Annotated in this window: 51 protein-coding genes, 3 tRNA genes and 3 pseudogenes (1 of these 57 running past the window's edge); 25 read left to right on the forward strand and 32 right to left on the reverse strand. The window is 64.4% G+C overall.

What is annotated here, in order from left to right:
- A partial coding sequence (gene iscB / locus GVL12_RS00005) for an RNA-guided endonuclease IscB (RefSeq protein WP_159910594.1) occupies positions 1 to 991 on the forward strand: 991 nt, incomplete at its 5' end.
- A 49-nt stretch (positions 992 to 1,040) separates the two neighbouring features.
- Here iscB and GVL12_RS00010 read toward each other — a convergent pair.
- Together GVL12_RS00010 and polA are read right to left on the reverse strand one after the other, a co-directional pair.
- Positions 1,041 to 1,862 carry a ZIP family metal transporter gene (locus GVL12_RS00010; protein ID WP_159910595.1) on the reverse strand — a complete coding sequence of 274 codons (822 nt, stop codon included), beginning with the start codon at positions 1,860 to 1,862 and terminating at the stop codon, positions 1,041 to 1,043.
- A 239-nt stretch (positions 1,863 to 2,101) separates the two neighbouring features.
- Positions 2,102 to 4,942, reverse strand: a complete 2,841-nt coding sequence (gene polA / locus GVL12_RS00020) for a DNA polymerase I (protein WP_159910597.1) — start codon at positions 4,940 to 4,942, stop codon at positions 2,102 to 2,104.
- Between the two features lie 193 nt (positions 4,943 to 5,135).
- Between polA and GVL12_RS00025 the strand changes: the two genes are divergently transcribed.
- The 4 genes from GVL12_RS00025 (at position 5,136) to GVL12_RS00040 (ending at position 7,766) form a co-directional block, all read left to right on the forward strand.
- The gene (locus tag GVL12_RS00025; protein ID WP_159910598.1) at positions 5,136 to 5,477 is read left to right on the forward strand and encodes a hypothetical protein; all 342 of its coding nucleotides are present in this window, start codon (positions 5,136 to 5,138) and stop codon (positions 5,475 to 5,477) included.
- A gap of 67 nt (positions 5,478 to 5,544) precedes the next feature.
- A complete protein-coding gene (locus GVL12_RS00030; protein ID WP_159910599.1) occupies positions 5,545 to 6,501 on the forward strand; it encodes a homoserine kinase in 957 nt (318 codons plus the stop codon).
- Between the two features lie 32 nt (positions 6,502 to 6,533).
- Positions 6,534 to 6,725, forward strand: a complete 192-nt coding sequence (locus GVL12_RS00035; RefSeq protein WP_159910600.1) for a hypothetical protein — start codon at positions 6,534 to 6,536, stop codon at positions 6,723 to 6,725.
- Positions 6,726 to 6,956: 231 nt separating this feature from the next.
- On the forward strand, positions 6,957 to 7,766 hold the full coding sequence (locus GVL12_RS00040) for a BPSS1780 family membrane protein (protein ID WP_159910601.1): 810 nt from the start codon (positions 6,957 to 6,959) through the stop codon (positions 7,764 to 7,766).
- A gap of 94 nt (positions 7,767 to 7,860) precedes the next feature.
- Here GVL12_RS00040 and GVL12_RS00045 read toward each other — a convergent pair whose 3' ends face one another.
- From GVL12_RS00045 to GVL12_RS00055, 3 genes are all read right to left on the reverse strand, one after another.
- Positions 7,861 to 9,933, reverse strand: coding sequence for a PhoX family phosphatase (locus GVL12_RS00045; protein WP_159910602.1), 2,073 nt, complete (start codon positions 9,931 to 9,933; stop codon positions 7,861 to 7,863).
- Between the two features lie 86 nt (positions 9,934 to 10,019).
- Complete coding sequence (locus GVL12_RS00050) at positions 10,020 to 11,135, reverse strand: FUSC family protein (protein WP_159910603.1); 1,116 nt, start codon at positions 11,133 to 11,135, stop codon at positions 10,020 to 10,022.
- A gap of 16 nt (positions 11,136 to 11,151) precedes the next feature.
- Positions 11,152 to 13,608 (reverse strand): UvrD-helicase domain-containing protein, encoded by a 2,457-nt coding sequence (locus tag GVL12_RS00055; protein WP_159910604.1) that lies wholly within the window; start codon positions 13,606 to 13,608, stop codon positions 11,152 to 11,154.
- A 293-nt stretch (positions 13,609 to 13,901) separates the two neighbouring features.
- Here GVL12_RS00055 and GVL12_RS00060 point away from each other — a divergent pair, with 293 nt between their 5' ends.
- From GVL12_RS00060 to GVL12_RS00090, 7 genes are all read left to right on the forward strand, one after another.
- Complete coding sequence (locus tag GVL12_RS00060) at positions 13,902 to 14,879, forward strand: GMP reductase (protein WP_159910605.1); 978 nt, start codon at positions 13,902 to 13,904, stop codon at positions 14,877 to 14,879.
- 152 nt (positions 14,880 to 15,031) lie between these two features.
- Positions 15,032 to 15,916, forward strand: coding sequence for an NAD(P)-dependent oxidoreductase (locus GVL12_RS00065; protein ID WP_159910606.1), 885 nt, complete (start codon positions 15,032 to 15,034; stop codon positions 15,914 to 15,916).
- Between the two features lie 68 nt (positions 15,917 to 15,984).
- Positions 15,985 to 16,060 (forward strand) — tRNA-Lys (locus GVL12_RS00070).
- Positions 16,061 to 16,139: 79 nt separating this feature from the next.
- Positions 16,140 to 16,215 (forward strand) — tRNA-Lys (locus tag GVL12_RS00075).
- A gap of 30 nt (positions 16,216 to 16,245) precedes the next feature.
- Positions 16,246 to 16,321 (forward strand) — tRNA-Lys (locus GVL12_RS00080).
- Positions 16,322 to 16,542: 221 nt separating this feature from the next.
- On the forward strand, positions 16,543 to 17,586 hold the full coding sequence (locus tag GVL12_RS00085; RefSeq protein ID WP_159910607.1) for a hypothetical protein: 1,044 nt from the start codon (positions 16,543 to 16,545) through the stop codon (positions 17,584 to 17,586).
- A gap of 145 nt (positions 17,587 to 17,731) precedes the next feature.
- A complete protein-coding gene (locus GVL12_RS00090) occupies positions 17,732 to 18,964 on the forward strand; it encodes a multidrug effflux MFS transporter (protein ID WP_159910608.1) in 1,233 nt (410 codons plus the stop codon).
- Between the two features lie 384 nt (positions 18,965 to 19,348).
- On the opposite strand, the gene GVL12_RS00095 is transcribed toward GVL12_RS00090, so the two are convergent.
- From GVL12_RS00095 to GVL12_RS00140, 10 genes are all read right to left on the reverse strand, one after another.
- Entirely contained in the window at positions 19,349 to 20,074 is a 726-nt protein-coding gene (locus GVL12_RS00095) for an SDR family NAD(P)-dependent oxidoreductase (RefSeq protein ID WP_159910609.1), read from the reverse strand.
- A 10-nt stretch (positions 20,075 to 20,084) separates the two neighbouring features.
- Positions 20,085 to 21,065, reverse strand: coding sequence for a tripartite tricarboxylate transporter substrate binding protein (locus GVL12_RS00100; RefSeq protein WP_159910610.1), 981 nt, complete (start codon positions 21,063 to 21,065; stop codon positions 20,085 to 20,087).
- 86 nt (positions 21,066 to 21,151) lie between these two features.
- Positions 21,152 to 22,702 (reverse strand): UxaA family hydrolase, encoded by a 1,551-nt coding sequence (locus GVL12_RS00105; protein ID WP_159910611.1) that lies wholly within the window; start codon positions 22,700 to 22,702, stop codon positions 21,152 to 21,154.
- 28 nt (positions 22,703 to 22,730) lie between these two features.
- A complete protein-coding gene (locus tag GVL12_RS00110; RefSeq protein WP_159910612.1) occupies positions 22,731 to 23,531 on the reverse strand; it encodes a transporter substrate-binding domain-containing protein in 801 nt (266 codons plus the stop codon).
- Between the two features lie 46 nt (positions 23,532 to 23,577).
- On the reverse strand, positions 23,578 to 24,306 hold the full coding sequence (locus GVL12_RS00115; protein WP_159910613.1) for an amino acid ABC transporter ATP-binding protein: 729 nt from the start codon (positions 24,304 to 24,306) through the stop codon (positions 23,578 to 23,580).
- A gap of 33 nt (positions 24,307 to 24,339) precedes the next feature.
- Entirely contained in the window at positions 24,340 to 24,987 is a 648-nt protein-coding gene (locus GVL12_RS00120; RefSeq protein WP_200843385.1) for an amino acid ABC transporter permease, read from the reverse strand.
- Between the two features lie 27 nt (positions 24,988 to 25,014).
- Positions 25,015 to 25,698, reverse strand: a complete 684-nt coding sequence (locus GVL12_RS00125; RefSeq protein WP_159910614.1) for an amino acid ABC transporter permease — start codon at positions 25,696 to 25,698, stop codon at positions 25,015 to 25,017.
- Positions 25,699 to 25,709: 11 nt separating this feature from the next.
- Positions 25,710 to 26,783 (reverse strand): Ldh family oxidoreductase, encoded by a 1,074-nt coding sequence (locus tag GVL12_RS00130; RefSeq protein ID WP_200843386.1) that lies wholly within the window; start codon positions 26,781 to 26,783, stop codon positions 25,710 to 25,712.
- A gap of 151 nt (positions 26,784 to 26,934) precedes the next feature.
- Positions 26,935 to 27,684, reverse strand: coding sequence for an SDR family NAD(P)-dependent oxidoreductase (locus GVL12_RS00135; RefSeq protein ID WP_159910615.1), 750 nt, complete (start codon positions 27,682 to 27,684; stop codon positions 26,935 to 26,937).
- Entirely contained in the window at positions 27,662 to 28,189 is a 528-nt protein-coding gene (locus GVL12_RS00140) for a 2,4'-dihydroxyacetophenone dioxygenase family protein (RefSeq protein ID WP_159910616.1), read from the reverse strand. Before GVL12_RS00140 ends, GVL12_RS00135 begins: the two co-directional genes overlap by 23 nt.
- A gap of 150 nt (positions 28,190 to 28,339) precedes the next feature.
- Between GVL12_RS00140 and GVL12_RS00145 the strand changes: the two genes are divergently transcribed.
- Positions 28,340 to 29,209, forward strand: a complete 870-nt coding sequence (locus GVL12_RS00145) for an IclR family transcriptional regulator (RefSeq protein ID WP_200843387.1) — start codon at positions 28,340 to 28,342, stop codon at positions 29,207 to 29,209.
- 351 nt (positions 29,210 to 29,560) lie between these two features.
- Positions 29,561 to 29,647 (forward strand): annotated as a pseudogene (locus tag GVL12_RS00150) (IS3 family transposase); the annotation flags it as partial.
- Positions 29,648 to 29,744: 97 nt separating this feature from the next.
- Here the strand turns inward: GVL12_RS00150 and GVL12_RS26825 are convergent.
- Both GVL12_RS26825 and orn read right to left on the reverse strand, forming a co-directional pair.
- Positions 29,745 to 31,775, reverse strand: coding sequence for a DEAD/DEAH box helicase (locus tag GVL12_RS26825; RefSeq protein ID WP_159910617.1), 2,031 nt, complete (start codon positions 31,773 to 31,775; stop codon positions 29,745 to 29,747).
- A 299-nt stretch (positions 31,776 to 32,074) separates the two neighbouring features.
- Entirely contained in the window at positions 32,075 to 32,668 is a 594-nt protein-coding gene (gene orn, locus GVL12_RS00160) for an oligoribonuclease (protein ID WP_159910618.1), read from the reverse strand.
- A 60-nt stretch (positions 32,669 to 32,728) separates the two neighbouring features.
- Here orn and GVL12_RS00165 point away from each other — a divergent pair, with 60 nt between their 5' ends.
- The 3 genes from GVL12_RS00165 to rsgA are packed head-to-tail and all read left to right on the forward strand — an operon-like array spanning position 32,729 to position 35,329.
- A complete protein-coding gene (locus GVL12_RS00165; protein ID WP_235033773.1) occupies positions 32,729 to 34,030 on the forward strand; it encodes a M48 family metallopeptidase in 1,302 nt (433 codons plus the stop codon).
- 7 nt (positions 34,031 to 34,037) lie between these two features.
- Positions 34,038 to 34,376 (forward strand): 4a-hydroxytetrahydrobiopterin dehydratase, encoded by a 339-nt coding sequence (locus GVL12_RS00170; RefSeq protein WP_159910620.1) that lies wholly within the window; start codon positions 34,038 to 34,040, stop codon positions 34,374 to 34,376.
- Complete coding sequence (rsgA, locus tag GVL12_RS00175) at positions 34,373 to 35,329, forward strand: ribosome small subunit-dependent GTPase A (protein ID WP_159910621.1); 957 nt, start codon at positions 34,373 to 34,375, stop codon at positions 35,327 to 35,329. Before GVL12_RS00170 ends, rsgA begins: the two co-directional genes overlap by 4 nt.
- Positions 35,330 to 35,356: 27 nt before the next feature.
- Here rsgA and GVL12_RS00180 read toward each other — a convergent pair whose 3' ends face one another.
- From GVL12_RS00180 to rpsP, 6 genes are all read right to left on the reverse strand, one after another.
- Positions 35,357 to 36,343 (reverse strand): CobD/CbiB family protein, encoded by a 987-nt coding sequence (locus GVL12_RS00180; protein WP_159910622.1) that lies wholly within the window; start codon positions 36,341 to 36,343, stop codon positions 35,357 to 35,359.
- A gap of 159 nt (positions 36,344 to 36,502) precedes the next feature.
- The gene (locus GVL12_RS00185; protein WP_159910623.1) at positions 36,503 to 37,210 is read right to left on the reverse strand and encodes a CoA pyrophosphatase; all 708 of its coding nucleotides are present in this window, start codon (positions 37,208 to 37,210) and stop codon (positions 36,503 to 36,505) included.
- A 93-nt stretch (positions 37,211 to 37,303) separates the two neighbouring features.
- A complete protein-coding gene (gene rplS / locus GVL12_RS00190) occupies positions 37,304 to 37,714 on the reverse strand; it encodes a 50S ribosomal protein L19 (RefSeq protein ID WP_159910624.1) in 411 nt (136 codons plus the stop codon).
- A 136-nt stretch (positions 37,715 to 37,850) separates the two neighbouring features.
- Positions 37,851 to 38,618 carry a tRNA (guanosine(37)-N1)-methyltransferase TrmD gene (trmD, locus tag GVL12_RS00195; protein WP_159910625.1) on the reverse strand — a complete coding sequence of 256 codons (768 nt, stop codon included), beginning with the start codon at positions 38,616 to 38,618 and terminating at the stop codon, positions 37,851 to 37,853.
- A 51-nt stretch (positions 38,619 to 38,669) separates the two neighbouring features.
- Positions 38,670 to 39,239 (reverse strand): ribosome maturation factor RimM, encoded by a 570-nt coding sequence (rimM, locus tag GVL12_RS00200; protein ID WP_159910626.1) that lies wholly within the window; start codon positions 39,237 to 39,239, stop codon positions 38,670 to 38,672.
- 177 nt (positions 39,240 to 39,416) lie between these two features.
- Positions 39,417 to 39,668 (reverse strand): 30S ribosomal protein S16, encoded by a 252-nt coding sequence (gene rpsP, locus GVL12_RS00205; RefSeq protein WP_159910627.1) that lies wholly within the window; start codon positions 39,666 to 39,668, stop codon positions 39,417 to 39,419.
- A 124-nt stretch (positions 39,669 to 39,792) separates the two neighbouring features.
- Between rpsP and GVL12_RS00210 the strand changes: the two genes are divergently transcribed.
- Positions 39,793 to 40,326 (forward strand): GNAT family N-acetyltransferase, encoded by a 534-nt coding sequence (locus GVL12_RS00210; protein WP_159910628.1) that lies wholly within the window; start codon positions 39,793 to 39,795, stop codon positions 40,324 to 40,326.
- A 43-nt stretch (positions 40,327 to 40,369) separates the two neighbouring features.
- Positions 40,370 to 40,816, forward strand: coding sequence for a hypothetical protein (locus tag GVL12_RS00215; RefSeq protein ID WP_159910629.1), 447 nt, complete (start codon positions 40,370 to 40,372; stop codon positions 40,814 to 40,816).
- 141 nt (positions 40,817 to 40,957) lie between these two features.
- On the opposite strand, the gene GVL12_RS00220 is transcribed toward GVL12_RS00215, so the two are convergent.
- From GVL12_RS00220 to GVL12_RS00230, 3 genes are all read right to left on the reverse strand, one after another.
- The gene (locus GVL12_RS00220; protein ID WP_159910630.1) at positions 40,958 to 41,968 is read right to left on the reverse strand and encodes an inorganic phosphate transporter; all 1,011 of its coding nucleotides are present in this window, start codon (positions 41,966 to 41,968) and stop codon (positions 40,958 to 40,960) included.
- Between the two features lie 21 nt (positions 41,969 to 41,989).
- Positions 41,990 to 42,637 (reverse strand): DUF47 domain-containing protein, encoded by a 648-nt coding sequence (locus GVL12_RS00225; protein WP_159910631.1) that lies wholly within the window; start codon positions 42,635 to 42,637, stop codon positions 41,990 to 41,992.
- 480 nt (positions 42,638 to 43,117) lie between these two features.
- Positions 43,118 to 44,422: a replication-associated recombination protein A gene (locus GVL12_RS00230; RefSeq protein ID WP_159910632.1), complete on the reverse strand. Its 1,305-nt coding sequence runs from the start codon at positions 44,420 to 44,422 to the stop codon at positions 43,118 to 43,120.
- Positions 44,423 to 44,794: 372 nt separating this feature from the next.
- Between GVL12_RS00230 and brnQ the strand changes: the two genes are divergently transcribed.
- Positions 44,795 to 46,105, forward strand: coding sequence for a branched-chain amino acid transport system II carrier protein (gene brnQ / locus GVL12_RS00235; RefSeq protein ID WP_159910633.1), 1,311 nt, complete (start codon positions 44,795 to 44,797; stop codon positions 46,103 to 46,105).
- 13 nt (positions 46,106 to 46,118) lie between these two features.
- On the opposite strand, the gene lolA is transcribed toward brnQ, so the two are convergent.
- The 3 genes and pseudogenes from lolA to GVL12_RS26440 form a co-directional block, all read right to left on the reverse strand.
- Complete coding sequence (gene lolA / locus GVL12_RS00240; protein ID WP_159910634.1) at positions 46,119 to 46,751, reverse strand: outer membrane lipoprotein chaperone LolA; 633 nt, start codon at positions 46,749 to 46,751, stop codon at positions 46,119 to 46,121.
- A 27-nt stretch (positions 46,752 to 46,778) separates the two neighbouring features.
- Positions 46,779 to 48,281, reverse strand: a pseudogene (locus GVL12_RS00245) (DNA translocase FtsK); the annotation flags it as partial.
- Between the two features lie 225 nt (positions 48,282 to 48,506).
- A pseudogene (locus tag GVL12_RS26440) lies at positions 48,507 to 49,277 on the reverse strand (DNA translocase FtsK 4TM domain-containing protein); the annotation flags it as partial.
- 59 nt (positions 49,278 to 49,336) lie between these two features.
- Between GVL12_RS26440 and trxB the strand changes: the two are divergent.
- From trxB to GVL12_RS00265, 4 genes are all read left to right on the forward strand, one after another.
- The gene (gene trxB / locus GVL12_RS00250; protein WP_159910636.1) at positions 49,337 to 50,287 is read left to right on the forward strand and encodes a thioredoxin-disulfide reductase; all 951 of its coding nucleotides are present in this window, start codon (positions 49,337 to 49,339) and stop codon (positions 50,285 to 50,287) included.
- 217 nt (positions 50,288 to 50,504) lie between these two features.
- A complete protein-coding gene (rpmB, locus tag GVL12_RS00255) occupies positions 50,505 to 50,738 on the forward strand; it encodes a 50S ribosomal protein L28 (RefSeq protein ID WP_159910637.1) in 234 nt (77 codons plus the stop codon).
- A gap of 20 nt (positions 50,739 to 50,758) precedes the next feature.
- Entirely contained in the window at positions 50,759 to 50,929 is a 171-nt protein-coding gene (rpmG, locus tag GVL12_RS00260) for a 50S ribosomal protein L33 (protein ID WP_008904999.1), read from the forward strand.
- A 236-nt stretch (positions 50,930 to 51,165) separates the two neighbouring features.
- Positions 51,166 to 52,341 (forward strand): S8 family serine peptidase, encoded by a 1,176-nt coding sequence (locus GVL12_RS00265; RefSeq protein WP_159910638.1) that lies wholly within the window; start codon positions 51,166 to 51,168, stop codon positions 52,339 to 52,341.
- On the opposite strand, the gene GVL12_RS00270 is transcribed toward GVL12_RS00265, so the two are convergent.
- Positions 52,342 to 53,565, reverse strand: a complete 1,224-nt coding sequence (locus GVL12_RS00270; RefSeq protein ID WP_159910639.1) for a fatty acid desaturase — start codon at positions 53,563 to 53,565, stop codon at positions 52,342 to 52,344.
- A gap of 116 nt (positions 53,566 to 53,681) precedes the next feature.
- Positions 53,682 to 54,953, reverse strand: a complete 1,272-nt coding sequence (locus GVL12_RS00275) for an RsmB/NOP family class I SAM-dependent RNA methyltransferase (RefSeq protein WP_159910640.1) — start codon at positions 54,951 to 54,953, stop codon at positions 53,682 to 53,684.
- A 109-nt stretch (positions 54,954 to 55,062) separates the two neighbouring features.
- Here GVL12_RS00275 and GVL12_RS00280 point away from each other — a divergent pair, with 109 nt between their 5' ends.
- Positions 55,063 to 55,350, forward strand: coding sequence for a DUF1653 domain-containing protein (locus GVL12_RS00280; RefSeq protein ID WP_159910641.1), 288 nt, complete (start codon positions 55,063 to 55,065; stop codon positions 55,348 to 55,350).
- 9 nt (positions 55,351 to 55,359) lie between these two features.
- Here the strand turns inward: GVL12_RS00280 and purN are convergent, their stop codons facing one another.
- On the reverse strand, positions 55,360 to 55,904 hold the 3' portion of the coding sequence (gene purN / locus GVL12_RS00285; protein WP_235033774.1) for a phosphoribosylglycinamide formyltransferase. It continues 28 nt past the right edge of the window; 545 of the gene's 573 nt are visible here — the last part of the coding sequence; the start codon falls outside the window, past its right edge — the gene reads right to left on this strand; its stop codon occupies positions 55,360 to 55,362.

The raw sequence follows: 55,904 nt of genomic DNA on the forward strand, positions 1-55,904 counted from the left end.
CATGACCTGGGTTCGGCGCATCCAGCGCTGGGCACCCGTGCGTGCCATCAGCTCGGAGCTTGTGCGCTTCGACATGCAAGCGTTGCAAAATCCTGAGATCGATGGCATCGAATACCAGCAAGGCACGTTGTTCGGCTACGAGCTGCGCGAGTATCTGCTGGAAAAATGGGGTCGCCAGTGCGCCTACTGCGACGCCCAGAATCTGCCCCTGCAGATCGAACACATCCGGGCCAGGGCCCATGGCGGCAGCAACCGCGCGTCCAACTTGACCCTGGCCTGCGCCTGCTGCAACCAGAAAAAAGCGGCACGCAGCGTGGAGGATTTTCTGGTCCAGGACCAGAAGCGGCTGAATGCCCTTCTTGCCCAGGCCAGGAGGCCTCTGCGCGATGCGGCAGCCGTCAACACCACGCGCTGGGCGCTGGCGAACGCCTTGAAGGCCATGGGCATGCCTGTGGAACTGGCTTCGGGCGGCCGGACCAAATTCAACCGCAGCGTGCTGGGCATTCCCAAGACCCACGCGTTGGACGCGGCTTGCGTGGGCCAGGTCCACTCCATTGAAAACTGGGATCGCCCGACCCTGGCCTTGAAGGCGATGGGCCGCGGCAGCTACCAACGCACGCGCCTGGATAAATTCGGTTTCCCCAGGGGTTACCTCATGCGCAGCAAGCGCGTCCACGACTTTGCCACGGGCGACATGGTGCGCGCGGATGTACCCAAAGGTCTCAAGGCCGGCGTCCACACGGGCCGCGTGGCGATTCGGGCAACGGGCAGGTTCAACATCCAATTGCACCAAGCTGGCGTTTCAGCGGTGGTGCAGGGAATCCACTACAGACACTGCCGTATCGTTCAAAGGAACGACGGGTATGGCTATTTTCTTAACCCGGCCAATCACACAAAACGTGATCAGGTAAGGCCAAAAGCATCGGATGCTTCGCATCCGGCCCTCTACCTCCCCGGCATGGATGCCGAGGTTTCACGCGCACTCCGATGAAATTCGTCACTGCCCTGAGAACCGGCATGTCCCAGGTCAGGGCGGCTTTCTAGTGTGAATGCGCCATGCCGCTGACCAGGGTCACCAGCACCATGCCGGCCACCAGCCAGGCGATCTGCGCGAAAGTCTCGCGCGCCGTGAGGCGCTTTTGCAGTTGGGGAATCAGGTCGGCCAGCGCCACATAGACAAAGCTGCTCGACGCGAGCACGAGGAAGTACGGCAGCCAGTCCTGCAGCTGACCGACGAGGAAATAGCCCGCAATGCCGCCGAGCGCCGTCACCGCGCCCGCGAGCGAGACCTTGATCAGCGCCACGCGCCGGTTGCCGCTCGCATGGCGCAGCACCACGAGATCGCCGATATGGTGGGGCACTTCGTGCGCGAGCACCGAGGCCGCCGCGATCAGGCCCAGGCGCATGTCGGCCAGAAACGCCGAGGCAATCAGCACGCCGTCGCCAAAGCAATGCACGCTGTCGCCCGTGAGCACCGCCCAGCCGCCCGTGGACTTGCCCTGGTCATGGTCATGGTCATGGTCATGGTCATGGCCGTGTGCGTGGCTCGGATCGTTGTCGTGGCCATGGCCATGCTCGTGGCCGTGGTGCCAGAGTTCGGCCTTGTCGAGCAGGAAGAAGAACACCACGCCGATCAGCAGCGTGAGGAACAGGTCACTGGCGCCGGCTTCGCTCTCGAACGCTTCGGGCAGCAGGTGCATGAAGGCCGTGGCGAGCAGCGCGCCCGCGGCCAGGCTCAGCAGGCGCTGGGGCATCATGCCGCCGTTGTTGGAGGAAACGCCCACGCGCATGAGCAATGCCGCCACCCACACGCTGCCAATGCCTGCGGCCAAAGTGGCCAGAATGATTGCTACCAAAGTCATAGCTGTTTTTGCTTTTCTTGATGGGCCGGAAAGGCCGATCCCGCTGATTTTCGCAGAAGACGCATGCCGCCGTTGGCAGCAATGCAAAACGGCGGTGGACTATGGAGCTTGTTGCCAAGAAACAGCGCAGCGTCCCAACCCCGTTCATCCTTCGACGCGGCCGGCGAGGCCGGCTCAGGGTGAACGGTCGTTGGGATTTTGAGCGCGTTGCTCGGAATCCCGCTCGTGCCAAGCAAGCTTCAATGCGCCTTGTCCCAATTCGGCCCCACGCCGACTTCGGCCAGCAGCGGCACCTTCAACTCGGCCACGCCCGCCATCAAGCGCGGAATCTCGCTCTTGATCCAGTCCACATCGCTCTCGGGCAGCTCGAACACCAGTTCATCGTGCACCTGCATGATGACCTGGATCTGCGGCTTGTGCGCGTCGAGTTCGGCCTGCACCGCGACCATCGCCATCTTGATCAGGTCGGCCGCCGTGCCCTGCATGGGCGCGTTGATCGCCTGGCGTTCTGCGGCCTTCTTGCGCGGGCCGTTGCCGCCGTTGATGTCGGGCAGGTACAGGCGCCGGCCAAGAACGGTTTCGACATAGCCATGGGCGCGCGCGAATTCCACGGTCTCGTCCATGTAGCGCTTGACGCCGGGATAGCGCTGGAAGTAGCGGTCTATGTAGGCTGCGGCGGCCTTGGTTTCTATGCCCAGGTTCTTGGCCAGGCCAAAGCTGCTCATGCCGTAGATCAGGCCGAAGTTGATCACCTTGGCATAGCGGCGCTGCTCGCTGCTGACCTGCTCCACGTCAATGGCGAACACTTCGGCGGCCGTCGCGCGGTGCACGTCGAGGCCTTCGTGGAAGGCCTTGAGCAGCGACGCGTCGCCCGACAGATGGGCCATGATGCGCAGCTCGATCTGCGAATAGTCGGCGCTGGCGATCACGCGGCCCGCGGGCGCGATGAAGGCTTCGCGCACGCGCCGGCCTTCGGGCGTGCGGATGGGAATGTTCTGCAGGTTGGGGTCGTTGCTCGACAGCCGGCCCGTGACGGCCACGGCCTGGGCGTAATGGGTATGCACCCGGCCCGTGGCCGGCAGCGCGAGCTGGGCGAGCTTGTCGGTGTAGGTGCCCTTGAGCTTGGACAGGCTGCGGTGCTCTAGCAGCTTGGCCGGCAGCGGGTAGTCGGCGGCGAGCTTTTCCAGCACTTCCTCGTCGGTGCTGCGCGCGCCGGTCGCGGTCTTCTTCACCACGGGCATGCCCAGCTTGTCGAAGAAGATTTCGCCGAGCTGCTTGGGGCTGGCCAGGTTGAACGGCTGGCCCGCGATCTCGTAGGCTTGGGCTTCGAGCTGCACGATGCGCTGGCCGAGTTCGTTGCTTTGCCGGGCGAGCGTGGGCGCGTCGATCAGCACGCCGTTGCGCTCTATGCGAAACAGCGCTTCGCTGGTCTGCAGCTCCAGCGCATAAACGGCGCGCAGCGCGGGCTCGGCCTCGAGCTGCGGCCAGAGCACGCGGTGCACATCCAGCGTCTGGTCCGAGTCTTCGCACGAATAGGCCGCGGCCTTGTCGACCGGCACCTGGGCGAACGGAATCTGGTGCACGCCCTTGCCGCACAGGTCTTCATAAGATATGCCGCTGCGCTCGGTGTGGCGCAACGCCAGGCTGGCCAGGCCGTGCGGGCGGTGGACTTCGAGCACATAGCTTTGCAGCATGGTGTCGTGCGCATAGCCCTGCACCTGGATGCCGTGGTTGGCGAACACATGGCGGTCGTACTTGATGTGCTGGCCGAGCTTGGGCCGCTGGGCGTTCTCGAGCCAGGGCTTGAGGCGCGCGAGCACTTCATCGAACGGCAACTGCTCGGGCGCGTCCAGCCCTGCATGGCGCAGCGGAATATAGGCAGCGGCGCCGGGCTCGACGCTGAAGCTGATGCCGACGATCTCGGCGCGCATCTCGTCCAGCGAGGTGGTTTCGGTGTCAAGCGCCGTGAGGGGGGCGACCTCGATCTTCGCCAGCCAGGCGTCGAAGCTGGCCCAGGTCAGGATCACGTCGTAGTCGACGCTGCGCTGCTGCGCGGCTTCGGCCTCTTGCGTGGCCTCGGTCGATTCCTGCTGCTCCGCGAACATGTCGCCCGTGTCCTGGTCGGCGCGCGGCTTGGCGGCCTTGGCCTTGGGCTCGGCCTTGCCGTTGGCGCCATTGCCATTGCCATTGCCGTTGCCGTTTTCCAGCGCCATCGCCAGGCCCTTGAAGCCGTACTCGAGGTAGAAGTCGCGCAGCGCGCCGTTTTCGGGTGCACGCCAGGCCAGGCCGTCGAGCGAGGGCAGGCCCACGACTTCCTCGACCAGATCGCAATCGGTCTTGATGGTCACGAGCTGGCGGCCCGTGGGCAGCCAGCCGCGGCTGTCGCGCAGGTTCTGCCCGGCGACGCCCTTGATTTCATCGGCGCGCGCGAGCAAGGCGTCGAGCGAGCCATATTCATTGAGCCACTTGGCCGCGGTCTTGGGGCCGACCTTGGGAACGCCGGGAACGTTGTCCACGGTATCGCCGATCAGCGTCTGGAAATCGACCATCAGCGCGGGCGGCACGCCGAATTCGGCCGTGACGCCGGCGACGTCGCGCACCTTGCCGTTCATGGTGTCGATGATGGTGATGTGCTCGTCGACCAGTTGGCTCAGGTCCTTGTCGCCGCTCGAGACCACCACGCGCACGCCCTGGCGCGCCGCGACCTGGGCCAGCGTGCCGATCACGTCGTCGGCCTCCACGCCCTGTATCGCCAGCACCGGCCAGCCAAGCAGGCGCACCACGGCGTGGATCGGCTCGATCTGCGCGCGCAGGTCGTCGGGCATGGGCGAACGCTGGGCCTTGTATTCAGGGTACAGCGCATCGCGGAACGTGGGTCCGCTGGCGTCGAACACGCAGACCGCGTAATCGGCGCTTACTTCCTTCTTCAGGGCCTGCAGCATGTTGATCATGCCGCGGATCGCGCCCGTGGCGGGGCTCGTCGGGTCGCCGGGCCGGGCCCGCAGGTCGGGCATGGCGTGGTAGGCGCGGTACAGATAGCTGGAGCCATCGACCAGTACCAGTGTCTTGGAATTGCTCATGCCAGGATTGTGCACGGCCCGGACGCCGCTGCGCAGTGGATTTCCCCACGGGACAGGAGCGGCTGACACCACCCCGCAAATCGATGGATTTGCGGTGGAGGCCACGGCGAGGCGCGGCCGGCAAGGCGCAGCAACGACGTCCCAAGGGTTGTGTTCGCCGCTCCAAATGGGTCGCAGGATCTACAATCCCTGCATGCGCGCCGCCCCACTTCTACTCCTCCTCAGCCTGGCTGCCAGCCCGTTGCTGGCCCAGAATCCGCCTGGCGATGCCGTTCAGGCAGCCCCAGCCGCGCCCGAACCGCGCGCCACCCAGGGCGACAGGAACAACCAGCGCGTGGAACGCATACGCGTCGAGGACGAAGGCAGCCGCGTCGACGAAGTGCGCATTGGCGGCCAGACGCAGAGCATCACCGTGACACCCAAGGTCGGCGACATGCCCGCCTACGAGGTCCAGCCCAGCGAAGGCGTGCGCAACCGCAGCCGCAGCAGCTCGGACACCACGGGCCCGCGGGTATGGAACATGCTGAAGTTCTGAGCCCCCGGCGCGCTCACCCCTTTCTTCCCCTTCTTTCCTGCGCCGCCCCCGGGGCGCGCACTTCGCCATGGCCGTTTTTACCGAAGTCTCCGACAAAGAGGCGCGCGACCTGCTGCGCCACCTGCCGCTGGGCACGTTCCAGAGCCTGCGCGGCATCCAGGGCGGTATTGAAAATACCAACTACTTCCTGACGACCGACCAGGGAGAGTGGGTGCTGACGCTGTTCGAGCGCCTCACGGCCGAGCAGTTGCCGTTCTATCTGCACCTGATGAAGCACCTCGCCCACGCCGGCATTCCCGTGCCCGACCCGCAGGCGCACAGGCAAAGCGGCGACATCCTGCTGCGCGTGTGCGGCAAGCCCGCGGCCGTGGTCAACCGCCTGCGCGGCGCCAGCCAGCTCGCGCCCGCGCCCGTGCACTGCGCGGCCGTCGGCGACATGCTCGCGCGCATGCACCTCGCGGGCCGCGACTTCGACCGCCAGCAGCCCAATCTGCGCGCACTGCCCTGGTGGAACGACACCGCGCCCGTGGTGCTGCCCCACCTGGACAGCGGCCTGGTCGACCTGCTGCAGTCCGAACTCGCCTACCAGAACCATGTCGCGGCCTCATCGGCTTACGCAGCGTTGCCGCGCGGCCCTATCCATGCCGACCTGTTCCGCGACAACGTGATGTTCGAAGGCGAGCAACTCACGGGCTTTTTCGACTTCTACTTCGCCGGCGTCGACAGCTGGCTGTTCGATCTCGCGGTCTGCCTCAACGACTGGTGCATAGACCACGCCACGGGCGCGCACGATGCGCCGCGCGCCCAGGCCATGCTGGCCGCCTACCAGCGCCAGCGCCCGCTCGCCGAAGCCGAGCGCCAGTTGCTCAACGCCCAGTTGCGCGCAGGTGCGCTGCGCTTTTGGATTTCGCGCCTGTGGGACTTCTACCTGCCGCGCGAAGCCGCCATGCTCACGCCCCACGACCCGCGCCATTTCGAGCGCGTGCTGCGCCAGCGCATTGCCCAGCCAGTGCAATTGGCGTGAGATAAGCCGCGGCGCAGGCTTTTGCCGGTCGCATGTCAACGTCGGCCCTGCTGCTGTCGGCGTTTGGCGCGGTCCGCAGGTCCCTGCGGGAAATGCGCGCGCTGAGCGCCGTGCAGGTCATCGCCTTGATGCTCGCCCTGACGACTCGCCACGCAGTGCATGATCTGCGTGATGACTGTTTTGAATTTCATCTTCCTGACCTGCATCTATTTCACTTCCCGTGATGGCTTTTCCGCACCGCCTGCAGCGCCAGGCAATGCAGACTTGGGCGCTGGCTGACGGCTGCTTGCCGCAGCGTGGGCTGCGGGCCTGGCCCAGGCCGGCGTCGCTGACGCACGCTGCAACCGGCCCTTCTCTTCAGCGGTCAAAAATGCCTGCGGTACAGTAACGCTATCGGCGCCCGCACGCGCCCGTTGCACGCGCCTACTACTGCTTCCCCAGGATTTGACTGCTTCATGAAACTCCAGCTCGTTCCCGCCCGCACAGGTGTCCAGTGGGTCAAACTTGGCGTCCAGACTTTCTGGCGCCAACCCATGGCCCTGGCTGCGCTTTTTTTCCTGGCGATGGCCGGCATGTCACTGGTCAGCCTGGTGCCGTTCATCGGCCCGGCGCTGGCGCTTGCCTTGCTGCCCTGCACTTCGCTGGCGATGATGGTCGCCTCCGCCGAAGCCACCCAGGGCCGCTTTCCCACGCCCACGCTGCTGCTCGTGGCCTTTCGCACCGGCCGCCACCGCATGCGCTCCATGGTCACGCTGGGTCTGCTGTACGCCGTGGGCTTCCTCGCGATCATGGGGCTGTCGGCCCTGGTCGATGGGGGCACTTTCGCCGAGGTCTATCTGGGTGGCGAGCCCATGACGCGCGAAATCGCCGAAGATCCGGCCTTCCAGTCCGCGATGTGGCTCTCGATGGCGCTGTACATCCCGTTGTCGCTGATGTTCTGGCACGCGCCCGGGCTGATCCACTGGCACGGCATTGCGCCGGTCAAGGCGCTGTTTTTCAGCCTGGTGGCCTGCATGCGCAACTGGCGCGCCTATCTGGTGTTCGGCCTGGCCTGGATGGCCTTCTTCCTGGGCTGCGGCATGGTGCTGGCGCTCGTCACCGCCATTCTGGCCAGCCTGATCGGCAGCATTGCCGGCGGCATCATGGTCGGCGCGGCCATGATCCTGGCGGCAATGTTCTTCACGTCGGTGGTGTTCACGTTCCGCGACAGCTTTTCCGCGCCCGATGCCAGCGACCCCACCGCTGCCGAGCTTCATGAAGGCTGAGCACAGCAACCGCTGATACGCCAACAAGAAACGCCCCGAGGGGCGTTTCTTGTTGGGGGCCCTCTCTGCGGGCCCCTGGGAGATGGCAGTCGCCTCAGACGCCGACCGGCGTGCCGTCGATCTTCTGGATCACCACCGTCGACGAGCGCGGGCGCACCGTGCCCGAAGCCGAGGCCGTGGCATCGTTCGTGCCATACGCAGGCCAGTTGCCCGGGTGCTGGATGTTCAGGAAGATGCTGGTGTGGTCGGGCGTGAACGCGATGCCCGTGACTTCGGCTTCGTTGGGGCCCACGAAGAAGCGGCGCAGCTCGGCCTGGTTGCTCGCATTGATCACCGGGCCCGTGCCCGTGCTTTCGGACATGGGCTTGGGAATCACGGCCAGCATCTGGTCGTTGGTCGCCTTGGCCACGTCGTTGTTGCGGCCGCCGTCCAGACCGTTGTCGGTCTGGATCCACATGATGCCGCGGTTGTCGAAGGCCAGGCCGTCCGGGCTGGCCAGCTGATTCAGCGCGCTCAGCGACGAGCGGTTGGTGTCGGCATCGCCATCCACAGGCGCACCAAAGACAAAGATGTCCCAGCGGAAGGCATTCGAGCCGCTCGCATCGTGCCAGCGGATGATGTGGCCGTTGGCATTGTTCAGGCGCGGGTTGGCGGCATTGGTGCCGGTCGTGGCATTGCGGCTGGTGTTGTTGGTCAGCGTCAGGTAGACGTCGCCGTTGGTCGGGTGCACTGCGGTCCACTCGGGGCGGTCCATCGGCGTGGCACCGACGAAGTCGGCCGCGCCGCGGGTGTTGATCAGGATCGCGTCCAGGCTGCCGAACTCGGCGCCCAGCGTCTTGCCATCCTTGCCCACGGTCGCAGACGCCAGCGCCACCCACTCGCCCGAGCCGTCGTCGTTGAAGCGCGCGACATACAGCGTGCCCTTGTCGAGGTACTTGGCACCGACGTTCAGGCGGTCGCTGCGCGTCGCATCCTTGGGATCCCAGACGGCTTCCGAGACAAAGCGGTAGACATATTCAAAGCGCGAGTCGTCACCGCTGTAGAACGCCAGCGGCTGGCCTTCGACCGGGTTACCGTAGGCCGCGCCTTCGTGGGCGAAGCGGCCCATCGCCGTGCGCTTGGTCGCAATGCTCGACGGATCGTAGGGGTCGATTTCGACCAGGTAGCCAAAGCCGTTGACTTCGTTGCGCCAGTCCGACAGTGCGTCCGCGCCGCTGGCCGTGACATTGAAACGCGCGAACTCGCCGTTGACTTCGCTCACGTCGGCGGCCGCCGTTTCCCACTCGTAGCGGCCCCTGCCGCTTTGCACGCCAACGCGCTGCTGGTGGGCGGGACGCGTGCCGGTGTTGACGAAGCAGGCCGCCCAGTTTTCCTCGGCGGTGATGTAGGTGCCCCAGGGCGTGGTGCCATTGCCGCAATTGTTGTTGGTGCCGCGCACCTGCGTGCCGTTGGGCGAGAACGGCGTCTTGACCCAGTCGGTACCGCCGACCGGGCCGGCCAGGCGCATGGGCGTGCCCGAAGTGAAGCGGCGGTTGTACTTGGAGTTGAGCACAATGTTCCAGTTCGTGCCTTCCTTGCGCAGGTGCATCACGGCCACGCCATGGGCATTGATTTCCTTGCGCACTTCTTCGGCCGGACGCTTGCCCGCCACCTTGGTCGGGCCGGCGGGGTGCAGCGCGAACTCATCGATGTATTCGTGGTTCACCACCAGCAGGCCTTCGGTCGAGCTGCCGTCGATGGGGAAGTAGTGCATGCCGTCATGGTGCATGCCGGTCGAGTTCAACAGGTCGTTGGAGCTGTTGTTGCCGTTCCTGTCCCAGGCGGCGGCGTTGTCGTTGAGCGGCGTGCCCCAGGCGCCGAGCACATGCGCGGTGTAGCCCGCGGGCACGATGCAGGCCTCGGTCATCGCGTTGGCCAGCGACTCGAAGCCCAGCTTCAGCTCGGGCACGGGTTCCGGCGTCACCGGCGGCACGGGATCGGTGGGGGCCACGACGGGGTCGTTGTCACCGCCACAGGCCGTCAGGCTGAAGCCCGCCATCAGCGCCATTGCAGCACCCAGGCTGCCACGTGTCACGGCACGGCGCGAGAGGCTTTTCTCGAGAACGGTACTGAAAGGCGTGTTGGCACTTTGGTTGCGGACAACCTTGTCGGAAATGGATTTGCTCACGGGGCGACTCTCTTGGTTTTGTCGATTCATCGACGGGTGCCGCCACTCTAGGAAATCAATATGACGATAGCGTGAAACGCATCAGGTCAGCCTTTCTTGCGCCGCATCTCGGCCAGGTGAACACGCTCGTCTACGCTAGAGAACAGCACCGCCAGCACGATCCCGACAGCCGCGCCCAACAGGGTGTCCACGACGCGCTCGACGGGCATATTGCCCAGCATAGGCGCGTGCGCGGCCAGCATTGTCATCAACAGCGCCATCGGCGTGACCGTGATCTGCCCGAGTGCATAGTTGAAACCGATGATGACTTCCGTAAGAAACTGGAAGACGACTATTGCGAGCACGATGACCCACAGCGGCGGCTGCTGGGCCAGGATCAGCCAGACCAGGCAGGCGCCGACCACGGTGCCGCCCAGACGCTGCAGCGCCCGGCTCATGGTCACGTGCAGATGGCTGCCCTGCATGACGGCCGTCGCGCCTATCGCCGCCCAGGCCGGGTGCTGGGCGCCCGCGGCCCAGGCCAGCAGCGCCGCGATGGCCGCGCCCATGGCGATGCGTGCGCCCGCAACCCACTGATGCGACATCGGCGGAATACGTACCGCGGGAAAGTGCAGCGCGCGCACCTCCTGGGCACGCAGGCCGTCGCTGAGCCAGCAGACCAGCCAGCCGATCAGGCCGCCGGCCGCGGTGGCGAGCAGGCGCGCGCCCAGCTCCTGCCAGCTCGCCACCGGGTGCAGCGATGCACCGGCCGCGAAGACGATGATCACCGCGCCCGGGCCGCCAAGGTTCCAGCGGCTCACGGCCACCGTCGCGCCGCCCGCCACCAGCGCGAGCACCAGCACCAGCGCCCATTGACGCGCACCGAACAGCGACGCCAGCGCGGGAAGCAGCACGGCGAGCACCAGCAGCAGCGCGCACACGGCGACGATGCGCCGGCGCTGCGGCAGCGGCGCAAAGCGCCCGAACAATGCGGCCAGCGCACCGAGCGCCGGAAAACCCACCAGCTCGGGCCAGGGCGACCACAGCGCCAGCACCAGCGCAGCCAGCACGGCCAGGCTGGACTGCAGCCCGGCGATCAGCGCAATGCGCAGCGACGGTTGCGGCGCGAGGGCCAGGCTGTCGTGCAACTGCTGCGGGTGCAGCAAATGAATGGCCGTGCGCGCCTTCGAAGCCGCCTGAACCCGGTCTTTTTCTTCCTCCATACGCAGCCGGCCGGTATCAGTCGACGATCGTGAGCTTGGCAATGGCCAGCGCCAGCCATTTGGTGCCGTGGCGCGGGAAATCCACCTGGGCGCGCGCATCGTCGCCCGAGCCCTCGATGGCCAGCACCTTGCCTTCGCCGAACTTGTTGTGGAACACGGCGATGCCCGCGCGCAGGCCATGGCTGGGCGCGGCCTTTTGCGGCGGCACGGGCGGGCTGGCAAAGGTCTCGGACTTGGCGCCATAGCCGCCGCGGCTTGCGCCACCGTAACCACCGCCGCCGTAGCCGCCCGAGGACTGGGGCGTGAAGGTGCCAAAGCCCTGCTGCTTGGGCGTGATCCACTTGAGCGCGCCCTCGGGCAACTCGTCAAAGAAGCGGCTCTTGATGTGAAAGCGCGTCTGGCCGTGCAGCATGCGGGTCTGCGAATGGCTCAGGTACAGGCGCTTGCGCGCGCGCGTGATGGCCACGTACATCAGGCGCCGCTCTTCTTCCAGGCCGCCGCTGTCGCTCATCGCGTTCTCGTGCGGGAACAGGCCCTCTTCCATGCCGCCGATGAACACCGCGTCGAACTCCAGGCCCTTGGATGCATGCACGGTCATCAACTGCACCGCGTCCTGGCCCGCCTGGGCCTGGTTGTCGCCGGCTTCGAGCGCCGCATGCGTGAGAAAGGCCACCAGCGGCGACAGCGTTTCGCCGGTGTCGATATCCACGATGCCGGCCGCGGGCTTGAGCACCGGCAGCGCTTCGTCGAGCTGCGGCTGGGCGGGGTCCAGGCCCTGGCTCACGGGGCTCTGGCGCAGTGCCTGGCCATGTTCGTCGAGCGGCAGCGCCACGGCATCGCGGCCAAAGCCTTCCTGGGTCACGAAGCTTTCGCCCGCGTTCACCAGTTCCTGCAGGTTCTCTATGCGGTCGGCGCCTTCCTTCTCGTTGCGGTAGTGCGCGAGCAGGCCGCTTTCCTCGAGCACGGCCTCGATGATCAGGCGCAGATTCCTGCCCTGGGTCTGCTCGCGCAGCACTTCGATCTTGGCGACGAAGGCGCCCAGGTTCGCGCCGGCCTTGCCGGGCACGGCCGTCACGGCGTCGCTGAGCGAGCAACCCGCGCTGCGCGCCGCGTCCTGCAGCACTTCGACCGAGCGCGCGCCTATGCCGCGCGGCGGGAAGTTCACGGCGCGCATGAAGCTGGTGTCGTCATGCGGGTTCTCCAGCAGGCGCAGATAGGCCAGTGCGTGCTTGATTTCCGCGCGCTCGAAAAAGCGCAGGCCGCCATAGACCCGGTAGGCCACGCCCGCATTGAACAGCGCGGTCTCGATGACCCGGCTCTGGGCGTTGCTGCGGTACAGCACCGCGATCTGCTGGCGCTCGAAACCGTCGTTCTTCACCAGCTGGCGGATCTCCTCGACCATCCACTGCGCTTCGGCCAGGTCGTTGTGGGCCTCGTAGACGCGCACCGGCTCGCCCGGGCCCTGCGTGGTGCGCAGGTTCTTGCCCAAGCGGCGGCTGTTGTGGCTGATCAGGGCGTTGGCCGAGTCGAGGATGTTGCTGAAGCTGCGGTAGTTCTGTTCGAGCTTGATCTGGCGCTGCACGTCGAACTCGCGCACGAAGTCCGCCATGTTGCCCACGCGCGCGCCGCGAAATGCATAGATGCTCTGGTCGTCGTCGCCGACGGCGATCACCGAGCCCTGGGTCTGCATGCGCCCGTTCACCTCGTCGCCCGCGAGCTGCTTGAGCCAGGCGTATTGCAGGCGGTTGGTGTCCTGGAACTCGTCGACCAGAATATGCTGAAAGCGCCGTTGATAGTGGGCGCGCAGATGCGGCTGGTCGCGCAGCAGCTCGAAGCTGCGCAGCATCAGTTCGCCGAAGTCGACCACGCCTTCGCGCTGGCACTGCTCCTCGTAGAGCTGGTAGAACTCGACTTTCTTGCGCGTGTCGGGGTCCTTCACGGCGACGTCGCCGGGGCGCTGGCCCTCTTCCTTGCAGCCGGCAATGAAGTACTGCAGCTGCTTGGGCGGAAAACGCTCGTCGTCGACGTTGTGCTGCTTGCACAGTCGCTTGACGGCCGACAACTGGTCCTGCATGTCGAGAATCTGGAACGCCTGGGGCAGGCCCGCGGCCTGGTGGTGGGCGCGCAGCAGGCGGTTGCACAGCCCGTGGAACGTGCCTATCCACATGCCGCGCACATTGACCGGCAGCATGGCCGACAGCCGCGCCGTCATTTCCTTGGCCGCCTTGTTGGTGAAGGTCACGGCCAGGATGCCCGCGGGCGTGGCCTGCCCGGTCTGCAGCAGCCAGGCGATGCGCGTGGTCAGCACCCGGGTCTTGCCCGAACCGGCACCTGCCAGTATCAGCGCATGGCCCGTGGGCAGCGTCACGGCCGCGAGCTGCTCCTCGTTGAGGTCGGCCAGCAGGGGGGAGGCAGGCACAGCGCTGGGCGAGGCACCGGGCGCGGTGGCGGAGAGCAGGTCAAGAGGAAACATGCTGCGATTGTAGAAACCCCGCCCCCGCCTGACCATGTCCACCATCAAAAGCCTTTTGCGACCTGCCGCCGCACCCCGGGGCAGGCCATCCTGAGGGCATTCACGCATCCTGCGCAGAGCGGGTAGAATCAAGCACCGGGCCCAAGTTTCTTGTGGTCCGGTTTTTTGTGCCTGCGCCCTGCAGGCCTGCGGTGGCCGCGCTAGCGGCAGCGCCCGCCAACCGGTCTCCAAGCCAAGCGCCCTTGTCGCCCAGAAATTGTTCTGCCGCGACCCTTTATGGAGCTTGGAATCTCATGGAAATCTTCGACTACGACAACATTCTCTTGCTGCCCCGCAAATGCTGCGTGGAAAGCCGTTCGGAATGTGATGCCAGCGTCACGCTGGGCAGTCGGTCGTTCCGCATCCCGGCCGTCCCGGCCAACATGAAGACCGTCGTCGACGAGTCTATCTGCACCTGGCTGGCGCAAAACGGCTACTTCTACGTCATGCACCGGTTCGATCTCGACAACGTGCAGTTCGTCCAGGACATGCACGCCAAGGGCTGCTTTGCCTCGATCTCGCTGGGCGTCAAGCAGCCCGACTACGAGACCGTCGACCGTTTCGTCGACCTGGGCCTGGTGCCCGAGTACATCACCATCGACATCGCCCATGGCCATGCCGACAGCGTGAAGAACATGATTGCCTACCTCAAGCTCAAGCTGCCGCAGGCGTTCGTGATCGCCGGCAACGTCGGCACGCCCGAAGCCGTGATCGAGCTCGAAGGCTGGGGCGCGGACGCGACCAAGGTCGGCATAGGCCCGGGCAAGGTCTGCATCACCAAGCTCAAGACCGGCTTCGGCACGGGCGGCTGGCAGCTGTCGGCGCTCAAGTGGTGCGCGCGCGTGGCGACCAAGCCCATCATTGCCGACGGGGGCATACGCAGCCACGGTGACATCGCCAAGAGCATCCGCTTTGGCGCGAGCATGGTGATGATAGGTTCGCTGTTCGCGGGCCACGAGGAATCGCCGGGCACCACCGTCGAAGTCGACGGCGAGAAGTTCAAGGAGTATTACGGTTCGGCCTCGGACTTCAACAAGGGCGAATACAAGCATGTCGAAGGCAAGCGCATCCTCGAACCCGTCAAGGGCACGCTGGCCAGCACGCTGATCGAAATGGAGCAGGACATCCAGAGCTCGATCAGCTACTCGGGCGGCAAGAAGCTGATGGACATCCGCAAGGTCAACTACGTGACCCTGGGCGGCGACAACGCGGGCGAACACCTGCTGATGTGAGGCGCTCCCGCCTGCAAGCTCAGTGACAGCTTGGGGCGCCGATAGCGGTGATGATAGGGGCCAGGGGCATTGCATGCCCCTGGCCTTTTCAATGCGGTACACACGATGCATTCGCGGGTATCCGCCGCACTTCATCAAGGACGTCTGGAGACATGCCCCCTACCCCGTTGAGAATCGCAGTGCTGGGCACCGGCATGATGGGCCTGCCCATGGCCCGTCGCCTGTGCCTGGCCGGCCACGAAGTCCATGCCTGGAACCGCACGCGCGCGCGCGCCCAGCCGCTGGTCAGCGACGGCGCCCAGGTCCACGACACCGCCGCGCAGGCCGTGGCCGGCGTCGATATCGCCATCAGCCTGCTGGAAAACGGATCGGTGGTCGAGGACGTGCTGTTCTCCCAGGGCGTGGCCGCGGCCATGCGCGACGCCAGCCTGTTCATCGACATGGCCTCGATCCAGCCCAGCGAGGCGCGCGACCATGCGGCGCGCCTGGGCGAGCGCGGCATCGCCCACCTCGACGCACCGGTCTCGGGCGGCACCGTCGGCGCAGAAACCGGCACATTGGCCATCATGGCCGGAGGCAGGCCCGTGGACTTCGAACGCGCACAGGCGGTTTTCCGCGAACTGGGCCGCGCGACCCATGTCGGCCCGCACGGCGCGGGCCAGCTTGCAAAACTCGCCAACCAGATGATCGTCGGCATCACCATAGGCGCGGTCGCCGAGGCGCTGCTGCTGGCCGCGAAGGGCGGCGCCGACATGGCCAAGGTGCGCGAAGCCATCGCCGGCGGTTTCGCCGACAGCCGCATCCTGCAACTGCATGGCCAGCGCATGCTCGATCGCGATTTCTCGCCGCGCGGGCGCATGACCGTGCAGCTCAAGGACATGCGCAACGCGCTGGCCACGGCCGCGGAAATCGGCTTCGATGCGCCCATCACCGGCCTGTTCGAGCAGCTCTACGCCGACAGCGTCGCGCACGGACTGGGCGACCTCGACCACAGCGGCCTGTTCGTCGAACTCGCCAGCCGCAACGCCATGGCCTGATTTTTCCTGCAAGCCTGCAAAAAATGGTGCATAATCCAGCTCTCGCTTGTTAACGCAAGAGAGAAAGTGGGTTCTTAGCTCAGCTGGTAGAGCAGCGGACTCTTAATCCGTAGGTCGAGTGTTCGAATCACTCAGGACCCACCACTTTTTTCCGCAGTGTTCGAAAGAGCGCTGCACAACGTTTTGGAAGTTCAAGGCCGTTGGCGCCCTGGTCCTTCAAGATGGGTTCTTAGCTCAGCTGGTAGAGCAGCGGACTCTTAATCCGTAGGTCGAGTGTTCGAATCACTCAGGACCCACCACTTTCAATTCAGTGGTCTAACAAAACAATTGGGTTCTTAGCTCAGCTGGTAGAGCAGCGGACTCTTAATCCGTAGGTCGAGTGTTCGAATCACTCAGGACCCACCAATCCAAAAGCCCACTTCGCAAGAAGTGGGCTTTTTCTTTTTGCGCCGCCAATCCGCGCGCCCCTGCCCAGGGCCAGACACCGCAATAAAACAAACACTTATAAAAATTGATAGCCGGAACCTATCTCCCGAAGAAGTGACCCACCTTCAGGAGCTTCAGGGCCTGCAGCCCGCAGAACCCGACCGATATTTTTTTGCACATTTCAACGAGGAAAACCAGCCATGGCCCACAAGCGCTACACCCGCTACATCCACGCACTTTGCGCGGCGCTCATTCTGGCGGGTTGTGGCGGTGAAGACGGGGAAGGCGGCGCCGGGCCGCAAGCGCCCGCGTCCAGCGTCCAGGAAAGCGCTGATGCCACGATCCTCCCCCGGGAAAACTGCGCGAGCGCGGCGGCCGGCATCATCGAAGCTCACTCCGAAGCCATGGGCGGATTCAGCAATATCGGCTCCACCTGCTATGCGAACTCCGCCCTGAAATTCCTGATCCATTCCGCCGATGCAAAGCGGCTTGCAAACCACCTTCACGCGTTTGCAGCGGCCAGCAACGACGGGCATCGCCATGCCGCGCAACAGTTCGTCAAGCTCATCGAAAGCACTTATTCGCAGGCAGGCCCCATGCGCGAGGATTTATCGAACTTCTTCGCCAGCCTGCAGGCCTTGCCGGCCTTCTCCCAGGTCAATGCTGCAGGTGAATGGCGCTTCCAGATCGTTGGCAGGCAGCAGGATGCGAGCGAGTTCCTGATGAAATTATCGGAATCATTTGACCTGAGCGCGTTATACGGCACGGCGATTGCGCTCAAGGATTTCAACAATCAGTTCAGCACCAGCCATGAATACTGGACAGTCCTCAAAATATCCAGCCCGGACGACAGCCTGCAGGACATTTTCGACAGCACCGATGCCGCCGGCTGGCGCGTATCCCCCGGCGCGCAACCCAGGCAACTGACGGTCAGAATCGACAGTGCACGCCACGACGCCAGCGGCACCCATATGCTCGGCACGGGAAATTTCGATTTCAATCAAGCGGTCATTCTTCACGCGACGGATGCGGCGGACAACAGCCGACTGACCATCACGCTCGAGCCAAGGGAAGTGATCGAGTTCCGCGGCGCCGACAACGCCGGGCATTACCGCGTTTATGCCAAGGATGGGAAATGGTCCCGGCACGACGACGATCAGATTCACACCCTCGATCAAATGCCGGCCATTGACAACGCAAGACTGATCAATTTCGCCATTGCAAAGATCGAAACGGCATCCTGAGAGCACCCCTCAAGCGACTGCACCACCAGTCCACGCAGCTGCAGCGGACTTTTGCTTTGCACGGCACAATCAGCACGCTGCCTGCACACCCTGCCATTGGCGTCAGGCGCGCGCCACTGCATTCGCCCTCTTCTTGCCACGCCCCATGCACCCTCAAGCCCAACAACTCTGGCGCGGCCCGCGCTGGACCCTGTCGATTTTGCTGGCCCTGCTGGGCATGCTCGGCCCGTTCTCCATAGACACCTACCTGCCCGCGTTCTCCGGCATCGCCCAGGCACTGGGCGCGACACCGGTGCAGATGCAGCAGACGCTGTCGGCCTATCTGTTCGGCTTTGCGTTCATGAACCTGTTCCATGGCGCGCTGGCCGACAGCTTCGGCCGCCGCCCGGTCGTGCTGTGGGGCCTGGCCATCTTCACGCTGGCTTCGGCCGGCTGCGCGCTGTCGCAGAACATCGGCCAGCTGGTGTTCTTTCGCGCGCTGCAAGGCCTGTCCACGGGCGCGGGCATCGTCGTCTCGCGCGCCGTGATCCGCGACATGTTCCCGCCCTCGGAAGCGCAGAAAGTCATGAGCCAGGTGACAATCTTCTTTGGCGCCGCACCGGCCATCGCGCCCATCGCCGGCGGCTGGCTGCTGGTCCTGGCGGGCTGGCACAGCATCTTCTGGTTTCTGACGCTGATCGGCGTGCTGCTGTGGAGCATCAACTACCGGCTGCTGCCCGAAACCCTGCATCCGGAATTGCGCCAGCCTTTCGAGACCCGCCACCTGATGCGCGGCTACTGGAAGCTGGGCACGAGCCCGCGCTTTCTGCTGCTGGCGCTGGCCAGCGGCGTGCCGTTCAACGGCATGTTCCTCTACGTGATGGCCGCGCCCGCGTTTCTCGGCGATCACCTGGGGCTGGGCCCGACCGAGTTCTTCTGGCTGTTCCTGCTGATCATCTCCGGCATCATGACCGGCGCCTGGCTCAGCGGCCGCCTCGCGGGCCGCATTCCACCCAAGCGCCAGATCCGCCACGGCTTCGTGATCATGCTGCTGACATCGGTGCTCAACGTGATTGCCACGCTGGCGCTGCCGGTGCACGCCAGCTGGGCGATGCTGCCGATTGCGCTGTTCTCGCTGGGCTGGGCGCTGATGGTACCGGTCGTGACGCTGCTGGTGCTAGACCTCTACCCCGAACGCCGCGGCATGGCCTCGTCGCTGCAGGCCTTCATCGGCTCGGCCGCCAACGGCCTGGTCGCCGGCCTGCTCGCGCCGCTGGTGATGCACTCGACCCTGGGGCTGGCGGTATCGTCGCTGGCACTGATGCTGGTCGGCCTGGGCGCCTGGATCTACCTGCACTGGCGCTGGCCGGATATTGGACGACGCAGCGCGGAGGATTGAGCCCCAGAGCACCAGCCAGGAATGCCCAGCAGGAAAGCCTGCGCAACACCTCGCCATGCCACAGCGCATGCGGCTGACCGATGCGCAGCCGGCCAGCCGCAACTATGCGCGGGCGACGAACTGCAGGTGGAATTCAGCGGCGGTGTACTCGCCAGCGGACACATCGCGCATTGCCGCAGCGCGCACGGCCTGGTGCGGATACAAAAAAGTGTGCCTGCAGCATGAACGCAAGCTCAGCACCGCGGGATCGGGCACCCGCCGGCTCTGGGGCTTCGGGACGGACCGGCAACGATCGTCCGAAGAGCCCCACGCAAACGTTGCAGGCACCGTCGCAGGCCTCGCACCGCCAGCGCCTCGCCTTATCCACATCGTCGGGCAGCATTCTCAGCTCACCATGTAACCCCCATCCACCGGCAGGATCACCCCGGTCATGAAACCGGCCGCCGGAGTGCACAGGAAGACCGCCGCCCGGGCCACGTCCTGCGGCGTGCCCCAGCGGGCCAACGGCGTACGTGCCAGGATGGGACCCGCGCGCGCCGGGTCATCCTGCAGGGCCTGGGTCAACGGCGTGGCGATCCAGCCCGGCGCGATGGCATTGACGCGGATGCCGTCGGCCGCATAGGCGATTGCCAGCGACTTGGTGAGTTGCCCCACGCCGCCTTTGCTCGCAGAATAGGCGGGCACCAGGCTGCCGCCGAAAAAGGTCAGCATCGATGCGGTGTTCACGATACAGCCGCGCGCGGCCTGGAGCCTGCTGCGCGCGGCCGTGCACACGCGCATGGTACCGGTGAGGTTTACGTCCAGCACCCGCTGGAAGACATCCAGTTCATGCTCGGCGCCACGCTGGATGATGCCGGCGCAGTTGAACACGATGTCGAGCCGGTCGAGGTCCGCCAGTGCCTCGTCCACGTCCGGCTGGCGAGTGACGTCGGCCTGGCGCATCTGCACCGAAGCATCCAACGTGCCGTCGCCCAGCCCCAGGCCCAGCGCCACCACTCGGGCACCCAGTGAAGCAAAGTGGTTGGCAATCACCGCGCCAATGCCCTGCGTGGCCCCCGTCACCAGCGCCGTCTTGCCTGCGAACAGATCTTTGCGATAGGTTTCGTCCATGCCCGATCCTTCAGTTGTTCTTCAAGTTCAGCGACTGGACCAGGTCGTTGAAAAGCACACTGTCCTTGACCATGCGCTCGCGAAAGCCCTGGTCGTCGGCATAGACGAAACCCAAGTTCTGTTTGTCGAGCACCGCGCGGAACGCGGACTCATCCACGATCTTCGTGGCCGCGGTCTTGAGGTAGGCCAACACCTCAGCCGGCATCTTCTTGGGGCCGGCGATGCCGCGCCAGGTACCGATGCTCAGATCGATCCCCTTTTCCTTCAGCGTGGGCACCTTGTCGAAGTTCTTCAGGCGTTGGTCGGCCATCACGGCCAGCATCTTGAGCTTGCCTGCCTGCAACTGCTGCGCCACCTCGGCCGGGCTCACGGATACCGCGTCCACATGCCCGCCCAGCAGTGCCAGTACAGCCGGTCCTGCGCCTGGGTACGGAATGTGGTTGAACTCGATACCGGTCTTCTGCCCCAGCGCCGCTGCGGCAAAATGCCAGATGCCGCCGTTGCTGCCATTGCCCATGCCAATCTTGCCGGGCTCCTTTTTGGCTGCGGCCAGGAATTCCTCAACGGTGTTCCATGGCGCATCGGCGCGCACGGTGATGGCCGCGGGATCCGCATTGAACTGGATGATGGGCTGCACATCGTCGTAGCCGAACTTGGCCAGGCCCATGGGCTTGAGCGTGACCAGCTCCACCGTCACCACAGCGAGCTTGTAGCCGTCAGGCTTGGAGTTGATCATGTCGATCCAGCCGATGGCGCCGCTGGCTCCCGGCTTGTTCAGCACCATCACGCTCTGCGGCATGTGCCTGCGCGCCGCATCCGAGAAAGCGCGGGCCACGCCGTCGGTGCCACCGCCAGGCTGGAACGGCACAATCAGTTCTATCGGCCGGACAGGAAAATTCGTCGCATGTGCGGCGCCGCCCCATGCGGTCTGCGCCGCAATGCCCGCAGCGGCCAGTCTGAGTGCGCCACGGCGCGAAATTTGAATGGACATTTGTGTCTCCTGGGATAGATCTACGGTAAAGCTCAGCATCTCTTTCAAAAGCCGGGCCATGCGGATTGCCCGGCTTGTCATGCGTCTCAAACCATGACGCTGATCTGCCATGGCACGAACTCCTGCTGCCCATAGCCATGGCATTCGCTGCGCGAGCGTTCACCCGAGGCGATGTCCAGGAAGCGCTGAAACAGCTCGGCCCCTAGTTCAGGAATGGTGCGGTGCCCGTCCAGCACTTCGCCACAGTTCATGTCCATGTCATCCGACTGCCGCTCCCACAGCGCGGTATTGGTTGCCAGCTTGAAGGAAGGCGATGGCGCGCAGCCATAGGCCGAGCCTCGACCCGTGGTGAAGCAGATCAGGTTGGCCCCCCCAGCCACCTGGCCGGTCGCTGAAACCGGGTCGAAGCCGGGCGTGTCCATGAACACCAGGCCTTGCGCCCGTACCGGCTGGGCGTATTCATAGACATCCACGAGGTTGCTGGAGCCCCCCTTGGCGATACCACCCAGCGACTTTTCCAGCACCGTGGTCAGGCCGCCCGCCTTGTTGCCGGAAGAAGGGTTGTTGTTCAGCGCCGCACCATTGCGGGCGCAATAGTCCTCCCACCAGCGGATGCGCGCAACCAGCTTGCGACCGACCTCGGGCGTTTGCGCGCGGCGAGTGAGCAGATGCTCGGCACCATAGATCTCGGGCGTTTCCGACAAAATGGCCGTGCCGCCATGCTGAACCAGGAGGTCAACCGCGGCGCCAAGCACCGGATTGGCTGAAATCCCCGAATAGCCATCGGAGCCACCGCATTGCAGTCCGACGAGCAAATGGCTTGCTGGCACCGGTTCACGCCGCACGGCATTGGCTGCCGGCAGCATCTCGCGGATCAGCTCGATGCCGTGGGCGATGGTCTTGGTGGTGCCGCCCGTATCCTGAATCGTGAAAGCGCGCAGGCGCTCGCCGTCCTGCAGACCCTGGGTGGCCAGCAGTTGGGGGATCTGGTTGGTTTCGCAGCCCAGGCCGATGACCAGCAGGCTGGCAAAGTTGGGGTGGCAGGCATAGCCACCCAAAGTGCGCTGCAGCATGGCCAAACCTTCGCCCTCGGCATCCATCGCGCAGCCCGTGCCGTGGGTGAGGGCAACCACTCCGTCCACGTTCGGAAAATCGGCCAACGCCTCGGGATGAATGTCACGGCGGAAATGATCGGCAATGGCGCGCGCCACCGTGGCCGAGCAGTTCACCGAAGTCAGAATGCCGATGTAGTTGCGTGTTGCCACACGGCCATCTGCGCGGACGATGCCTTGGAACGTAGCCGGTGCGGCCACTGACGTGGTGGGGCGGGCCTCCTCGCCAAAAGCGTAGTCACGCGTGAAATCACCCATGGCCAGGTTGTGGGAGTGCACATGCTGGCCTGGCTGGATGGCCTTGCTGGCAAAGCCGATGATCTGCCCGTAGCGCCGCACGGGCGCTCCCTGGGCAACGGCACGCGTGGCCATCTTGTGGCCCGGCGGAATCAGCCCGGCGACAGCGACCCCTTCTGAAGAAATAAGAGTACCTGTCACCAGTTGATCAAGAGCAATGACGACGTCGTCTTGCGGATGCAGCCGGATAACGCGCACGGCTGATGATGCGTCGGAAGGATTCAGCATGGGGTTTTCTCAAATCAAGATAGAGGGGTTACTGCAGCATGTCTGCCGGCAACGGCATGCCGTGATAGCGGATGTAGATTTCATTGAGCTTGCCGTTCTTGAGGTTGGTCTTGACCCAGTTGTCCAGCCAGGCCTTCAGTTCTGGTTCGTTCTTGCGCAGTCCGACGCCATAGGGATTGGTTTTCATGGTGAACTTGACCACGAGGTCACGCGACGGATTGACCTTCTTCAATGCCATGACCACGCTGGGCGGCGTGGCGATGTAGTCTTGCTGGCCCGTCACGACGGCGGTATTGGACGTGGAATCGTCTTCGTAGCGCACGATGGTGAAGCTTGGAACATCTTTTCTGGCGCGGGTCAGCTCCTGGTCCATCGTGGTGCCCCGGGTAACTGCAATGGTTTTACCGGCCAGATCGGCAAAGGACGCAACGGCGGAGGCCGCCGGGCCGGCGATCACGATAGGAACCACGCCATATGGCTCGGAATAGTCCACCACCTTCTTGCGGTCTTCCGTGATGGAGAAGGAAGCCATGACGATGTCGGCCTTGCGGGTGAGCAGGAACGGCACCCGGTTCGGCCCGGTCACTGGCACGATCTGCAAATCCACACCCATGTCCTGCGCGAGCAGCCTGGCCGCGTCCACGTCGGAGCCGGCCTGCCGGGCCTGGCCGTCCACCATGCCGTAAGGCAAAGAGCCGATGTCCACCGCGATGAGGATCTTCTTGCGCTGCTTGATGGTTTCCAGCGCGTTCGAAGCATGGGCGACAGTAGCGCCTGCACCGAGCAGGAGCGCGGCCAAGGCCGAAAAAGTACGTCGATTGAACTTCATGGGATATGTCTCTTGATGAGGGTGAAAAATGAAATGACCTACAGGCTCACAGCCCGTTGGCCACGAATTGCTGCAGTTCCGGAGTCGTGGGGCTGTTCAGCAGATCCCTGCCGCCGTGCTCCCAGACAATGCCCTGGTGCATGAACAGGATCTGATCGGCCACCGAGCGGGCAAACGCCATCTCGTGCGTGACCAGCACCATCGTCATGCCGTCCTGTGCGAGCCGCTCGATAACGCGCAGCACCTCGCCGGTGAGTTGCGGGTCCAGCGCCGAAGTCACTTCGTCGAACAGCATGAGCTTGGGCTCCATGGCCAGCGAGCGAGCGATGGCCACACGCTGCTGCTGGCCTCCGGAGAGCTGTTCTGGGTAGTAGGCAGCGCGCTCCTCCAGCCCGACCTTGCGCAGCATCTGCATGCCCAGCTCTTCTGCCTGCTTGCGTGCAATGCCTTTGACTTTGCGCGGCGCCAGGGTCACGTTCTGCAGCACGGTGAGATGGGGAAACAGGTTGTAGCTCTGGAACACGATGCCGACCTCCTGCCGCAACGCCAGCAGATCGACCGTGCCCGAGTGCATATCCCGGCCGCAAACCTGCAGCTCACCTCCCTGGAGGGTTTCCAGGCCGTTGATGCAGCGCAACGCCGTGGTCTTGCCTGAGCCGCTGCGGCCAATCAGCGCGACCACCTGACCGCGACCGACAGAAAAGCTCACCCCCTTGAGGACCTGCGCGGTGCCGAACGACTTGCAGACTTTGTGAAAGCGGACGATGTCATCCATGGGAAATATCCTTGTTATATGCAATGGCCGTGGTCAGCGCCGCCCCAGGCGCTTTTCAAGGCGGTACGCCAGCGAAGAGAGGGGATAGCAGATCGCGAAGTACAGCAACGCGGCCAATGTGAAGACGATGAACGGCTTGAAGGTGGAGTTGTTCACCACCCGTGCGGAATAGGTCAGGTCGAAGAACCCGATGACCACGGCATAGGACGAGTTCTTGACGATCTGCACCAGGAACCCCACCGTCGGCGCGACGGCGATGCGCACTGCCTGCGGCAGGATCACGTAGCCCACGCGCTGCAAAGGCCGCAGCGCCAGACATTCAGCGGCCTCCCACTGCGTACGCGGCACGGCCTGGATGCAGCCCTTCCAGATTTCGCCGAGGTAGGCGCTGGCATACGCCGTCATGGCGAGCCCGGCCGCGACCAGCGAAGGCAGGTCAAAGCCAGCAATGCTGATGCCGAAATAACACAGGAACATGATCACCGGCAGCGGAATGCCTTGGACCAGTTGCACATAAGCGCCGGTCACGCGGCGCAGCAGCCAGCCGCCGCGGGCGAGGGCCAGCGCGATCGGCAGGCCCGCCAGCGCTCCGCCGACAAATCCCATGAGCGAGAGCACCAGCGTCCAGCCCGCACCCTTGAAGATGAAGCCGACCAGGTCGAGCGAAATTCCGAACAGCATGCTGTTTTCCTTCTGGTATTCAGGAGATCAGAGCGGCGTCTTGAGACGGCGGCGACGAGCGAAGGCGAGGTTGGCCAGGCCCCCCATGGTCAGGCGCAGCAGCCACGACATGACGAGGTAGATGCCGGCGATGACGAGGTAGATCTCGAAGCCACGGAAGGTATCGGACTGGATGCCGTAACCGGCAGCCGTCAGTTCTTCCGCAGAAATCTGCGACATGATGGAAGTGGCCAGCATCATCAGCACGAATTGGCTGATGAGCGCTGGATACATGCGCTCCACCGCCTGCGGCAGGATGACGAGCCGCAGCACCTTCCAGCGCGACATTCCCAGGCATGACGCAGCTTCCAGTTGACCGCGCGGGATCGACTCCATGCCGGCCCGCACGATCTCGGCGGTATAGGCCGACACATTGATCACCAGCGCGATGATTGCGGCCGCGAGCGCCGGCACACGAACCTGAATTGCCGCCAAACCGAAAAACAGCCAGAAAGCCTGGACCACCAGCGGCGTGTTGCGCAGCAGCTCCACATAGAACACCACCGCCTTGCGCAGCAGCGGGCCGCCTTGCGTGCGGGCCACGGCGAGCGCCACGCCGAAGACGAAGCCAAACACGATGGTCGTCACGGACATGCGCAGGGTCAGCAGTGTGCCGTCAACCAGTGCCGGCCAATGCGTCGCGAGAAAGCTGAAATCGAATTCGTAATGCATGTGCCTGGTACTCAAGTCAGTGCTGCGGGGACAGTCATCCCGAACTTCTCCAGCCAGGGCTGGAGCTGGGACAGGATGGCCGGATTCAATGCCACGCCATCGCGCAACTGGCGCGCCTTGCGCTCCAAGGCGCCCTGCCCCGGCAGGCGCACGCGATCAACGCCTGGGCGTGGCGGGTTGTCGGTACAGGCGCGTGCGATCCAACCCATTTGTTCCGCAAAGGCCTCTTCACCCGCGAAGGCCGAGGGGTCCAGGATCTGCAGAAACACCGTATTGCCCCAGTTCTTGCCTGGGTCGTCGCGGCCATGGCCCGAAAGGCCGGCCGTCAGTGCTTCCACCATCAGCGATAGCGCATAGCCCTTGTGGCCGGCATCCAGGCCGCCCAGCGGCAGGATCGAGCCTGCATGCGGCGCAAACAGGACGGCCGGATCGTTGCTGGCATTGCCGTGCTCGTCGATCAGCCACGGGTGCGGCAACCGCTTGCCCTGCTTGTACAGCCGGGTGGTCATGCCGACCGTAGTGATGGAAGTCGAGACGTCGATCAGCACCGGGCCTTGCGGCGTGGGGAAGCCCGCCGCCATCGGGCTGGGCGAAAACAGCGGATGGGTGCCGCCGAACGGTGCCACCGACTGGGCCGCCGGAGCCGACGAGTACAGCAGTATCACGAAGCCCGCTTGCGCAGCCCGCTCCAGGTAGGCGGCCAGGCAGCCGATATGGTGGGCGCGCCGGATGGTCACCGTGCCGGTGCCGTAATCACGCGCCCGTGCCATTGCACTGTCCATCGCCCGCAGCGTGAGCCACGGGCCGGGCAGGCGCTTGCCGTCCCACGTTGCCACGGCAGCGCGATCGGCCAGCACGTCGAAGTCTCCCTCGACCGCCATGCTGCCACTTTCGATCTCGGCCAGATAGGTAGGCAGCAATTGCAGGCCATGCGTGTCGTGACCCATCAGGTCACCTTCGACCAAAATATCCGCCACGTCGGCAGCCCGGTCGCTGGACAAGCCCACGCGCTCGAGCATGGCCTGGGCCATGGCGCGCAGCGTGGCGGCGTCATGGCGCATGACGACCATGGGTTGGCTTGGCATAGGAGTTCCTTGAGATTGGGCGCATCGGGTGCGCCCTGGGTTTTCGGCAATCAGGTAGCCGCCATCGACCGACAGGCTTTCCCCGGCAGTGATACTTGGCCGCTCCATCCTGGTTCGACGACATCCACACGAATGCCGTCAAATGCATGGATCAATAGGTAGCACGCCCGCCGGACAGGTCAAAGACCGCTCCAGTGCTGAAGGTGCAGGAGCCCGAACACAGCCACGTCACCATCTCGGCCACCTCCTGGACTTCACCCAGACGCCGCATGGGACTCTTGTTGATCATGGTCTGCACGTGCTCAGGCGACATTTGATCCAGCAAGCTGGTGCGGATCGCGGCAGGTGCCACGGCGTTCACGCGAATATCGGTGTCGGCCAGCTCCTTGCCCAGCGATTTGGTCATGGCCATGGCTCCCGCCTTGGATGCACTGTAGGCCGACGAATTCGGCGTACCTTCTTTACCCGCCAACGAAGTGATATTGACGATTCGCCCGTTGCCCGCACGCCGCATCGCAGGAACTACCGCCCGGCAGGTATTGAAAGTGCCCATGAGATTGACCAGAATGATCCGCTCCCATTCGGCAGGCTCATATGTTTCCAGCGGCTGAGTGGCGCCGGCATAGCCCGCGCTGTTGACCAGGATGTCGATTTTTCCCAGTTCCGCAATCGTTTGTTGGCACGCTCTATCGACATTTTCAGCATCCGTCACATCGACTCGCCATTGACGGGGACCTTCTTGAGGGTGCAGGTCCCAAACAGCCACCGTTGCCCCACAGGCTGCCAATTGTTCGGAAATAGCGGCGCCAATACCTTGACTCCCCCCCGTCACCACAGCCACCAGCCCGGTGAAATCGTATTGGGCCGCGCTGTTCTTTTTAACGAATGAATTGTTTGACATAGTCTTCGCCCAGGCCCACTTCAGAAAAATGCTTTTTGCACATGTCGATCTTGGTGAAAACGTCTTCGTAGCCGTTTCCTTTTCCCCAGGGGTCGGTGTAGTACATGATTCCGTTGACCTGGAAATAAGTAATCATTTCTTCGACGTCCGGCGGCACATACAAGGTATGGGTTTCTCCAGGCGGCTCGAAGACATAACTACCTTCTTCTGCCCACCAATCGTGTTCCAGATACTTCCAGCGGCCCTTGAGCACGAAACCGTGTACAGCCTGCGGGTGCCGATGGCGACTCAACACCCCCGACTTGCGTACACGCAGCAGATTCATCCAGTAGCCCTGGCTGGCGTTGAGGCACAACGGTCGGAACCACACGTTCTCTGCCTGGGGAACCCACAACCTCTCATCGGTAGGGATGGCGTTTGAAATGACGATTTCAGGCAACGCCTCCACCGGATTGGCGTACTGATATGGCATCAGCGGTTGCTCGTCTTGCTGGTCAACTGGCATGATTAAACTCCACAATATGGACATGTTGTCTGCAATGTGGTCATTGTAAAAGCATACCAAAGCCCACTACACTGGGGTTTTCCCCTGCTGAGCACGGCTTTGCTGCCATCGGCAGCAGCCGTCGCGCGCGACGAGAACTGCGAGCCGATAATGAGCACTCAGAAGACCCTCCCCAATCTTGATTTCGCTATGCAACGATCGCCTACGGCCACCCCTTCGGCAAGTTCACAAATTGCGGGAACTGCTGCTTTTTCTAAATTTGTTCATCTGCTGCAGCTCATCTCCGATACAGCCGAGCCGCTGACCATCGCCGAACTCAGCAAACTGAGCGGCTACCCCCGCCCTACTGTTCATCGCACAGTGGCCGCACTGGTTGCAGAACGGCTGCTGGAAGAAAGCCCTCGAACAGGCCGCTTGGTTTTAGGGCCGCGCCTGATTCAATTGGCCAGCCGGAGTTGGGAGCGCTCGGAGCTGCGCTTGGCCGCCATAGAAGACATCAAGAAACTGCGCGATATCACGGGCGAAACCATTCATTTGGCGGTATTGAATGGCCAGCACATGGTTTACATAGAAAAACTGGAAAGCCCGAGCGCCGTTCGCATGACTTCGCGCATCGGGACGAATGTCTCGCTTCACTCCACAGCGGTGGGCAAAGCCTATCTCGCGGCACTCGAAGAGTCTGCTTGCGAGAAATTGCTGAAAGCACAGCCCGATCCATTACCCTGCTATACACCCAGGACCATTGCCACGCTGCCAGATTTACGCCACCAACTCGCAGACATACGCAGCCGTGGTTGGTCGATTGATGACGAGGAGCAAGAGCCCGGCATTTGCTGCTTTGGGGCCGCCATCATTGGTCACCAAGGCCATCCCCTTGCCGCTATCAGCGTCAGCACTTTACGATTTAGGCAAAAGGAAGAACCTTTGCAGTCTTACGTACAGCCTTTACTGGAAGCCTGCAAGGCCATATCTCGACGGATATCTGAAACTCCAGCCTTTTCTGATGCAGATGCTTTTTGAGGAGCGTGAATATACGCTGCCAAATGCAGGTAATAGCCGATATGAAACCGCATTCTGTGTCGGGTGACTCGCGCTGGCCGTCCGCCCAGGGCGACGCTCTAATTCGGTTTCGGCGGCGACATCCATGGCCCAGGCAGACCTGCCAGCAGTGTTCGCTGAAAGCTCAGATCGATGATCGGGCAAGGGTTGCGCGCATGCAGTAGTGCCTGCCGGGTGAGTTGATCCGGCACCAAGGGAATATCCAGCCCGCGCCGGCTTCGATCGGGTTGGGCCAATCATCACGTTGTGTACCGCATTGGACCGGTAAATGCCTGCTGGCGCTCTTGACGGATGTCTGGCCAGCGCCGCTGCGTTCACTACTACAACCACCAACGCATCAAGCTCAAGCCAAAAAGCCTGAGCCCGGTGCAATACCGAACTCAGGCCTTGAGTCACTAACTTCGAACTGTCCAGCTTCTTGCGGTCAGTTCATGCTGGGCGCACTATAAAAAAACCGGCCCTGAGGCCGGTTTTTTTGCATGCTCAGCGCTGAAGATCAGCGGGCAGGGCGTGCAGGACGCTTGCGGGCGTCGTGGGGCGTGAACGAAGGCTTGCCGCCAGGGCCGCCCGCGGGCTTGCCAGCATAGGCCGGACGCGCACCGTATTCACGTGCGGGAGCACGGTCGCCGCCGCCGAAGCCGCCGCGATCACCGCCACGGTTGTCGGCAAATGCGGGCTTGCGCGGAGCAAAGCCTTCGCCATCACGGCGCGGAGCACCGCCAAAGCCACGGTCGTCGCGGGGAGCCGCACCACGGGGGGCGCCAAAACCACCAGCGCCACGGTCGTTGCCGCCGAAGCCGCCACGATCACCACCACGGTCACCGCCGCCGAAACCACCGCGGTCACCGCCGCCGCCGAAGCCGCCGCGATCACCACCGCCGCCGCCAAAGCTACGGCCACCGCCACCGCCACCGCCGCCGCCGAAGCCGCCGCGGTCACCGCCGCCGAAGCTACGACCGCCGCCACCGCCACCGCCGCCGAAGCCGCTACGGCCACGCGACGAGTAGTCACGGCTTTCGCCGCCACGGCCACGGCCATCAGGGCGACCGCCCTGGGGAGCGCGCTGCGTGGGTTCGAGGCCAGGCACCACTTCCGCGGTGAACTGCTGGCGGGTGAAAGCTTCGATATCGAAGATACGGCGACGATCGCGCAATTCGGCGAACGTCACGGCCAGACCCGTGCGACCGGCGCGGCCGGTACGGCCGATACGGTGGGTGTAGTCTTCGGCCTTCATGGGAAGACCGTAGTTGAACACGTGGGTGATCGTGGGCACGTCGATACCGCGTGCGGCGACATCGGTAGCCACCAGGATTTGCACCTGGCCGCCGCGCAGTGCCTGCAGGCGGCGATTGCGCAGACCCTGGCTCAGTGCACCGTGCAGAGCGACGGCCGAGAAGCCTTCCTGCTGCAGATCGGTGGCCAGACCGTCACATTCCACCTGCGTGGAAGCGAACACGATGGCCTGGTTGATCGTGGTGTCACGCAGCCAGTGGTCCAGCAGCTTGCGCTTGTGCTGGGCATTGTCGGCCCAGAACAGCACCTGCTTGATGCTGGAGTGCTTTTCCTGCGGCGAGTCGATCTGGATCTTCTTGACGCCAGCGCCGTTGTCATGCATCACACGCATGGCCAGCTGCTGAATGCGCGACGCGAACGTGGCGCTGAACATCATGGTCTGCTGGCGCTGTGCCGTCATCTGGTTGACTTCGGCGAGGTCGTCCGAGAAGCCCAGGTCGAGCATGCGGTCGGCTTCGTCGACGACCAGGAATTGCACCTTGTCGAGCTTGATCTGCATCGAACGCTGCAGGTCCAGCAGACGGCCAGGCGTGGCCACCACCAGATTGGCGTTCTGCAGCTTGGCGATTTGCAGCTGGTAAGGAATACCACCGACCACGTTGGCAACGCGCAGGCCGCGGCAATGCTTGACCAGCTCGATGGCGTCATGCGCCACCTGCTGGGCCAGCTCGCGCGTGGGGCACAGGATCAGGGCGCCGGGAGCGGCAGCCTTGAAGTTGCGGGGGTTGGTCGGGTCCTTGCGCTTGCGCTTGGGAGCCGGTTCGCCATTGGCCGCGGCTTCGGCGCAGGCGCGCTCGAATTCGGCACGGCCTTCGGCTTCGATTTCGGCTTGCTGCTCGAGCAGCGTGTGCAGCACGGGCAGCAGGAACGCAGCCGTCTTGCCCGAACCGGTCTGGCTCGACACCATCAGATCGACAAAGGCGGTCGCGTTGGGGCCCTTGTTCATTGCCAGCGGAATGGCCTTGGCTTGCACGGCGGTGGGCTGGGTGTAGCCCAGGTCGGCGACAGCCTGAACCAGTTCAGGGGCCAGGCCCAGTTCCACGAAGCCGTTGGGCTTTTGCTCTACGACTTCAGCTTGTTCAGCTTCAGTTTCCAGCGAATCGGAAATGATGGATGCGGCGTCTGCAACGATGGCAGCGTCGTCGGCAGCAATATGCGCTGCGTTCAAAATGGAATGGTCCAAAGAAGATTCTGCAGCGGCGGCAACGCCCTGCTCAATAATGTTGTCGTTCATTTGTTTCTCACGATGAAGCGCCACCGAACAGATGTCTGCGGTGCTTCAATGACGGTTAAAAAACATCAACCGTCAAACGTGGCCGGCTCGAAAGTGAGGCGGCTGGGCATAAGTTGCTTTGCCGTGCGAGGCGCACGGATCAAAAAGCGGGGCCCGGTGAGTGATGGGAGATGCGCAAACTTACCCCAAGGGGTAGGGGCAAGCTGCGAATTATGACATGGCTTTACTGGAATTGGCAAGCGCACCCCTGGGATTACCCGACGTTGGCCAAGGCCATGCCAGCCCGCCCCGGGCGACGGTCAGGCCGCCAGCGGCTCGAGCGCAAGGAAATGCGCGCGGTAATGGATCAGCTCGTCGATCGATTCATGCACGTCGGCCAGCGCCGTGTGGCGCTGCGCTTTCTTGAACGACGCGCAGACCGCGGGCTTCCAGCGGCGCGCGAGCTCCTTGAAGGTGCTCACGTCCACATTGCGGTAATGGAAGAAGGCTTCGAGCTTGGGCATGTAGTTGACCAGGAAGCGCCGGTCCTGGCCTATGCTGTTGCCGCACAGCGGCACCTTGCCCTTGGGCACATAGCGCGACAGGAAAGCGATCAGCTCGCGCTCGGCCTGGGCCTCGCTCACTTCCGATGCCTTGACGCGCTCGATCAGGCCGCTGCGCCCATGCGTGCCCTTGTTCCAGGCATCCATGCCGTTGAGCAGCGCGTCGCTCTGGTGGATGGCAAAGACCGGGCCTTCGATGCGGATCGACAGATCGGAGTTGGTGACCACGACGGCGATCTCTATCACCCTGTCGGTCTCGGGCTGCAGGCCCGTCATTTCACAGTCAAGCCAGACGAGATTCAAATCGGATTTCGCAAGCACGGGAGGGTTGGAGATGGGGGCATCGGACATGGCGCGAATTGTCGCCTACACTGCCCGCAGATGCTTTCGCCTACCCCATTTTCACCTTCGTTGCTGTTGACTCTGGGCTTTGCCGCACTGCTGGTGCTGCAACTGCTCACGCGCCTGTGGCTGCTTTCGCGCCAGGTGCGCCATGTCGCGCGCCACCGCGCCCAAGTGCCAACGGCGTTTGCTCGGCATGTGCCGCTCGCGGCCCACCAGAAAGCCGCCGACTACACGCAGGCCAAGGCACGCGTCGGGCTGGTCGACCTGGCGCTATCCACCGCCCTGCTGCTGGGCTGGACGCTGCTGGGCGGCCTGGATGCGCTGCACCAGCAACTGCTGCAGTGGCTGGGCCAGGGCCTGCACCAGCAGCTCGCGCTGCTTGCCGCGTTCGCGCTGATCTCGGGCCTGGCCGGCCTGCCGCTGTCGCTGTACCAGACCTTTGTCGTCGAGCAGCGCTTCGGCTTCAACAAGCTCACGCCCGGGCTATGGCTTGCCGACCTGTTCAAGTCCACGCTGGTCGGCGCCGTGATCGGCCTGCCGCTGGCCGCGCTGATCCTCTGGCTCATGGCCTCGAGCGGCGCGCTCTGGTGGCTCTGGGCCTGGGCCGTCTGGGCCGGCTTCAACCTGCTGCTGATGTGGCTCTACCCGAGCGTGATCGCGCCGCTGTTCAACCGCTTCGAGCCGCTCAAGGACGAGGCCATCCAGCAGCGCGTCACGGCGCTGATGCAGCGCTGCGGCTTTTCGGCCAAGGGCCTGTTCGTGATGGACGGCAGCCGCCGCTCGGCCCATGCCAATGCCTACTTCACGGGCTTCGGCTCGGCCAAGCGCGTGGTGTTCTACGACACCTTGCTCAAGCAGCTCTCGCCGGGCGAAGTCGAAGCCGTGCTGGCCCACGAACTGGGCCATTTCAAGCACCGCCATATCGCCAAGCGGCTGGTCGGCTTGTTTGCGCTGAGCCTGGCCGCGCTCGCGCTGCTCGGCTGGCTGTCGCAGCAGCCGTGGTTCTACACCGGGCTGGGCGTGCGCCCCAGCCTCGAGATGCTGCTCACCGGCGCCAGCGCCCTCGCGGGCAATGAGGCCGTCGCGCTGCTGCTGTTCATGCTGGTCGTGCCGGTGTTCAGCTTCTTCCTCACACCACTGATGTCCTATTTCTCGCGCCGCGACGAGTTCCAGGCCGATGCCTACGCCGCGGAACAGTCCCAGGGCGCAGACCTCGCGTCGGCGCTGCTGACGCTCTATGAGGACAACGCCTCGACGCTCACGCCCGACCCGACCTACGTCGCCTTCTACTATTCGCACCCACCGGCCATAGCGCGCCTCGCGCGCCTGCCGGCGCCCGCTCCTGCCCTGGCCCCTCACGCCCCATGACAGCACCATGACCACTACCCCACTCAAGCAACAGGACTGGTCCACCCAGCCACGCCGCGCCCTTTCCGCCACGCAACTGGTCTCGCAACTCGCCCAGGCCGAAGGCTGGCAGCTCAGCGGCGACGGCCAGGACCTGGCGATCGAAAAGACGTTTTCGTTCGTGAACTATTACGAAACCATGGCCTTCGTCAACGCCGTGGCGCTGATCGCCCACCAGCAGGACCACCACCCGGACCTCAAGGTGACGTACAACCGCTGCAACGTGCGCCTCAACACCCATGACGCCGGCGGCGTCTCGGCCACGGACTTCGATTGCGCGCGCCGCATCGATGCCCTGCTCGCATGACGCAGGACAGCGCCCGCCCCGAAGGCCTAGTCGTTGCGAGCCATGGCCGCCACTGCGTGGTCGAAGCCCCGGACGGCTCGCGCCGCATCTGCCACCCGCGCGGCAAGAAAAGCCAGGCCGTGGTCGGTGACCATGTGCGCTGGATCATGCCGGCCGCGGGCCAGGGCAACGAAGGCACGATAGAGAAGGTGCTGCCGCGGCGCAACCTGTTCTACCGCCAGGACGAAATCCGCACCAAGTCGTTTGCGGCCAACATCGACCAGGTGCTGATCCTGATCGCGGCCGACCCGGTGTTTTCCGAAAGCCAGCTGGCGCGCGCGCTGATCGCCGCCGAAGCCTCGCACATCACGCCGCTGATCGCGCTCAACAAGAGCGATCTGGTCGAGCCGTTTGCGCGCGCCTGGGAACGGCTGCTGCCCTACCGCCACATGCGCCACGGCAGCGACCAGTTGAACTACGGCGTGCTGCCGCTGTCGCTGACCGAATCGAGCGAGACCGACCGCGCGGTGCTGATGCAGCACCTGCAGGGCAAGGCCACGCTGGTGCTCGGCCCTTCGGGCTCGGGCAAGAGCACGCTGATCAACCTGCTGGTGCCGGGCGCGCGCGCGCAGACCGGCGAGATCTCCCAGGCCTTGAACTCGGGCAAGCACACCACGACCAGCACCACCTGGTACTGGGTCGACGAAGACCGCCAGACCGCGCTGCTCGACTCACCCGGCTTCCAGGAGTTCGGCCTGCACCACATCGGCCCGATGGACCTCGCGCGCTGCATGCCCGACATCGGCGCACGCGCGGCCGACTGCAAGTTCTACAACTGCACCCATCTGCACGAGCCAGGCTGCGCCGTCATGGCCGAAGTCGATGCCAAGGACAGCGCGCACCACATCAGCGCCAACCGCTACCGGATCTACCAGGACCTGTTCGAGGAATTGAGCGCCGAGCGGCGGTATTAAAAAGCGCCCCACGAGGGGCGCCAGGGTTCAGCCCAGCAGGCGCGCCAGCGTCAGCAACGCCAGCAGCAGCAGCCAGACCACCACCGAACGCCAGACCAGGCCGACCACGCTGCGCAGGTGGCTCAGTTCGGGCAGGCGGCCCGGCGTCGAGTCGCTGTCGTCGACATCGGCTTCGCCGTCGAAACCCGGCATCGGCAGTGCGTCTTCGCGCGCCTTGAGCGCTTCGCCGCCCAGCCGCACGTTGATAGCACCGGCCGTGGCCGCGAGCAGCACGCCGTCGTTGTCGTTGGGAAAGCGCTGCGCATGGAAGCGCCAGCCGTCGATCGCTTCCTCGAAGCTGCCTACCACCGCGAAGCTCAGCGCCGTGAGCCGCGCGGGCAGCCAGTCGATCCACATCCAGGCCTGGCGCGCGGCGCTTTGCAGGCGCTCGCTCACGGGCTGCGCACCCATGAAGCCCTGGCGCGACCAGTAGCGCGAGACGAATTCCGCCGAACGGTACAGCACCGCGCCCATGGGCCCCAGGCCCAGCGCCGCGAGCACCGAATACCAGAACAGCACGCCAAACACATGGCGATGCGCGGCCAGCACCGAGTACTCGATCACATGCCGCACCACCTGGCTGCGCGGCACTTCGGTGGTATCCACCTGCTGCCACTGCGCGAGTTCCTCGCGCGCCGTGAATTCATCCGCCGCTTCGAGCGCATCGCGGATGCGCGTGAAGTGGTGGCTGAACTGGCGAAAGCCCAGCGTCACGTACAGCACGGCCACGTTCCAGACCAGGGCCAGCGGCCAGCCCACGAGCCACAGCAGCAGCCAATGCACGCCCAGGGCGAGCAGCGCCGGAGCAAGCACGGCAAGACCCCAGGCGACCCAGCCGTGATACGACTGACCCGCATCAAAATTGCGACGCACGGAGACGGTCCAGGCACGCAACCCCGCGTGAACGGCATTGTTGCGGGCCAGCGGGCGGGCCTGCTCGATCAGCAAGGCTAACAGGATGGCGAAGAAACTCATGCAGCCATCATACTTTGCCTGTCCGGCCTGCGGGCCTCGGCAATCCATGACGCTTGCGATCGCCCATGAAACTGGCGGGCCCCGGCTCAGGGGCGGATGGCCGCCCCGCCGCCAGGGCGGCGCGCCCCACCGCGAAGCGATAACCGCACACGGAGTGCTTCATGCCCTCATGAAGCGATAGAAGTTGCGCAACATGCCCGCCGTTGCGCCCCAGATATAGCGCTGCACAGGCCCGTCCTGGTAGGGCATGGACAACCATTCGCGCCGTCCTTCGGGGCGGTCGAGCGCGTGGCGCTGGTGGTGGGCGGGATCGAGCACAAAGGCCAGCGGCACTTCGAAGAGATCCGCCACCTCATAGGGATTGGGCTGATAGCGGGCGTGTGCCGACACCAGGCCCACGACCGGCGTCACGACAAAGCCGGTGGTCGTGACATAGGGCGGCAGATTGCCCAGCACTTCGACCAGGGCCGGGTCCAGCCCGACCTCTTCGTGCGCCTCGCGCAGCGCCGTCGCGGCCGCATCCACATCCTCGGGGTCGCGCTTGCCGCCGGGAAAAGCCACCTGCCCGGAATGCGAGGACAGATGCCGCGTGCGCTCGGTCAGCAGCACCATGGGCTGGTCACGCTGCACGATGGCGATCAGCACCGCGGCTTCGGCCGGCGCGCGATCAGGCAGCAGGAGTTCGCGCTCGATCTCCGGCGACCACAGCGGCGGCGCCGCAAAGCGGTGGCGCAGGGCATCGGCCGTCTGGGCGCTCGCAGGAATGGCGGGCAGATGGCTGTCGACGGCCAGCACGGGCACCGAACGGGGGTCAAAGCCCGGCGCAAGCGGGCTTGGGCTGGGGGGAACCAAGGAAGAAGGGAGCACAGGCCAATTCCTGCAAAAGAGACGGAACTGCGTCCGAAAATAAAAAAACCGCTACAGCGAACTGTAGCGGCTTTCTCGAAACGCCTAGGCGATTCAGGCGGCGGTAGCGGGCGCTGCTGCGGCGGCAGCAGGCGCGGCTGCCGTCTTGCGAGCTGGCAGCTTTTCCTTGATACGTGCCGACTTGCCGCTGCGCTCGCGCAGGTAGTACAGCTTGGCACGGCGCACATCACCGCGGCGCTTGACTTCGATGCCGGCGATCAGCGGGCTGTACGTCTGGAACGTACGCTCCACGCCTTCACCGCTGGAGATCTTGCGAACAGTGAAGCCGCTGTTGAGGCCGCGGTTGCGCTTGGCAATCACGACGCCTTCGTAGGCCTGCACACGCTTGCGCGCGCCTTCAACCACGTTCACGCTCACGATGACGGTGTCACCGGGGGAGAACACGGGGATGGTCTTGTTCAAGCGGGCGATTTCTTCCTGCTCAAGAGTCTGGATCAGATTCATGGTTACATCCAACGATCTTGTCCGCGCCACAATTGGCAAGCACCGGGATTGGCACTGTATGGCTGCATTACTTGCCCGATGCTATGAGCCCGGGCTCCTCGAATGCAGCGGCCGGCAGAGGATCGACAGCCCTCGATTATAGCCCGTCCGCTATTTTTGCCAAAACCGCTTCATCCTTGCGGGTCAGATGCCCGCCTTCGCGCGCCTGGGCCAGCAGATCGGGGCGGTTGCGGGCGGTGATCTCCAGACTCTGGTCACGGCGCCAGCGCTCGATCAGCGCATGGTGGCCCGAGATCAGCACCGGCGGCACTTCCTGGCCCTGCCAGACTTCGGGACGCGTGTAATGCGGGCAGTCGAGCAGGCCGTTGAGGGTGGGGTTGAAGCTGTCGAGCTGGTGGCTGCCTTCGTCGTTGAGCACGCCAGGCTGCAGCCGCGTGACCGCGTCGAGCAGCGCCATCGCGGCGATTTCGCCTCCCGAGAGCACAAAATCGCCAAGACTGATCTGCGCGTTCACATGGGTGTCGATGAAACGCTGGTCAATGCCTTCGTAGCGCCCGCACAGCAAGATCGCGCCCGGGCTTTGCGCCCAGCGCTCCACGGCCGGGTGGTCGAGCTTGCGGCCGATGGGCGAGAACAGCACCAGCGGCACCTGTGCGGCCGGGTCCTCGGCGCGGTCGGCACGGATCGCGTCCAGGCAGGCCTGCAGCGGCTCGACCATCATCACCATGCCGGGGCCACCGCCAAAAGGCCGGTCGTCGACGCGACGGTAATTGCCCTGGGCATAGTCGCGCGGATTCCACAGCCGCACCGCGACCTGGCCCGATGAATAGGCGCGGCGCGTGACGCCACTGGCAAGGAACGGCGCGAACAGCTCCGGAAACAAGGTGATGATGTCAAAACGCATGGCGTGGACCCTTCCTGCGCGGCACGGGCCGCGGCAACGACATACAGGCCATCAATAATCCGTTTGCCAGTCGACCATGATGCGGCGCTCGGGCAATTCGACCTTGTCCACATAGGCCGAGACAAATGGGATCATGCGCTCCAGCGTTTTCCCATCTTCCTCGTAGGCAATCACCAGCACGGTCTGCGGGCCGGTGGACATCAGGTCCTTGACCTGGCCCAGCACCAGGCCTTCGCGGTTGATCACGTCCAGGCCCAGCAGGTCGACCCAGTAATACTCGTCCTCGGCCGCCTTGGGAAACTCGGCGCGCGAGACGAAAATGCGCGCGCCCTTGAGCGACTCGGCCGCCGTGCGATCGGCCACCGCCTCGGCCGTGGCGACGATGGAGCCCGAATGCTCGCGCGCCTGCTTGACCGGCATCAGCACCGTGCCGGTGAACGTGCGCGCGCCGCGCTCGGACGGCTGCAAAAACCATTGCTTCGACGACAGCAACACTTCGGCGTCGGCACTGAAAGGCAGCACCTTGAACCAGCCCTTGACACCCCAGGCGTCCGCGATGCGGCCGACCTCTACGGCGTCGGCAGGCAGTTGAGCGGGTTCGAAAACAGGAAGAAGGGCCATGGTGCAAGCAAAAATAGAAATAAAAAAGGCCCCCACGCCGGCTCGCTTCGCGGGGCCCGCCTAGGGCAACTGCGCTGCCCCCCAGGGGGCTTTTTTTGCCTTGGGGCGGCCAGGCAACAAAAAAAGGCGGGTTCCGCAAGCATAAGCCACGGAACCCGCCTTCAGGGAAGCGTCAGATTAAGCAGCTGCCTTGGAGGCTTGCTTGATCAGGCGGTCCACCGTGGGCGACGATTGCGCGCCCACGCTCTTCCAGTACGTCAGACGGTCTTGCGCAATGCGCAGACCTTCTTCGCCGCCACGTGCGGTAGGGTTGTAGAAACCCAGACGCTCGATGAAGGCGCCATCACGGCGGGTGCGCTTGTCAGCCACAACGATGTTGTAGAAAGGACGGGCCTTGGAGCCGCCGCGAGAAAGTCGAATGACGACCATAATTTATCCTTTGGGTGGTTTGCAGCAACTGCTGCAATGTTTTCTGCCACGTTGAGACACGCGACATGGCCACCCGGCCAGCGACACGCAGCAAAGCTCACGATTATATCGACTTCTTTCCCTTATGCCTAATATCCGCGCCAGCACCGAGTCAGACATCCCTGCCATCACTGCCATCTACCGCCACCACGTGCTGCATGGCACCGGCACTTTCGAGATTGACCCGCCCAGCGAGCAGGACATGGCCGCGCGCCGCGCCGACGTGCTCGCACGCGGCCTGCCCTATCTCGTGGCCGCAGGCGAGGATGGCCAGATCCTGGGCTTCACCTACGCCAACTGGTTCAAGCCCCGGCCCGCCTACCGCTTCTCGGCCGAAGACTCGGTCTACGTGGCCGATTCCGCGCGCGGCCAGGGCCTGGGCCGGCTGCTGCTGCAGGCCTTGAGCGAACAGGCGCAGGCCGCGGGCGTGCGCAAGCTGCTGGCGGTGATCGGCGACTCGGCCAACGCAGGCTCGATCGGCGTGCACCGCGCGGCCGGCTTCAGCGAGATCGGCGTCATGCGTTCGGTGGGCTGGAAATTCGACCGCTGGCTGGACATCGTGCTGATGGAAAAGGAACTGGGCGACGGCGACCGCACGCCGCCCGTTGCCAAGGCGTAATCCCTGGGTAGCCGGCAGCCGGCTTCGCGCGAATAATGGGCGCATGAAAAGCAAGACCCTGGCCGCCTGGTTGGCCTTTATCGGCGGGCCACTGGGCCTGCACCGTTTCTACCTCTACGGCCTGGGCGACTGGCGCGGCTGGCTGCTGCCGCTGCCCACGGCGCTGGGCATCTACGGCATGCAGCGCGTGCAGGCGCTGGGCCAGGACGACCAGCTCAGCTGGCTGCTGATTCCGCTGCTGGGCTTCACCATTGCCGGCTGCGCGCTGCGCGCCATTCTGTATGGCCTCACGCCCGCCGACGCCTGGAATGCACGCTTCAACCCAAGCACGGGCGCCGACGCCGCTCCCGGGCGCACCCACTGGGGCACGGTGTTTGCGATCGGCCTGTCGCTGATGTTCGGCGCGACCGTGCTCATGGCGAGCCTGGCCTACAGCTTCCAGCACTATTTCGAGTACCAGATCGAGGAAGCGCGCAAGATCTCCCAATAGCCTCCTCAGCCCAGGGAGCGATACCTGAACCTGGCGCGCCCCAGCAAGGAGGCAGCGAGGAAGGGCCGCCCCGCACCGAGGCTGCCGTCCCCCTCCACCGAAGGTTGAGAGGGGGAAGGCGCGAAGCGCCTCAGGGGGTGCTCAGAATATCTGCAGGCTGACCCAATAGGCAATCGATGCGACGAATGCGCTGGCCGGAATGGTCAGCACCCAGGCCCAGATGATGTTGCCGGCCACGCCCCAGCGCACGGCGCTGGCGCGCTGGGTCGAGCCCACGCCGACGATCGCACCCGTGATGGTGTGCGTGGTCGAGACCGGCACGCCCATCGCCGTGGCGATGAACAGCGTCAGCGCACCACCGCTTTCGGCGCAGAAACCGCCCACGGGCTTGAGCTTGGTGATCTTCTGGCCCATGGTCTTGACGATGCGCCAGCCGCCGAACATCGTGCCCAGGCCGATGGCGATATAGCAGGAAATGATGGTCCAGGTCGGCGGCGCCGCGTCGCTGACGCTGGTGTAACCCGTGGCGATCAGCAACAGCCAGATGATGCCTATGGTCTTCTGCGCGTCATTGCCGCCATGCCCCAGGCTGTAGGCACCGGCCGAAACCAGTTGCAGCCGCCGGAACCACTTGTCGACCTTGTTCGGCCTTGACCTGCGGCAGATCCAGGCGACCGCCACCATCATCAGCGAACCGAGCAGGTAGCCCAGCAGCGGCGACACGAAGATGAAGGCCACGGTCTTCCAGATGCCGCTGGCGATCAGCGAACCCGCGCCGGCCTTGGCGATCACCGCACCCACGATGCCGCCAATCAGCGCATGCGAGGAGCTGCTGGGAATGCCGTAGTACCAGGTAATCAGGTTCCAGGCGATCGCGCCGACGAGCGCGCCGAACACCACATGGGTGTCGACAATGCCCGGCTGCACTATGCCCTTGCCGACCGTCGCGGCCACGCTCAGGTGGAACACGAAAATCGCGATGACATTGAAGAATGCGGCGAAAAGCACGGCATGCGCCGGCTTGAGCACGCCGGTGGAGACGACGGTCGCAATCGAGTTGGCCGCGTCGTGAAAGCCGTTCATGAAGTCGAACAGCAAGGCCAGCACCACCAGCATGACCACGACCCAGAGGGCGGCTTGTACGGTTTCCATTACGTGAGGACTCCGGCCGGATCAGGAATTCTCGAGGACGATGCCCTCGATGTGGTTGGCCACGTCCTCACACTTGTCGGTGATGGTTTCGAGCAGTTCGTAGATTGCCTTGAGCTTGATGACTTCACGCACATCGGGCTCTTCACGGAACAGCTTGCTCATGGCCGTGCGCATCACGCGGTCGGCATCGGATTCGAGGCGGTCGATTTCCTCGCAGGTCTTGAGCGCGGCTTCGGCCGTGTTCGCGTCGGAGATGCGGTCCAGCATCTTGACCGCATCGCGCACGCGCTCGCAGCACTTGACGCTCAGGTCGGTCAGGCGCGAGATTTCATCTGTCATATGACGAATGTCATAAAGCGCCATGGTCTCTGCCGAATCCTGGATCAGGTCGACCACGTCGTCCATGGTGTTGATCAGCGAGTGGATTTGCTCGCGGTCCAGCGGCGTGATGAACGTCTTGTGCAAGGCCTTGTTCACCTCGTGCGTCACACGGTCGGCAGCGCTCTCGGCGTTGTCGACATCCTGGTTGTACTTGTCGCGCAGGTGGGGATCACCGTAGTTCGCCACCAGCTGCGAGAACGCATGGGCGGCTTCGACGATGCGATCCGCGTGCTGGTTGAACATTTCGAAAAAATTACCTTCGCGTGGCAGCAGCTTGCCAAATAGCATGGGATTCCTTACCAGGGTTTCTGACGGACACGCAGGCGAACTCACACACACGAAAGCGGGGCGGGGAGGCTTGCCGGCGTCAACGGGGCGAAGTGTACTCCCGGCAATGTCATCGTCCCGTAATCGAACGCATCTGCCATGAAAGACCTCTTGCGCAAGCGCTGTTGCCTTCGGAACGGTCCCCGGAAATCAAGGCGGGCTGCGGGTTGCGGGGCTGTAGTCATAAAACCAACAGCCGAAAAAGATCGCGACAGGCCTGCGCGGAACACCCCGAATGTGACAGGCTTCAGCGTCTATTTCGACTCAAAAGACAAAAATATGTCATAAGTCATTGGATGGTTTGTGCAGGATTGCGTGCAACCGAAAAGGACCGCACCAAACCACGTTAAATCGCACAAAATCGCATCGATTCGCGAGTGCAATTGCTGCAAACCGAAGCAGTGATCTCCCCGCCACGCAATCGATAGCGCAGCGTCCTGCCTACTTCTTGCCCGCCTCTTCGTCCCATTTCCTGAGCAGCGCCAGCTTCTCGCCGATCTTGCTTTCCAGCCCGCGCGGCACGGGCTGGTACCAGCCGGGCTCGGCCATGTCGTCCGGCAGATAGGTTTCGCCAGCCGCATACGCATTGGGCTCATCGTGCGCATACCGGTATTCATGGCCGTAGCCCAGCTCCTTCATGAGCCTGGTCGGCGCATTGCGCAGGTGCACCGGCACTTCGCGGCTCTTGTCCTGCTTCACAAAGGCCTTGGCCTGGTTGTAGGCGTTGTAGCCCGCATTGCTCTTGGCAGCGATGGCCAGATAGATCACCGCCTGCCCCAGCGCCAGCTCGCCTTCGGGGCTGCCCAGCCGCTCGTAGGTCAGGGCGGCGTCATTGGCGATCTGCATGGCCCGGGGGTCGGCCAGGCCTATGTCTTCCCACGCCATGCGCACGATGCGCCGCGACAGGTAGCGCGCGTCGGCGCCGCCGTCGAGCATGCGGGTCAGCCAGTAGAGCGCGGCATCGGGATGGGAGCCACGCACCGACTTGTGCAGCGCTGAAATCTGGTCGTAGAAGTTGTCTCCGCCCTTGTCGAAACGCCGGGCATTCAGGGTCAGGGCGTTTTCGAGAAACTCCGCCGTGATCAGCGTGATGCCCGACGTCCTGGCCGCGGTGCCGGTCTGCTCGAGCAGGTTCAGGAAGCGGCGCGCGTCGCCGTCGGCATAGCCGATGAGGGTGTCCGTCGCCCGCTCGTCGAACACCAGGTCGCCCAGCGCCTTTTCCTGGGTCCGTTGCAGCAGTTGCCTGAGTTCGTCATCGGTCAGCGACTTGAGCACATAGACCTGGGCGCGCGACAGCAGGGCCGAGTTCACTTCAAAGGACGGGTTCTCGGTGGTCGCGCCTATGAAGGTCACCAGGCCGCTTTCGGCATACGGCAGCAGCGCGTCCTGCTGGGACTTGTTGAAGCGGTGGATTTCGTCGACGAACAGGATGGTGTGCTTGCCCAGCGCCAGATTCTGCTGGGCCTGCTCCATCGCGGCCCGGATGTCCTTGACGCCCGAGAACACCGCGGACAGCGCGATGAACTCGCACTTGAAGGCCGTCGCCGTGAGGCGTGCCAGCGTGGTCTTGCCGACCCCGGGCGGCCCCCAGAAAATCATCGAATGCGGCTTGCCCGACTGGAAGGCCAGCCGCAGCGGCTTGCCTTCACCGAGCAGGTGCGACTGCCCGACGACTTCGTCCAGGGTCCTGGGCCTGAGGGCTTCGGCCAGTGGCGCCACGGGCTCCTGCGCGAACAGATCAGACATGGCGTGCTCCCGCCGAACAAGCGGCCGGCCCCGGGCGCAAGCGCGCGGTCAGCAAAGGGAAAGAAAGAGAAACGGGTATAACCATGGCAGTGGGCAATGTGCCGACAGGGCACTAGTGCCAAGCTTAGCCGCTTGGCCACCAGCGGGCGAGAAGGCCGTCCAATAGGCCCTCGGCGCTGCGGCGGCATGGCGCGCACCCGCCGCAAAACAGCGCAGTCTTTCAGGCTTTGCCCCCTGCGCAATGCCGGCCAGTGGGCACCCACTTAGAATTCACCCCTTTTTCATTTGCCAGCCGCAGGCCGGCAAATGGTCATCACGCGCGATCCACCCTTGCTTTTCGCGGCCTTGCAGCCCCATTCATCTTCCCGATCTATGCAGACCCTTCAAACGCGCGACCTCATCGCCCTGGGATTCATGACCTTTGCGCTCTTTCTCGGCGCAGGCAACATCATCTTCCCGCCCATGGTGGGCCTGGCTGCGGGTGAAAACCTCTGGAGCGCGGCGCTGGGCTTCTTGCTCACCGGCGTGGGACTGCCGCTGCTCACCGTGGTCGCGCTGGCCCGCGTGGGCGGCGGCATGGACACGATCACCGCGCCGCTGGGGCGCGTGGCCGGCACGCTGCTGGGCATTGTCGTCTACCTGATCATAGGCCCGCTGTTCGCCACGCCGCGCACCGCCACCGTCTCGTTCGAGATGGGTATGGCGCCGTTCGTCGGCAATGGCGCGGGTGCGCTGCTGGCCTATACCGTGGTCTATTTCGGCCTGGTCCTGCTGCTCGCGCTGTTCCCCGGCAAGCTGATGGACAACCTCGGCAAGCTGATCACGCCGGTGCTGATCCTGGCCCTGGCCGTGCTCGGCGGTGCGGCTTTTCTTCTGCCCGCGGGCGGCATGCTGCCGAGCTCGGGCGACTACCAGCACGCCGCGCTGGCCCAGGGCTTCACCCAGGGCTACCAGACCATGGACGCGCTGGGCGCGCTGGTGTTCGGCATCGTGATCGTCAACGCCATCAAGGACAGCGGCGTGAAGGATGCGCGCCTGCAGACCCGCTACGCCATCGTCGCCGGCGTGATCGCCGCCATCGGGCTGTGCCTGGTCTATATCTCGCTGATGCACCTGGGCGCGCACAGCGGCTCGGTGGTGGCCGAGGCCAGCACCGGCGTGCAGATCCTGACGGCCTATGTGCAGCACACTTTCGGCACCCCCGGCATGCTGCTGCTCGCGGCCGTGATCCTGCTGGCCTGCCTGACCACCGGCGTCGGTCTGGTCAGTGCCTGCGCCGTCTATTTCAGCACATTGATTCCGGGCATGTCCTACCGCGGCATGGTCGTGACACTGAGCCTGGTCAGCATGCTGCTCGCCAACCAGGGGCTGGAGCAGCTGATCACAGTCGCGGTGCCGGTGCTGGTGGCGATCTACCCGATGGCGATCGCGCTGGTCGGCCTGAGCCTGCTTTCAGGCGTGTGGAAATCGGCGCCGCGCGTATTCGTGCCGGTGATGCTGGTCGCGCTGGTCTTCGGCCTGCTCAACGCCGTGCAGGCCCTGGGCCTGAGCGACTGGACACCCGACTGGCTCGAACGGTTGCCCGGCACCGCGATGGGCCTGGGCTGGCTGCTGCCCGTGGCCGCGACGCTGCTGGCCTGCGGACTGATGGACCGGCTTCAGCCGGTGCGCACGCGCGCCTGAACGGCGCTGAAACTCAAGGCGCGAGCACGTCCGCGCCCTTGGGGGCAACGAACTTGAAAGTCTCGGCGGGCAGGCTGGCACTGGTCTGCACGTCCGTGAAGCGCATCAGCGAGCGCTGGCCGAAACTGTCGAGCATGTCGATGGCCGCGAGCTTGTCGCCCGCAAAGCCCACGCGCACGCTTTGCAGCTGGCCGTCCCTGGCCTTGGGCAGCGCCTCCACCCATTGCAGGCCGTCCTGGTCGGGCGCGGCCTTGAGGTCGAAATCGGCACGCAATGCCTGAACATTGGCCGCCGAGGCGAGGATGGCCGCGGGCGTCGCATCCAGCACCTTGGCCTGGGCGCGCTGCGTGACCTGGTTCAGGTCGGCGTCGTACATCCACAGGGTCTTGCCGTCGGCGACGATCAGCTGCTCGAACGGCTTGCGGTATTCGAACTTGAAGCGCCCCGGACGCTGGAACGAGAACTGGCCGCTCGAGGTCTTGCTGCGCGCCGCCTGGCCGTCCTTGCCCGGCGAAGTCACGGTCTGGGTGAAGTCGGCCCGGCCGGCCTGTGCACCCTGCATGAAGGCCTCGAGGCTTTGCAGCCCGTCGGCCTGGGCCAGGCCGGCGCCGGCCACGAGCAGGATACTTGTCAAAAATCGCTTCATACACTCTCCATCCAATGGCGCAAGGCCCTATTCATTTCGCGCCGGCACCAGCACTTCACGCTGTCCGCTGCTCGTGAGCGAACTCACCAGGCCGGCTTTTTCCATGTCTTCCAACAGGCGCGCCGAGCGGTTGTAGCCTATGCGCAGCTTGCGCTGCACGTACGAGATGCTGGCCTTGCGGTCCTTGAGGACCACTTCGACCGCCTGGTCATACATGGGGTCCTTTTCGCCATTTCCATCCCCGTCGCCACCGATTTCGCCATCGCCATCGGCGACACCGCCTTCGAGAACGCCCTCGATGTAGTCAGGCTCGCCCTGCTCCTTGAGGTACTTGACGACGCGGTGCACTTCCTCGTCGCTGACAAAGGCGCCATGCACGCGGATCGGCAGGCCCGTGCCGCTGGCCATGTACAGCATGTCGCCCATGCCCAGCAGGGCTTCGGCGCCCATCTGGTCAAGAACGGTGCGGCTGTCGATCTTGCTGCTGACCTGGAAGGCGATCCGGGTCGGGATGTTGGCCTTGATCAGGCCGGTGATCACGTCCACGCTGGGGCGCTGGGTCGCGAGAATCAGGTGGATGCCGGCGGCGCGGGCCTTTTGCGCCAGGCGCGCGATCAGCTCCTCGATCTTCTTGCCGACGACCATCATCAGGTCGGCGAGTTCGTCGATGACGATCACGATGTGCGGCAGGCGGTCCAGCGGCTCGGGGGACTCGGGCGTGAGGCTGAACGGGTTGTAGATGAAGCTTTCCTTGGCCTTGGCTTCGTCTATTTTTGCGTTGTAGCCCGCGAGATTGCGCACGCCCAGCTTACTCATCAGCTTGTAGCGGCGCTCCATTTCGGCCACGCACCAGGTCAGGCCGTTGGCGGCCTGCTTCATGTCGGTGACCACGGGGCACAGCAGATGCGGAATGCCTTCGTAGACCGACATTTCGAGCATCTTCGGGTCTATCATCAGCAGGCGCACATCGCGCGCCTCGGCCTTGTAGAGCAGCGACAGTATCATGGCGTTGATGCCGACCGACTTGCCCGAACCGGTCGTGCCCGCGACCAGCACATGCGGCATCTTGGCCAGATCGGCGACCACCGGGTTGCCGACGATGTCCTTGCCCAGGCCCATGGTCAGCATGCTCTTGGCATCGTGGTAGACCTTGGAGCCCAGCACTTCGGACAGGCGGATCGACTGGCGCTTGGCGTTGGGCAACTCCAGCGCCATGTAGTTCTTGCCGGGAATGGTCTCGACCACGCGCACCGAGACCAGCGACAGCGAACGCGCAAGGTCCTTGCCCAGGCCCACGACCTGCGAGCCCTTGACGCCCGTGGCCGGCTCGATTTCGTAGCGCGTGATCACCGGGCCGGGCATGGCCGCGACCACACGCACCTCGACACCGAAGTCCTTGAGCTTCTTCTCGATCATGCGGCTGGTCATTTCCAGCGTGTCGGCCGAGACCGTTTCCTGGCGCTGCTGCGCGGCGTCGAGCAGATCCACCTGGGGCAGCCTGGTGTCGGGCAGCTCCTGGAACAGCGGCTTTTGCTTTTCCTTGATCACGCGCTCGCTGGGCGCGCAGGCGGCCTCCATGACCGGCTCGATGATCTGCACCGGCAGGGGATGGCTTTCTACGTTTTCGCTGCGCTCTTCCTGCACATCGACCTGGCGCGCGCGTGCGGCCTTGCGGCCCACGGCCACGTCCTTGGCCTTTTCATGCTGGGCGCGGCTCACGCGCACCATCGAATAGATGCGCCTGCCCAGGCGCTCGGCGAGCTGCCCCCAGGAAAAACCGAACACCAGCGATGCACCCAGCACCATCAGCACGATGCCGGCCAGGCCCGAGCCGGTGAAGCCCAGCCATTGCATGGCATTGAGGCCGAACACATAGCCCACGACGCCGCCCGCGTGCCCGGGCAGCAGGGATTCGAAACGGTACATGCGCGACCATTCGAGCGACGTGCTGGCCAGCACCAGCAGCGCCAGCCCGCCCCAGAAGCGCAGGCGGCGCAGCCACAGCGGGTCGGCAGGCTGCACGCCGCCGCGCGTCCAGCGCAGCAGCGAGCCCAGCCAGTTCGTCACGGCGGCGAGCACCAGCCACCAGACCGAGAAGCCAAAACCGAAATAGCAGGTGTCGGCGAGCCAGGCGCCCGAGCGCCCCACCCAGTTGTGCACCCAGCGCCCCTGGACCGCGCCCGAAGTCGACCAGGCCGGGTCCTGCGGCGAGTAGCTCAGCAGCGACAGCAACAGAAACACCAGCGCCAGCAGCCCCACGATGAGGCTGACTTCATGGCCGAAGCGGGCCAATCCGGTGCGGGTCGATGATTTCCCTGCGGAACCGTTCAGGGCATTCAATGTGTAAGTCATACGCAAGCGGGAGCTTACCCCACAGCCCGCCTGCGCACCGGACTGGCTGTGTGGGAGAAGGCAGACACTTGCAACAAGACGTTCCAATCTCGGGCGCTTTGATGATTTTTTACAATCCCGGTGATTGACGGACTGCGCATACGGAAACTCCTGCTGCAGGGGATACTCCATCATCCGTCCTATTGATGAACCTTCACATGCCGATCGTCGGCATGTTTTTCATGAGTGCAACCATGTCCACTACGCAACACGCCAAAGTTCTGATCCTCGGCTCCGGCCCCGCCGGTTATTCCGCCGCCATCTATGCGGCCCGCGCGAACCTCAAGCCGCTGCTCGTGACCGGCATGGCCCAGGGTGGCCAGTTGATGACGACCACCGACGTGGACAACTGGCCCGCCGATGTGATGGGCGTGCAGGGCCCCGAACTGATGCAGCGCTTCCAGGAGCATGCCGAGCGCTTCCAGACGCAGATCGTCTTCGACCACATCAACAAGGTCGACTTCAGCCAGCGCCCGTTCACGCTGACCGGCGATTCGGGCACCTATACCTGCGATGCGCTGATCATCGCCACCGGCGCCTCGGCCAAATACCTGGGCCTGCCGTCCGAGCAGGCGTTCATGGGCCGCGGCGTTTCGGGCTGCGCAACCTGTGACGGCTTCTTCTACCGCGAGCAGCCGGTCTGCGTGGTCGGCGGCGGCAACACGGCCGTCGAAGAAGCGTTGTATCTGTCCAACATCGCCAGCAAGGTCACGCTGGTCCACCGCCGCGACAAGTTCAAGGCCGAACCCATTCTGGTAGACAAGCTGCACGAGAAGGTCAAAGCGGGCAAGATCGAGCTCAAGACCCATTTCACGCTCGACGAAGTGCTGGGCGACCAGTCCGGCGTGACCGGCATCCGCCTCAAGAGCACCCAGGACGGTCATACCGAAGACATCGCGCTGCAAGGCTGCTTCATCGCCATCGGCCACTCGCCCAACACCGATATCTTCCAGGGCCAGCTGGAAATGGAGAACGGCTACATCGTGACCCAGGGCGGCCTCAAGGGCTTTGCCACGCAGACCAGCGTGCCCGGCGTGTTCGCCGCGGGCGACGTGCAGGACCATGTCTACCGCCAGGCGATCACCAGCGCCGGCACGGGCTGCATGGCCGCGCTCGATGCCCAGCGTTTCCTCGAGCAGGAATAAGGTCTTTTGCCGGGGCGTTCCCGGCGGGGCACGCCTATAATCGCAGGCTTTGCTGAATTTGAGCATGCCCCACAGGGGCGTGCAAGGCTTGCCACAGGTTCAGCGACGGGTTACCGCCACCCGAATTCTGGCGAGGTGAGGCCATGGGCACGACCTGCGCAACCTGTTTGAGCAGGGCTCGGTGACCACGGCTGTAAAAAACTATCGGAGTGTCCTCATGGCACGCGTATGTGATGTAACGGGCAAGAAGCCCATGGTGGGAAACAATGTTTCCCACGCCAACAACAAGACCAAGCGTCGTTTCCTGCCTAACCTGCAGTACCGTCGTTTCTGGGTGGAAACCGAGAACCGTTGGGTGCGCCTGCGCGTTTCCAGCGCTGCTCTGCGCCTGATCGACAAGAACGGTATCGACGCCGTGCTCGCAGACCTGCGTGCCCGTGGCCAAGCCTAATTCCCTGAAGGAGAAATACCATGGCATCTAAAGGCGGACGCGACAAGATCAAGCTGGAATCCACTGCGGGTACCGGTCACTTCTACACCACTACCAAGAACAAGAAGACAATGCCTGAAAAGATGTTGATCATGAAGTTCGACCCCAAGGCTCGCAAGCATGTCGAGTACAAGGAAATGAAGCTCAAGTAAGCGCTTCACGGGTGTTGCCCGCTGTTTCAGCAGCAACCTCTCATGCTTCTTTGAAAAGGACACTTCGGTGTCCTTTTTTCGTTGGCCCACACACTGCCTTGCACTCCCATGCAACTAGGGCACACCCTCCTGTTTTTTGTATTGCAGCCCCATCCAAGTGAGCGCACACTATCGCTCAACGGCAGACACAGTTGTGAATGGGAGGTCATTCGGCTGATGCAGCCCGTGGAGCGCAAATGAAACGCTACATCATCCTGAAATACGTCTATCAGCGTCGCATCAGCAAACGTGAACTCGATACCGGCATACTCTCGCTCGAAAGCGCGCTGCCCGCAGTGTCCACAGAACACTTGCCCGAACATGCGGTCAGCGAACTCAAGAACGATCCCCAGGTGCAATTGGTCGTGCCGACCATGCCCACGCGGCTGATCAGCCCGGTGGAATTGAAGCAGGTGCTGCCGCGCACGGCGCTGGCCAGCAACTGGGGCATCAAGGCGGTGCGCGCGGACAAGAGCCGTTACGACGGCGCGGGTGTCAATGTCGCCATTCTCGACACCGGCATTGACCGCGACCACCCCGCATTCGCGGGCATGACGCTGGTCGAAAAGGACTTCAGCGACCACGGCAATGGCGACCGCAATGGCCATGGCACGCATTGCGCGGGCACCATCTTCGGCCGCAACGACGGCCAGCAGCGCGTAGGCGTGGCGCGCGGCGTGGAGCGCGCGCTGATCGGCAAGGTCCTGGGCGATGACGGCGCTGGCCAGTCCGAAATGGTGTTTCACGCGCTCACCTGGGCGATGGAGCAGCAGGCCGACATCATCTCGATGTCGCTGGGCTTCGATTTTCCGGGCATGGTCTTGCGCCTCACGGCCGACGGCTGGCCGCTCGACCTGGCCACCTCCACGGCGCTTGAAGCCTATGGGGGCAATCTGCGCATGTTCGACGCCATCATGGCCGTGCTCAAGGCCCAGGCCGCCTTTGGCGTGGCGCCGCTGGTCATCGCCGCCGCCGGCAATGAGAGCCGGCGCGCGCTCAAGCGCGACTACCGCATCGCCACTTCACTGCCGGCCTCGGCCGACGATGTGATCTCGGTCGCGGCCGTCGGGCGCACCGACGGCAAATTCATGGTTGCGGATTTCTCCAACATCCAGGCCCGGCTGTCGGCGCCCGGCGTCGACATCACCTCGGCCTGGCCCGGTGGCGGGCTGCGCACCATCAGCGGAACGAGCATGGCCTGCCCCCATGTGGCCGGTGTCGCGGCGCTGTGGTGGCAATTCCTGCGCCAGGCAGACATCAAGCCCACGGCACGCAACGTCTCGGCGCGGCTGATCTCGAACGCACGCAAGAATGTGTTTGTCGCCAATACCGATGAATCCGATGTGGGCCAGGGCCTGGTCACGGCCCCCTAATTACAGGCGCACGGCGCGCAGCGCGATCGAGAACTCCTGCAGCACGCGTATGTTGCTGGCTTCGGCCTTGCGGCACCAGGCGCGCAGGTCGGCGGTGAGCTGCTCGCGCGTGTGCGAGGTGTTGAGCCACAGCTGGCGCAGTTCCTCGCGCATGGTCAGCATCTGGTCGATCACCGGATGGGCCGCGCGCACCTGGTCGATCTGCGCGCGCGTGCGCTGCGGCAGCCGCTCCTGGTCGCGCACCAGCGCAGGCCGCACGGCCTTGAGCAGCGAGACTTCGTCGCGGCCCGCGCGCCGCGCCTTGAGGCCCTCGACTTCCGCCGCGCAGGCCAGGCGCAGGCCGCGCGCATAGCGCGCCATGGCCTCGTAGCGGTGGGCGATCAGGGCTTCGAGCGTGGCTTCATCGGCTTCGGCACGCACTTCGCCTTCCTGCCAGCGCGGCGGCAGCTTCTTGACGCGCGCCCAGCCCAGGCCCTGCAGCAGCCGGATGTAGGCCCAGCCGATGTCGAACTCATGGCGCTTGACCGAGAACTTGGCCGCGGTCGGGTAGGTGTGGTGGTTGTTGTGCAGCTCCTCGCCGCCGATCAGCAGGCCCCAGGGCGAGATATTGCGGCTCGCGTCGCGGACCTCGAAGTTGCGGTAGCCCCAGTAGTGCCCTATGCCGTTGACCACCCCCGCGGCCCAGAACGGAATCCAGACCATCTGCACCGCCCACAGCGCCAGGCCCGCAATGCCGAACAGCAGCAGGTAGAGCACCAGCAGCAGTGCGATGCCCAGGCCCGGAAAGCGGCTGTAGATGCGGCGCTCGAGCCAGTCGTCGGGCGTGCCCTGGCCATAGCTGCGCAGGGTCTGCGCATTGGTCGTTTCCGTGCGGTAGAGCTCGGCGCCGCGCCACAGCACGGCGCGCAGGCCGCGCTGCTGCGGGCTGTGCGGATCGTCGGGCGTTTCGCATTTGGCGTGGTGCTTGCGGTGCACCGCGACCCATTCGCGCGTGACCATGCCCGTGGACAGCCAGAGCCAGAAGCGGAAAAAGTGGGAGGGAACAGGGCCGAGCTCAAGCGCGCGGTGGGTCTGGCAACGGTGCAGGAATACCGTGACCGCGACGATGGTCAGGTGGGTCGTGGCCAGCGCCACGAGCACCAGTTGCCACCAGGAAAGCCGCCACAACCCGTGGCCCAGCCAGTCGAGCATGGCGCTCCAGAGCGCACTATCGGGATTCCACATAGCTCCCACCTTCCAAAAAGCAACACCGCCTGAAAAAGCGGTGTTTCATTTTAAGGCGCGGCGTATGAAGAATACCAAGCAATTACCTGCACTTACAGGTAATTGGCAACAAGAGACTACTTGCGCACCCAGGCCGCGGCGAAGAAGCCGTCGGTCTGGTGCAGATGCGGCCACATGCGCAGGTAGCGACCGCCCGACGCGCCGCCGCTGCACAGGCTCGCCGACGCGGCCACCTTGAGCTGTTCAAGCAGTTCCGCGGCTTCGAGCGGCACGAAGTCCGGATGGGCCGCGCTGAAGGCTTCGGCAATCGCCTCGTTTTCCTCGGGCAGAATGGAGCAGGTCGCGTAGACCAGGCGCCCACCCGACTTCACCAGGCGCGCAGCGCTGTCGAGAATAGCCGCCTGCTTGACGGTCAGCTCGGCAATCGCTTCTTCCGACTGGCGCCACTTGAGATCGGGGTTGCGGCGCAGCGTGCCCAGGCCCGAGCACGGTGCATCGACCAGCACGCGGTCGATCTTGCCCGACAAGCGCTTGACGCGTTCGTCGCGCTCATGAGCGATCGCAGCAGGGTGCACGTTCGACAGCCCGCTGCGCGCCAGGCGCGGCTTGAGCGCTTCGAGGCGGTGACCGGACACGTCGAACGCGTACAGCCGCCCGGTGCTGCGCATGCTCGCGCCTATCGCCAGCGTCTTGCCGCCCGCGCCCGCGCAGAAGTCGACCACCATCTCGCCGCGCTTGGCGTCGAGCAGCAGGGCCAGCAGTTGCGAGCCTTCGTCCTGGACTTCGATAGCACCGCGCGTGAACACGTCGTAGCGGGTCAGCGCAGGCTTGCCTTCCACACGCAGACCCCAAGGGGAGAACGGCGTGGGCACGGCCCGGATGCCGGCCTTGGCCAGCTCTTTTTGCACATCGGCGCGCTTGTCCTTCAAGGCGTTGACGCGCAGGTCGAGGGGAGCGCCCTCTTCCATGCTTTGCGCCAGCGGCCAGAAACCGTCGCCCAGCTGGGCCTTGAGCGGCTCGACCAGCCACGCCGGCATGTTGTGGCGGTGGGGCTCCATCAGATCTTCGGGCTTGACCGCATCGCACTGGGCCAGCCAGGCAATTTCCTGCTCGTTCAGCGCGGCCTTGAGAAAGTCGCGCGGGCCGTGATAGCCCAGAATCGCCAGGCGGCGCTCGCGCGGGCCGCTGCCCGAACGCGCAAGGCTTTCGAACAGCAGTTTTTTACGCAGCACGGTATAGGCCGTTTCGGCCAGGGCGGCGCGCTCGCGCTGGCCCAGTCCACGGTTTTCACGGAAAAAGCGGGATACCACGGCATCGGCCGGGTGTTCAAATGTCAGGGTGCGCTTGACCAGTTCGGAGCAAGCATCAAGGAGGGCGTTGGGATGCATGGGGGCGATTGTCCCATTTGCGGAGTTCCCCCTGCCTTCGCTGGCCACTGCGCGCACCCGCCGACAGGCTCAGCCGCCCTGTTTTCCTGGACTTTCATGCGTTTTTCACATGCCTGCCAACGAAGCCACCGACCACGATCTGCCCCCCCTGCACGCTACGCCGCCGGGCCTGTACCGCCACTACAAGGGCGGCCTCTACCAGGTGCTCGACATGGTGCGCCACAGCGAAACCCTCGAAGCCATGACGCTGTACCGCGCGCTCTACGGCGCGCGCGGCCTCTGGGTCCGGCCCGCGGCGATGTTTGCCGAAAGCGTGGAAATCGACGGACAGCGCCAGTTGCGGTTTACGCGCCTGGGCGACTACAGCCCTGAAGCCGAAAGCGCTGCGCGGCAGTAAGCCTGCGGTTCAGGCTTTTCGGGCCAGCCACTCGGCCACCGCGAGGGGATAGATCGCATGCTCCTGCACCAGCACGCGCGCGGCCAGCGTCTGCGCCGTGTCGCCTGCCAGCACCGGCACCACAGCCTGCGCCAGGATAGGGCCGACGTCGAGTTCGGCCGTCACCTCATGCACCGTCGCGCCCGCGAACTTGCAGCCCGCATCGATGGCGCGCTGGTGCGTGTGCAGGCCCGTGAAGGCCGGCAGCAGCGAAGGGTGGATGTTGACCAGCCGGCCTGCATAATGATTGACGAAGGCCGGTGTCAGAATGCGCATGAAACCGGCCAGCACGACCAGCGCGGGCTGGTACTGGTCTATGACTTCGCTCAAACGCGCGTCGAACGCTTCGCGGCTCGCAAAGGTCTTGTGGTCGAGCACGTCGGTGGCAATGCCTTGCTGACGCGCAAACTCCAGGCCCTTGGCGTCGGCCTTGTTGCTGATGACCGCGGCCACGCGTGCGTTCAAGGTATGGGCCCAGTCCTGTTGCTGGGCGGCCTGCACGATGGCTGCCATGT

The sequence above is a fragment of the Pantoea sp. 18069 genome (assembly GCF_902706035.1).
In the GTDB taxonomy this organism is placed as follows: Bacteria; Pseudomonadota; Gammaproteobacteria; order Burkholderiales; family Burkholderiaceae_C; genus Comamonas.

Excerpts from the sequence above, each read along its gene's own strand:
- GVL12_RS00180 (WP_159910622.1), bottom strand. The coding sequence starts at position 36,343 with ATGAGTTTCTTCGCCATCCTGTTAGCCTTGCTGATCGAGCAGGCCCGC.
- GVL12_RS26825 (WP_159910617.1), bottom strand. The coding sequence starts at position 31,775 with ATGAACGACAACATTATTGAGCAGGGCGTTGCCGCCGCTGCAGAATCT.
- rpmG (WP_008904999.1), top strand. The coding sequence starts at position 50,759 with ATGGCATCTAAAGGCGGACGCGACAAGATCAAGCTGGAATCCACTGCG.
- rpmB (WP_159910637.1), top strand. The coding sequence starts at position 50,505 with ATGGCACGCGTATGTGATGTAACGGGCAAGAAGCCCATGGTGGGAAAC.
- rimM (WP_159910626.1), bottom strand. The coding sequence starts at position 39,239 with ATGGCCCTTCTTCCTGTTTTCGAACCCGCTCAACTGCCTGCCGACGCC.
- brnQ (WP_159910633.1), top strand. The coding sequence starts at position 44,795 with ATGCAGACCCTTCAAACGCGCGACCTCATCGCCCTGGGATTCATGACC.
- GVL12_RS00060 (WP_159910605.1), top strand. The coding sequence starts at position 13,902 with ATGGAAATCTTCGACTACGACAACATTCTCTTGCTGCCCCGCAAATGC.
- GVL12_RS00095 (WP_159910609.1), bottom strand. The coding sequence starts at position 20,074 with ATGGACGAAACCTATCGCAAAGATCTGTTCGCAGGCAAGACGGCGCTG.
- GVL12_RS00125 (WP_159910614.1), bottom strand. The coding sequence starts at position 25,698 with ATGCATTACGAATTCGATTTCAGCTTTCTCGCGACGCATTGGCCGGCA.
- GVL12_RS00230 (WP_159910632.1), bottom strand. The coding sequence starts at position 44,422 with ATGTCTGATCTGTTCGCGCAGGAGCCCGTGGCGCCACTGGCCGAAGCC.
- trmD (WP_159910625.1), bottom strand. The coding sequence starts at position 38,618 with ATGCGTTTTGACATCATCACCTTGTTTCCGGAGCTGTTCGCGCCGTTC.
- GVL12_RS00010 (WP_159910595.1), bottom strand. The coding sequence starts at position 1,862 with ATGACTTTGGTAGCAATCATTCTGGCCACTTTGGCCGCAGGCATTGGC.
- GVL12_RS00030 (WP_159910599.1), top strand. The coding sequence starts at position 5,545 with ATGGCCGTTTTTACCGAAGTCTCCGACAAAGAGGCGCGCGACCTGCTG.
- GVL12_RS00270 (WP_159910639.1), bottom strand. The coding sequence starts at position 53,565 with ATGTGGAATCCCGATAGTGCGCTCTGGAGCGCCATGCTCGACTGGCTG.
- GVL12_RS00065 (WP_159910606.1), top strand. The coding sequence starts at position 15,032 with ATGCCCCCTACCCCGTTGAGAATCGCAGTGCTGGGCACCGGCATGATG.
- orn (WP_159910618.1), bottom strand. The coding sequence starts at position 32,668 with ATGTCCGATGCCCCCATCTCCAACCCTCCCGTGCTTGCGAAATCCGAT.
- GVL12_RS00100 (WP_159910610.1), bottom strand. The coding sequence starts at position 21,065 with ATGTCCATTCAAATTTCGCGCCGTGGCGCACTCAGACTGGCCGCTGCG.
- trxB (WP_159910636.1), top strand. The coding sequence starts at position 49,337 with ATGTCCACTACGCAACACGCCAAAGTTCTGATCCTCGGCTCCGGCCCC.
- GVL12_RS00220 (WP_159910630.1), bottom strand. The coding sequence starts at position 41,968 with ATGGAAACCGTACAAGCCGCCCTCTGGGTCGTGGTCATGCTGGTGGTG.
- GVL12_RS00040 (WP_159910601.1), top strand. The coding sequence starts at position 6,957 with ATGAAACTCCAGCTCGTTCCCGCCCGCACAGGTGTCCAGTGGGTCAAA.
- GVL12_RS00280 (WP_159910641.1), top strand. The coding sequence starts at position 55,063 with ATGCCTGCCAACGAAGCCACCGACCACGATCTGCCCCCCCTGCACGCT.
- rpsP (WP_159910627.1), bottom strand. The coding sequence starts at position 39,668 with ATGGTCGTCATTCGACTTTCTCGCGGCGGCTCCAAGGCCCGTCCTTTC.
- GVL12_RS00145 (WP_200843387.1), top strand. The coding sequence starts at position 28,340 with ATGAGCACTCAGAAGACCCTCCCCAATCTTGATTTCGCTATGCAACGA.
- GVL12_RS00110 (WP_159910612.1), bottom strand. The coding sequence starts at position 23,531 with ATGAAGTTCAATCGACGTACTTTTTCGGCCTTGGCCGCGCTCCTGCTC.
- GVL12_RS00215 (WP_159910629.1), top strand. The coding sequence starts at position 40,370 with ATGAAAAGCAAGACCCTGGCCGCCTGGTTGGCCTTTATCGGCGGGCCA.
- GVL12_RS00135 (WP_159910615.1), bottom strand. The coding sequence starts at position 27,684 with ATGTCAAACAATTCATTCGTTAAAAAGAACAGCGCGGCCCAATACGAT.
- GVL12_RS00035 (WP_159910600.1), top strand. The coding sequence starts at position 6,534 with ATGTCAACGTCGGCCCTGCTGCTGTCGGCGTTTGGCGCGGTCCGCAGG.
- GVL12_RS00120 (WP_200843385.1), bottom strand. The coding sequence starts at position 24,987 with ATGCTGTTCGGAATTTCGCTCGACCTGGTCGGCTTCATCTTCAAGGGT.
- GVL12_RS00170 (WP_159910620.1), top strand. The coding sequence starts at position 34,038 with ATGACCACTACCCCACTCAAGCAACAGGACTGGTCCACCCAGCCACGC.
- GVL12_RS00210 (WP_159910628.1), top strand. The coding sequence starts at position 39,793 with ATGCCTAATATCCGCGCCAGCACCGAGTCAGACATCCCTGCCATCACT.
- GVL12_RS00025 (WP_159910598.1), top strand. The coding sequence starts at position 5,136 with ATGCGCGCCGCCCCACTTCTACTCCTCCTCAGCCTGGCTGCCAGCCCG.
- GVL12_RS00050 (WP_159910603.1), bottom strand. The coding sequence starts at position 11,135 with ATGGAGGAAGAAAAAGACCGGGTTCAGGCGGCTTCGAAGGCGCGCACG.
- GVL12_RS00275 (WP_159910640.1), bottom strand. The coding sequence starts at position 54,953 with ATGCATCCCAACGCCCTCCTTGATGCTTGCTCCGAACTGGTCAAGCGC.
- GVL12_RS00225 (WP_159910631.1), bottom strand. The coding sequence starts at position 42,637 with ATGCTATTTGGCAAGCTGCTGCCACGCGAAGGTAATTTTTTCGAAATG.
- rsgA (WP_159910621.1), top strand. The coding sequence starts at position 34,373 with ATGACGCAGGACAGCGCCCGCCCCGAAGGCCTAGTCGTTGCGAGCCAT.
- GVL12_RS00105 (WP_159910611.1), bottom strand. The coding sequence starts at position 22,702 with ATGCTGAATCCTTCCGACGCATCATCAGCCGTGCGCGTTATCCGGCTG.
- GVL12_RS00265 (WP_159910638.1), top strand. The coding sequence starts at position 51,166 with ATGAAACGCTACATCATCCTGAAATACGTCTATCAGCGTCGCATCAGC.
- GVL12_RS00055 (WP_159910604.1), bottom strand. The coding sequence starts at position 13,608 with ATGTTTCCTCTTGACCTGCTCTCCGCCACCGCGCCCGGTGCCTCGCCC.
- GVL12_RS00115 (WP_159910613.1), bottom strand. The coding sequence starts at position 24,306 with ATGGATGACATCGTCCGCTTTCACAAAGTCTGCAAGTCGTTCGGCACC.
- polA (WP_159910597.1), bottom strand. The coding sequence starts at position 4,942 with ATGAGCAATTCCAAGACACTGGTACTGGTCGATGGCTCCAGCTATCTG.
- GVL12_RS00140 (WP_159910616.1), bottom strand. The coding sequence starts at position 28,189 with ATGCCAGTTGACCAGCAAGACGAGCAACCGCTGATGCCATATCAGTAC.
- GVL12_RS00085 (WP_159910607.1), top strand. The coding sequence starts at position 16,543 with ATGGCCCACAAGCGCTACACCCGCTACATCCACGCACTTTGCGCGGCG.
- GVL12_RS00130 (WP_200843386.1), bottom strand. The coding sequence starts at position 26,783 with ATGCCAAGCCAACCCATGGTCGTCATGCGCCATGACGCCGCCACGCTG.
- rplS (WP_159910624.1), bottom strand. The coding sequence starts at position 37,714 with ATGAATCTGATCCAGACTCTTGAGCAGGAAGAAATCGCCCGCTTGAAC.
- lolA (WP_159910634.1), bottom strand. The coding sequence starts at position 46,751 with ATGAAGCGATTTTTGACAAGTATCCTGCTCGTGGCCGGCGCCGGCCTG.
- GVL12_RS00090 (WP_159910608.1), top strand. The coding sequence starts at position 17,732 with ATGCACCCTCAAGCCCAACAACTCTGGCGCGGCCCGCGCTGGACCCTG.